Raw genomic sequence first — 57671 nt, 5'->3', positions numbered from 1 at the left:
TGGCGGTGATGCTCTTGCGATTGAGGCGCTGCTGCAAATCGTTGAACGGGGCGATCTCGCCGTCGCGCATGACGAGAAGCTCGCCGTCCGCAACGCAATCCTGATCTTGAAAGGCACTGCGGATTTCAGGAAATGCCGCGGAGATGTCGTCGCCTTGGCGCGAGAACATTTTCACGTCACCGCTGCGCGCGGCGATCTGCACGCGAATACCGTCCCACTTCCATTCGGCAATGAAATCTTCTGGAGCCAGCCGCGGCCAATCTTCCTCTTCGACCGGATGGGCCAGCATGACGGGCCGGAAAACAGGTTTTGCGCCGGGATCGGGACGATCGGCGTTGCCCTCCAGCCATTGGAAGAGGTCGAGGTATGGCGGCGTCAATGCGTGCCAGATTTCTTCGATCTCGCTGACGTCCCGGCTGTAGCTTTCGGCGAGTGCCGTGCGCGCCAGACGGGCGGACACGCCGACACGCGGCGCGCCGCCGATCAGCTTCAATAGGGCCCAGCGGCCGGTGGCGTCGAGTTGATCGAGAAGATGTCCGAGGCGTTCGGTCCGCTCGGCCGTGGTGCCGTTCGCCATCGCGGCGACGACAGCGCCGAGGGATAGCTCGGGCAGCTCGCCGGAATTGTCACCGATTTTTGCCGCCAACAATTCCGGGACGTCGGCGCGTGGTTCGAGAGCGAGCCGCAGCTGACGTGGTTTAGAGGCATCCGCCTCCACTCTTGTTTCTGCCGGAGGTTCGGGAACGATGACACGGTCGTCGGGCCAAAGGAGGGACACGGTTTCGGCGGTGTCACCGACGTAATCGCGCGATAACCGATAGAGTACGGGATCGATGAAGCGCGAGACGAGATCGCTCAGCATCCGACGCAACGGCATACGGATTGGAACTCCATCGGTCAGCGCCGCGAGTGCCCAACCTCGATCGGGATCGGGAGCCGAACGGAAGTAGTGGCCGAGCAGCGCGACCTTTCGATTTCGGCTCTGGGTGTAGACCAGACAATCCATGAGGCGAGCGAAGGCGCGCATCTCTACTCCGCCTCCTCGCCGTAGCCCACGAGCGCGAGGGCGCGCGCCTTTTTGCCGATCGATCCAAGATAATGCACCAAGGCGTCCTCACGCCCGTGCGTCACCCAAACTTCTTCGGCTTCGGTTTCGATGATCGTTTGAATAAGCTCGGGCCAATCGACGTGATCGGAGACGACGAGCGGCAGTTCGATCCCCATTTGCCGGGAACGGCCGCGGACGCGCATCCAGCCGCTGGCGAAGGCTGTGACAGGATCGCCGAATCGACGCGACCAGCGATCACCGAGCGCGGACGGCGGGCACATGACGATGCTACCGCGCATGGATTTCGGATCGGATTCGGAGACGGCGTGCAATTCGCCCAGATCTATGCCGAGCTTGCCATAGAGGTCGGTCAGGGCCATCACGCCGCCGTGAAGGTAGATTGGTTTGTCGTATCCGGTATCGCGGACGACACGGATCATGCGTTGGCATTTGCCGAGATTGTAGGCGCCAACGAGATGGGTGCGGTCGGGTTCGGCGGCGAGTGAGGCGAGCAGCTTCTCTGCCTCATGCGCGGCCTTCTCATGGCGAAACACGGGAAGACCGAACGTCGCTTCAGTGATGAAGACATCGCATGGGACGACTTCGAACGGTGCGCAGGTCGGATCAGCGGCGCGCTTATAGTCCCCCGATACAACTGCTCGCCGTCGGGCCCATTCGATAACGACCTGGGCAGAACCCAGGATGTGACCGGCGGGCACGAGCCGGACGCTCACGCCATTGATCGAGATCGTTTCTCCGAAAGCGAGGGCTTGGAAAGATCCGGCGCAATCCTCGCCATAGCGGACTTTCATGATGGCGATGGTCTCGGCGGTCGCGAGCACCGCGCCATGGCCGGAGCGTGCATGATCGCTGTGGCCGTGCGTAATGACGGCGCGATCGACCTTGCGGCCGGGATCGACGTAGAAATCGCCGGGCTCACAGTAAAGGCCGGACCCTACGGGATACAGCCACGTGTCGACGGGAGGTGCTGGCGAACTCATGAACCACTAAACGCGCGAAACCGCAAAGCAGCCTAGCGCGAAACGGCATTCACGCAATGATATCGGGAAGCAGCTTGTCCTCGATCTGCGTAATGCGATCCTTCAGGACGAGCTTCTTCTTTTTCAGCCGCTTGATGAGAAGTTGGTCAGCCGTTGGATTATCTTCAAGGGCGGCGATTTCCGCATCGAGCTGGCGGTGCTCGGCGCGCAACGTTACCAGTTCTTCCCTGAGCTCGCGTTCGTCGCGCCGCTCCATATCATTATCCTGCCGCTGTCCGGTCGACCGCCATCGCTTTTGAGTGATTGCCGTTGTGATGGCAACTCCTCAGATGCGCGAACTCGGGCGTTCTTTTAATTCTCTGAATTTATTTTACGAATCACTAATCGCCGCAGCTCCGCGCTGCAGCGTAACAAAAATCAAACATGGAAGCTTCGCCAAAAGACGCGTTGGACAACGCGGTAAACGTGTGGCACGATTTCAACGTCGGCAATCTCCTTAGGAGGCAACTGATGACGATCACGTCGCATCTCGTAGAACTTGCAGAGAAGCACCGGGCCCTAGAGCTGAAAATCAATCAAGCCATCGCGAGCCCCGGATCGGACGATATCGAAGTACGTAGGTTGAAACAGGAAAAGCTGAAGCTCAAGGACGAGATAGAGCGTTTACGGCGAGAGACACGCCACTAGCTCACAGCTGATCACATCATCGAATTCTGATCGAAGCCCTGCCACCGGAAACCGTCCGGGCGGGGCTTTTATATTTTCTCCTGGACTTCTCCCACGCTGAAAATCGCTGTTGACCGACGTTCCCGCCTCCCGTATTTAACCGACTGGTTATTTAACCGATAAGATAAATATGACCGATCGTCTGAGCGATACCTTTGCTGCCCTTGCGGACCCGACGCGTCGCGCGATTTTGGCGCGCCTTGCTCTCGGCGAGACGTCCGTCACCGATCTCGCGGAACCGTTCGAGATGAGCCTTCCCGCTGTCTCCAAGCATCTGAAGGTTCTTGAACGTGCGGGTCTCGTCGTCAGAGGCCGGGACGCACAGTGGCGGCCGTGCCGCCTCGATCCAGCGCCGCTGAAGGAAGTCGACAACTGGGTGGAGCACTACAGAAGGTTCTGGGAGCAGAGCTTCGATCGGCTCGATGAGTATCTGCGCGTGTTGCAAGCCAAGGAGAAGAAAAGTGGCCGAAAGCAAACGAAGCGAAGCTGATGCGTCTTCGGAAACGTCATCTTCGGATCGCGAGATGGTCGTCACGCGGCTTCTTCCAGCGCCACGGGAACTGGTATTCGCGGCTTTCACCGATGCCAAACACATCAGCGCGTGGTGGGGACCCAACGGGTTCACGACGACGACTTATGAAAAGGATGTGCGGCCGGGCGGACAATGGCTCTTCACGATGCACGGTCCCGACGGCACCGATTACCCGAACCGCATCCGCTACACAGAGGTGAGGCCACTCGAGTTCCTTGCCTACGATCACGATGAAGGCGAGGGCGGAAACCCGCTGCAGGCGTTCAAAGCTACCGTCACGATCGAGCCAGAAGGCCGCAACACGAGAGTGACGTTGCGGCTTACCCTGGCGACACCTGAACAGCGCAAGATGTTGGCGGAGTTCGGAGCGATCGAAGGCGGTAATCAGACGCTCGCTCGTCTCGAAGACTATCTCTCGCGAGCTGGAAAAACCGGTATGACAAAATCGAACGAACAAGAAAAAATCGAGCCGTTCGTCATTTCACGCGTATTCGATGCGCCTCGCGAGCTGGTCTTCAAGGCGTTCACGGAACCCGAGCGCATGAAGGAGTGGTGGGGACCGAAGGGCTTCAAGGGCATTGCCGGAGAGATGGATCTCCGCCCAGGCGGCCGCTACCACTACGGCCTCCAAGCGCCGGATGGTTCAATCATGTGGGGCTTGTTCGTCTACCGCGAGGTTTCGGCACCGGAACGGATCGTTCTTGTCAATTCGTTCTCGGACGCGGAGGGCGGGCTGACGCGACACCCGATGAATCCGAAATGGCCTCTGCGAATGCTTTCCATCTTCACGTTCGAGGACGTGGGGAGCGGAAAAACGAAGCTCACGGTGTCCTGGACGCCGATCGAGGAGAGCGCTGAAGAGCGCGAGGTCTTCGAACAGGCGCGTCCGAGCATGACGCAGGGCTGGTCCGGAACGTTCGGACAGCTCGAGAGCTATCTGGGTGCTCTGCAGAAGGGCGAGTAGGCACAAAAAAGACACCTCCGCTATCATCCGGAGGTGTCCTTATTTGTCTGGAAGCTTGGCTGGTTCTTAGCCGCCCTGCCGCCGCGAAAACGAAACGGCGTAGGCCTGCGAGCGCATCGGGAAGATCTTGTCGTTCTCGGGCCCTTCGATGCCATCGACCACGTTGGTCGGATCGAACATTCCGGCGTCGCACGTCTTGTCGTCTTCGAAGCCGGTGATCGAGATGGTCCCCAGCGTCACGGACTTGCGCTGGTCTTCCGGCCAAAGCTTCGTGGGATCGTCCGTCGGATCGCCAGCCTCGCCGAGAATGGCCGTCAGCTTGAATTCAATGGGGCCTTTAGCTAAGCGATCCTTCAACTCAGGTCGATAGAAGTCGGCGTCCTTCGTCTTGGCTTCATCGTCAGAAAGGCCGACATCGCCGGCGAGCGGGATGGCCTTGTACTTGAACACCTGCTTCTTGCCTTCGGCATTGGTGGCGGTGAAGGCATGAACGCCCCAGTAATCGACCGTGCCGTAGCTTGCTGGGATGGGTCGCGCATTCAGGAATTGCGCCTGCTGCGTCGAGTTGGGATTTTCCTTGAAGTATTCGCCGATCTTGGCCTTGTCCTTCGTGGCCACCGTCGTCAACAGCTTCAGGAACTGGTCGGGATCGCGCGCAACAAATACCGGCGCGGAGATCAGCACGAGATCGGTGGTATTGTCATGCCCGAGATCGAAATGCAGCGCCATGCCGCGCACATTGTCCTTCTGGGCATTCGATGCGTTTGGATCGCCGCCGCCCATTGAAAAGCGGCCGACCACGCCGACCGGAGTTTTCGAATTGAGATGAGGCGCTTTGCTGAAAGCGGCCGCGTCGCTGCTGGGAACGAAGTTGCCCTTAACACACATGCCGTGTGTGTGTGCGGCCCGAAGACCTTTGTGTGCGCCGAAGACGGAATTGAGAGCGTTCACGAGACTCTCCCCGTCGGCGTCCGCATTGGCTTGCGACAGAGGGGTGACCGTTATCGCAGCGACGAGCGCGGCGGCAGCTACGCGCCGATAGGACATCATGGAAGCTTCTCCGTTGCGGTATTGATGACAGCAATCATGTCCGCGGTTTCATACCGTCTTCGGAGCCCAACGGACAGACATTATCTGCGCAAAAAATCAGCCCGCGTGGCGGTTAGCCACGGGGCGATGATCGATATGATCAAGAATTCTTATTACGGTACCGTGAATGTCCGGGCCGACGAGGCCCTACATCTCAGGCGACGTTTTTGTGCCACTCGGGGAAGGGATCGGGCAATCCTCGCCAGAGCGAAATGTCGACGCGCGTGTTCTCAGCAATCGCAAGCAAACAGGCGTCGAGATCGGCGCGGATCTTGTCCGGGTTCATTTCGCGCGTGCCGATGAAGACGATCTCCTGGCGGCGGTCGCCCCAGATTTTATGCCACCCCTTGTCGATCCTGCCGAGCAGGCTTTCTTCAGTCGGCCAGTTCTTTTTGGGAACCGCCGCCCACCAATAACCAATGGCCTCGTGGCGTACGAGAGCGCCTGCCTGGCTGACCTCGCCGACCCATTGCGGACGAGAGGCGAGCCAGAAAAAGCCTTTGGCGCGGACGACACCAGGCCACCCGCTATTGAAGAACGCGTGGATCTTTTCGGGTACGAATGGACGGCGTGCGCGATATACGAAACTTGAGATGCCGTACTCGTCGGTCTCCGGGACGTGGTGCTTGAAGCCATTGAGCTCCTTGAGCCACGTGGGATGCCGGTGCGCATTCTCGAAATCAAAAAGGTTTGTGTCGAGAATATCGGAGGGTTCGACGCGGCCGTGATTTGTCTCGATGATGCGCGCATCGGCGTTTAGCGATCGTATGATCGCGCGGGCCGCCGCCAAGTCTTGCGGTGACGCGATGTCTACCTTGTTCAGGACTATGACGTCGGCAAATTCGAGTTGCTCCACGAGAAGCTGGACAAGGGGCCTCTCATCGCCTTCGCCTGCGACCTCTCCCCGGTCGCGAAGAAAGTCGCGGGATGAATAGTCTTTGAGAAGATGAGCAGCATCGACGACAGTCACCATCGTATCGAGCCTGGCGACGTCGGATAAGCTTTGTCCGTTCTCATCGCGGAATTCGAACGTCGTCGCCACAGGCAGGGGTTCGGCTATGCCGGTCGACTCGATGAGCAGGTAGTCGAACCGGCGCTCGGCTGCGAGGCGACGCACCTCCTTCAGCAAGTCATCGCGGAGCGTGCAGCAGATGCACCCGTTCGACAATTCGACCAGCGTCTCGTCGGTACGGGAAAGACCGGCGCCGCCCATCGCGACGAGATCGGCATCGATATTGACCTCGCTCATGTCGTTGACAATGACCGCGACCTTCAAGCCAGCACGATTGTTCAGGACGTGATTGAGAAGCGTCGTTTTTCCCGCGCCGAGATAGCCGGAAAGAACGGTGACCGGCAGCCGCCGGTCGGGCGTCGCTGATAATGATCTGAGGTGAGCGGTAATGCCGGAATCCATGACGACCTCCGTGAAGATGAGATCGCCTGTATATTAGTATGTTATAATATCCGTCAAGTGAGGTGTGGGAGAATAGATAAAGCCGCCGGCACCGCCGACGGCTTCTTCATTCTCAATGCCGATGGCGGCGTTACGCGACGACGATGATGTCGACGACTTCGAGCGTGTCAGGATCGACAATAGCGACATGCGACTCATCGATCATGAAGTACTCGTAGCCGCTGTAGTCCGGCACGATCGTCACGATGTCCTGGGGGATCGGGTAGAAGTGAACCGAACGAGGCACCACCACTCCGACGTTCACCGCGACGCCGATGTCGCGCGCTGGGGAGACGCGATGACCGATGAAAGCCGAGCGAACTCGGGTCTTCTGTTCCGGGCTGATGCTGGTGATCGATCCTCGCGGCCGAGACTTACCCTCGGCGCCTTCGCTCGTTCCCGTTGCGCCGCGATCACCGCGTGAGCGATCGTTGGCTTCCGATCGCATCTTATCTTTATCCTGGCGCTCGCCACGGTCTGCGCGGTCGTTATCTTTGTTGCGATTGTGGTCGCGATCGGATGCCTGACTATCGCGATCCTTGCCGCCACGGTTTTCATCAGCTGCCTGGTGGCGATCGGACTTGTCAGACCGCTCATCGGACGCCGAATGCTTCTTCATCGAGCCAGAACGCTCGTCAGAAGCCGAATTTCGCTTCATGGAGCCGGAGCGCTCTTCCGAGGCCGAGCTGCGGTCACCCTTGCCTTCTGAACGGAAGTTATCAGACGGGCCACCATTCCCCTCGGTCGATCCGCCTTTCATTGCCGCTGCCGGAGAACCACCCGAGGGACCTGCGCGGTCCATGCCGCCACCTCCGCCGGAACGTTCCATCGCGGCGCCGCCGCCTGCTCCGCCACCGGGGCCGGCGCCATTCGGATCGGCGATTGCAAATGAAGACCCCGCCACAAGTGCGAGGGCAACAATCGAATATTTCATCATAGCGTGTTCCTCTCCATCCATTCGACATTCAAGCGCGACTGCCCTCGCGAGTGCGTGGTGAACGTGCTGGAAGGAGTGCTGTTCCGGACAAAGCAAAAAAGCGTGCCGTCTCGATGGAGTCGGCGGATCGATGGGGATCGAACCGAGCATCGATCTCACCAAGCGCCGTACTGCGGCGCACAAGAATTCTGTATCAAAAGACCTTTAATTTCAGGCGGATTTGTTTGAACTCTTCTTGTGCGTGCTGGTTTCTCAGCATACGCTTCAAGTAAGCGAATTGAACAACGGTGACTGCGATGACAGATACCGCCACGGTGGAACGGGACACCACCGCACCAACCCGAGATCTCACCAAAGCTGAAGTCGATCGTTTTCTGTTCGGGAAGCACATCACGGGCTGCCCGGTTTGCGGCCGCTTCCGCTCGAACTGCGATGTCGACATCCACATGCTGACCTGCGAGCGCAAGTCTTCTTCAAGCAATGCGCCGGTCAATGTGCTGATGATCGTTTGCCAAAACTGCGGCGCGATCCAGTTTCACGACCGGTCGGTGATCGCGAAATGGCTCGATTGCCAGCACAAGGTGTGGGTGAAATAGTCGACCGTTAGATGAGGATCACGCTGCGCCGCACACGCAATGTGCCGCGTAGCTATTCCATGGACAGGATGAAGTTGCGGACGACGGGATAGATCTCGCGCTCCCAGCGTTTGCCGTTGAACGTTCCGTAGTGACCGACGTTCGCTTGCAGATGGTGTCGCTTCAAGTGCGGACGCAGCGACTGGCAGAGATCATGCGCCGCTGAGGTTTGACCAAGCGCGCAGATGTCGTCGCGGCCGCCTTCGACGGTCAATAGCGCCGTCTTCAGGATCTTGGCGCAATCAACCTTTCGACCATGATAGGTGAAGTCGCCGGTCGCGAGTTCCGCCTTCTGGAAGATCCGATCGATCGTCTCGAGATAGAATTCTTCAGTGAGATCGAGCACGGCGAAGTATTCGTCATAGAAATTTTTGATCTTCTGGGCTTCGGCGAGTTCGCCCTTGGCCAGATGGTCATAGAGTTTCTGATGTTGCGCACGATGGCGGTCGACGTTCATCGCGACGAAGCTGAAGAGCTGCACGAATCCGGGATAGACTCGGCGACCTCCACCGGCGTACCGGGCCGGAACGCGCGCCGTGACGTTGGCTTTGAACCACGAGAGCGGCTTTTCGCTTGCGAGCTTATTGACCGCCGTAGGGCTTTCGCGAACGTCGATCGGCCCGGCCATAAGTGTCATGGAGCGCGGCGTTGCGGGGTTCTTGTCTTCCGACATGACTGCGACGGCGACGAGAGCCTGGACGCAGGGTTGGCAAACCGCGAGCAGATGCGTGTCGGGGCCAATCTCTTCGACGAAGCGAATGATGTAATCGACATACTCATCGACGCCGAAACGGCCGGCGTCCAACGGGACGTCCCGGGCGTTGACCCAGTCGGTGATGTAGACGTCGTGGTCCTGCAAAAGCGTTTCGCACGTTCGGGCCAACAGCGTCGCGAAATGGCCCGACAACGGGGCGACCACCAACACTTTGGGCTGCTTGCTATCGATGTCCTTGCGGAAGTGCAGAAGGTTGCCGAACGGGAGACTGAGAGCGACCTCCTCGGACACGGGAACATCACGGTTGCCGACGCGCACCGTCGAGATCGCGAACTCCGGACGCGAGTGCGTGAGCTCGAAACGCGAGATCATCTCGAAGCCGGCTGCAAGGTGCGCCCGCCAGGCGTCGACAGTCGGGATGATCTGCCGTTCGACCGCTGCCTTGGAGTTCCTGGCGACTTCGCGAAACGGAGCGAGCAGGTCGTCCTGGAACTGATAGGCTTGATACAGCATTCGGGTCCGTCCCCCCCGCGGGCGGTAAACATAAATATCGATGCGACGGAAAAACGTAGTGCATCGCTCGCTGCGCTGCGAGACAATTGTTTAGGCACGGTTACGGCGCAGCGGGGTTGATCGTCGGATGGCAAAAGCGACACTGACGATATCGTCAAAGAACTATTCGTCCTGGTCTTTGCGCGGCTGGCTTCTCTGCCGGATGGCGGGGCTCGATTTCGACGAAGAGCTTGTTGCGCATGACGATCAGGAGGTGCGCCAGGAGCTTTTGCTGCTGTCTCCGTCGGTGCGCGTGCCCCGGCTGTCGGACGGCAGAGTGACCGTGTGGGACACGCTGGCTATTGCCGAATATCTCGCTGAGATCGCCCCAGATGCAGGCTTGCTGCCCAAGGATCAGGCAATGCGTGCACATTGCCGGGCAGTGTCGGGGGAAATGCATTCCGGTTTCTACAACCTGCGTTCGGCGCTGCCGATGAACCTGAAGGCGCGTCATCAGTCCTTCAAGATTTTCTCCGGTGCTCGTCCGGACGTCGAGCGGATCAAGACGATCTGGGCGGAGTGTCTTGAAGCGTATGGCGGGCCTTATCTGTTCGGCGCAAAGCCGACCGTTGCGGATGCGATGTATGCGCCCGTCTGCACGCGCTTTAGAACCTATGCCGTGGCGCTCGAACCGATTCTTACGCCCTATTGCGACACCATATTCCACTGGCCGCTCATGCAGGAGTGGACGCAGGGTGCTCTCGTCGAGCCCGATGAGATCGTTGAACTCGAGGTCGAGTTTTAACCCTCCCTCTTGGGTACGGCGCCGCAATATCGGCGCGTCCATGGCTAATCTGAACGCGTTTTGAACGGCTCGACGGAGTCCGGCAAATAATTCGTTTGAGGGCCTGTATCGAAATGACCGATACTCGCCTTGCGCAGTGTCGCGCTTCCAATTGGACGTCCGTCCGAGGGTTCGATGATCGGGTATGCAGTGACGCCGGCCTCGGCTGCCGTCGGAGGCTCGCGCCGTGCCTAATCCCTTCGCGGCAAACGTCGGGGGCTATCGTCCGGACCTCGACGGTCTACGCGGCATCGCCGTTGCTGCCGTTGTCGCCTACCATCTCGAACTGCCGTTCGCTACGGGCGGCTTCGTCGGGGTCGACGTCTTTTTCGTATTATCGGGCTACCTGATCACGCGCCTCATCGCGGAGGAAATGCGCTCCGGCGCATTCAGTCTCGCGCGTTTTTACGAGCGGCGCATCCGGCGCATCGTGCCGGCGATGGTTTTCGTCTGCGCCTGCACCACGGCGATGGCGATCGCGTTTCTGCTGCCCGACGAACTCAAGCGCTATTCGTCGAGCCTGATCGCAGCGGCGTTCTCCTACAGCAACGTCTGGTTTTTCGACAATTCCGGCTATTTCGATCCGGGTAGCGGCACGCAACCGCTGCTGCATACGTGGAGCCTCGGGATCGAGGAGCAGTTCTACATTGTCTTCCCGCTGTTGCTCTTGGCGGTCTTCCGCTGGCGGCCGCGCGCGCTTGGGACGGTGATCTGGTTGGCATTCGCGGCGTCGCTCGTCGCAAGTGTTGTCCTGCTGCCGGAGCATCCCGCCGCCACGTTCTACCTTTTACACACACGCGCGTGGGAATTGCTTACCGGATCAATCCTGGCATTGGGTTTGTTGCCCCGGCCCGCCTCGCAGGCTCAACGTGAAATCGCGGTCGCGGCGGGCATCGTTGCGATTGCGGTGGCGGTTTTCGGCTTTACGTCCAAGACCCCGTTTCCGGGTGCTTCCGCTCTGCTGCCCTGTATCGGAACGGCGCTCGCGATCTGGGCCAGCGAGGGCGGAGAAGCGGCGGGTAGCCGCTTCCTCAAGTTTCGGCCGCTCATGTTTCTCGGGCTCATCTCTTACAGCCTGTATCTCTGGCATTGGCCGCTGATCGTTTTCTCGAAGCTCGCAACGTCTGAGCACCTTGCTTGGACAGAGCAGGTCTCGCTGGCGGTCGTGATGGTGGGGCTCGCAATCTTCACGTGGCACTTCGTCGAGCAGCCCTTTCGCCGACGAGGCGCCGGCGCCTTTTCTCGACGCGCCATTTTCGCGAGCGGTCCACTGGGCCTCGGCGCGTTGGCGGCCTCGGCTTGGGCGTTGATCGCGCTGGGCGGCATACCCGAGAGATTCCCCGAGACCGTTCTGCAGATCGCGGCGGCGCGCGAGGACGCCAGTCCCTTACGCGAAAAGTGCCACTCCCACGCCGGCAGCAAATCCTTCGACGACACCTGCGTGCTCGGCGATGACGTCGCGCCGAGCGTGATCGTCTATGGCGACAGTCACGGGGCGGAATTCAGCGCGGTCTTGGGCGAGTTCGCAAAGCCCCGGCACGCCAGCGTGCGGCAGATCACGGCGTCCGGCTGTCCGCCCGCATCGGGGTTCACCTATGCTCGACGCTCGGCTTGCAGCGAGTACAACGACAGGATGCTAGAGCGTCTGACGTCGATTGCGCCATCGACGGTCGTGCTCGCGAGCTATTCCCTAACTTGGAGCCGGGAATTTCCGGATCAATTCTGGCCCGGCATCGAACGGACTATAATTGCACTGCGCGGTGCCGGTCATCGCGTGATCGTTCTAGGCCCCGTGCCGGACTTGCCCTCCGCCTCGGGCATTCCAGCTGCCGTTGCGCGTTGGGCAGCGTTGGGCGGCGATCCCAGCGATTATTCGTTCGAGCAGCACGATGACGAGATACACGACGTCGAAGCTCGCCTGAGCACCATTGCGACTGCGCAGGGAGCCATCTTTCTCCCGATCTCACAGGAGATTTGTTCAGGAAGCCGATGCAAGGCTTACCAAGACGGTGCCGTCCTCTATTTCGACAACAACCATCTGTCGATGAGCGGCGCGCAGTTGATCGCCAGCCGGCTGCTCGTGCCGGTCATATGGCCCGAACCTGAGCTTTCCGGGATGCACGCGAGCGCGCCGTGATCAGGCGTCCTTCGCCATTTCGCGCAACTTGAATTTTTGGATCTTGCCGGTGGAGGTCTTGGGCACTTCCGCGAATACGATGTGGCGAGGAACCTTGTAGCGGGCGAGCCCGGCGCGGCACCACTCAATGATTTCATCAGACGTTGCGGAAGCGCCAGGACGCAGTTCGACGAATGCGCAGGGCGTTTCACCCCATTTCTCGTCGGGTTTGGCGACGACGGCGCAGAACGCTACGGCGGGATGTTTGTAAAGAACCTCTTCGACCTCGATCGACGAGATGTTCTCGCCGCCCGAGATGATGATGTCCTTCGAGCGGTCCTTCAGCTGGATGTAGCCATCGGGATGCATCACGCCGAGGTCGCCGGAGTGGAACCAGCCGCCCGCGAACGCTTCATCGGTGGCCTTGGCGTTCTTGAGATAGCCCTTCATGACGATGTTGCCGCGGAACATGACCTCTCCGAGCGTCTCGGCATCGGCGGGCACGTCGCGCATCGTTTCGGGGTCTTTCACGGTCAGGCCTTCGAGGGCGACGTAGCGGATGCCTTGGCGAATGCGTTTGGCACTTCGTTCGGCTGGCTCCAACGCGCTCCAGTCGGCATCCCATTCGTTGATGGTCGCCGGCCCGTAGGTTTCGGTGAGACCGTAAAGATGGGTGAGCTCGAAGCCCGCATCTGTCATCGCCGAGATTACGGCGGCAGGCGGCGGAGCGGCGGCATGGTTGAAGGCGACGACGTGCTCGATCTTCTGCTTCTCGTCGTCAGGTGCGTTGAGCAGCGTTGCCATGACGATCGGCGCGCCCGACAGGTGCGTGACCTTATTCGCGACGATGGACTCGTACATCGCTTTGGCCCTGACCCATCGCAAGCAGACGTGCGTGCCCTGGACCATGGTGATGGTCCAAGGGAAGCACCAACCGTTGCAATGGAACATCGGCAGCGTCCAAAGATAGACTGGAAAACGCGTCATGCCGGTCGAGATGGCGTTCGCGTAGCACATCAGCGCCGCGCCGCGGTGATGGTAGACGACGCCTTTGGGATTGCCTGTCGTGCCGGACGTGTAGTTGAGCGAGATCGCTTCCCATTCGTCCTGTGGCCAGCGCCATTTGAAGTCCGGGTCGCCCTGCGCCAGGAAGGCTTCGTAATCGATCGACGATAGAGCTTCGCCGCTCTGTGGAAACTCCAGATCGTTGTAATCGATGATAACCGGCTTCACCTTTGCCAGCGCGAGCGCAGCTTTCATCACGCTGGAGAACTCGCGATCGGTGATGAGAACTTTCGTATCCGCGTGGTCGAGTTGAAAAGCGATGATTGCCGGATCGAGACGTGTGTTGATGGTGTGAAGGACGGCACCGACCATCGGCACGGCATAGTGGGCTTCGAGCATCGCCGGCGTGTTCGCCAGCATCACGGAGACGGTGTCGCCGGGGCCGATGTATTTCTGAGCCAGGGCGCAGGCGAGCTTTTTCGAGCGGCTATAGAACTCCGCATAGCTGATGCGGGTATTGCCGTGGATGATTGCGGTGTGGTTCGGCGCGGCGAGGGCCGAGCGCGACAGGAACGAGAGTGGGGTCAACGGCTGATAGTTGGCCGGATTCTTATCGAGATGATGCTCAAATGGGTTCGACACTTTTTGCGGGCCCTGCTTCTTCCTGCTTTCCCAAGACGCTAGCGAATGCGCCGGAAACGGACAATGGCGGATTTTTTGCCCTTCACGTCAGATCCGGCAGTCGTCCATTACCGCTTTCGTCGATAATCCGGCTGTCATTTGTGAAAGGTCTATCTTGATGTTTGAAACATCAATGTCTAGTAAGAAAACTTGAGTTTTAGGGGTATGGAGCGGACACCCTGATTACCGCCAGCCAAATGCGAGCCGGTCGCGCTCTACTCGGGATCGATCAACAAACGCTGGCCGAGCGCGCTGGTGTTTCGTTGCCGACCATTCAACGCATGGAAGCGAGCACCGGTAACGTCCGCGGTGTCGTCGACACCCTGACCAAAGTCGTGGCGGCCTTCGAGGCCGCTGGCATCGAGCTCATCGGCGAGAATACACCCAGCAGCGGCCAAGGACGCGGCGTCCGCTTCAAGGAACGCCAGTCGCTCAAGGCAGCGCTATCACCTCCGCGACCGCAGCGCCGGAGGAAAGGCGGGGCCTGAGTACTTCCACGTTTCAGCGACGATAGCGCCGGTGTTGCAGCCGACGAGTTCGCCGCTCTCATTCAAAGAGGCGAAGACATGGAGATTTCGGCCAGTGATTCCCCGGCGCGCCATCGGCCAAGCTGGGCCGAACTGTTCACGCCGAAGCTCGTCACGGTGCTGCGCGAAGGCTATCGGCTGAAGGATTTGCGCGCCGATACCGTTTCGGGCCTCACGGTCGCGATCGTGGCGCTTCCGTTGTCCATGGCGATCGCCATCGGATCGGGGCTGTCTCCAGAGAAAGGCCTGTTTACCGCCATCGTCGGAGGCTTCCTGATTTCGGCGCTGGGCGGAAGCCGTTACCAGATCGGAGGTCCCGCGGGTGCGTTCATCGTTCTCATCGCCACAATCGTCGAGCACCGGGGTTACGACGGCCTGGTGATCGCAACCGTGATGGCCGGTTTCATGATGACGGCGGCCGGCTTTCTCCGGCTCGGCACGTACATCAAATACATTCCGTTTCCGGTGACTGTCGGATTCACGGCCGGCATCGCGATCATCATCTTTGCCAGCCAGATCAAGGATCTCCTCGGGCTCGACATAGCCCATGAGCCGGCCGCGCTGCTCCCCAAGCTCGAGGCGATCATCCCTGCTCTCGGCACCATGAAATTGGCCACGATTGCGATATCCGCCCTGTCGATCGGCATCATCGTCGGCATGCGGAGAGTAAGGCCGACTTGGCCGGGAATGCTGATCGCCGTCGCTGTGGCTTCCCTTCTCGCTTGGGGCCTGGGTCTCGACGTCGCGACCATCGGCTCGCGCTTCGGCGAAGTTCCCCGCACGCTTCCCGCGCCGCATCTGCCAGCGATCAACTTGGCCAAGCTTCAGGCCGCACTGCCCGACGCGATCTCCATCGCGCTTCTCGGTGCGATCGAAAGTCTTCTCTCCGCCGTTGTCGCCGACGGCATGTCCGGTCGCAGGCATCGCTCAAATTGCGAATTGGTCGCGCAGGGCGTCGCCAACGTCGCCGCCGTTACCTTCGGCGGCATGTGCGTCACCGGCACGATCGCGCGCACGGCCACCAATGTCCGAGCCGGCGCGCACGGTCCGGTTTCGGGGATGCTGCATTCGGTGTTCGTATTGCTTTTCATGCTGGTGGCTGCGCCGCTCGCGGCATTCATTCCGCTTGCAAGCCTCGGCGGCGTTCTTGCCGTGGTCTGCTGGAACATGGCGGAGAAGCAGGAATTCGCAGCGCTCTTCAGATCCTCATGGGGCGACGCCGCCGTGCTGCTTGCCACCTTCCTCCTGACGATCTTCGTCGATCTCACGACGGCTATCGCTGTGGGCGTTACGCTCGGCGCATTCCTCTTCATTCACCGCATGGCGGAGGCGGTGGAAATCGAGACGGGGAACGTCTTGATCGAAGACGATGTCGCCGACAAGCCGGAGGCCGCGTCCGAACCGACGGCGCTCGGCAGCGACATCATGGTCTATCGAATTTCGGGCGCTTTCTTTTTCGGAGCAACAGGTTCCGTCAGCGCAGTCCTCGACCGCATCGGAGCGCATCCGAAAACCTTCATTCTCGACTTTGCCGATGTGTCTTTCGTCGACAGCACGGCGGCGCGCACGCTGGACAGGTTTGCACACAAACTCGGGCGCGCGGGAACGAAGATCTATTTCACCTCAGCCAACCGCAGCGTGCGTCAGGCGCTTTTGCGTGCGGGCCTGAAGCTGCCGCTCGTGCACTATGCCGCCGATGTCGAAGACGCTGTGGCGGCCAGCCGGGCGATGATCCCAGCCAGCGCCAGTATGAGCTGAGGATCAGTCGTCGTTCTGTTCTTCGTCCTTGGGACCCGACGACATTTCCTTGAGCTTGGCGAACACACGTGCCTGCTCTTGCTCGGGCGTCTCCTCCTCGGTTGGCTCAGAGGATTTGGGCGCCAGGATCTCGGCGCGGGACGGTGACGTCGTCTCGGCGGCCGGGAGCAGCGTTCCAGCGCGCTCGCCTTCCTCGCCGCCGTCCTTGCGGTCGCGTTCAGTGCGGCGGGCGGCCTTTTTCACTTCGGCGTCGAGATCGATTTGGGAGCACAGACCCAGCGTGACTGGGTCCTGAGGCGTCAGCTGCGCAGAATTCCAATGGGTGCGGTCGCGGATCTGCGCGATCGTCGGCTTCGTCGTGCCGACGAGACGCATGATCTGGCTGTCCTTCAGCTCCGGATGGTTACGAAGGATCCAGAGGACGGCGTTCGGCCGATCGTGGCGGCGCGAGACGGGCGTGTAGCGTGGGCCTTTCCGCGTCTGAGGCAGGGGCGGCAGCTCGACCTTGCTGACTGCGAGCTGCAACTTGTGCGACAGGTTCTTTTCCGCGCGCGCGATTTCCTCTCGCGTCAGCTGCCCGGTCGTCACTGGGTCCATGCCCTTGATGCCCTGAGCAACTTCGCCGTCGGCAATGCCCTTGACCTCGAGCGGATGCAGACCGCAGAACTCCGCGATTTGATCGAAGGAGAGCGCCGTGTTTTCCACCAGCCAGACGGCGGTGGCTTTCGGCATCAGGGGGCGACGATCGCTCATGGGTGTCCTCTTTCGGTCCTTCGCAGGGGGTTCGCGAAGGGCAGTAAAACGTTAAATTGAAGGGATTGGTGTATTTATAACGCTTCCAAGCGCTCGGATGCAAGGCTCAATGCCTTAATAGAATGCAACAAGGCCGCAGCCAGAACGGGCGCGGCGTGGTTGCGGCGGGTGTTTGTAGCGGGTTAGTGTTCGAAAAAATGTCCAGGGCCAATAGCCTGGGGCAATAATGTGCAGGGACGCTGAATGCTCGCAACAGCCGGCCGGACGAAATATTTCGAAGACTTAGAGGTAGGCCAGGAAGCCTCGATGTCGCGGATCGTCAGCGAGGCGGATATCGTCGCCTATGCTGCGCTCTCGGGGGATTACAACCCCGTGCACCTCGACGCCGAATACGCTGCAAAGACGATTTTTCGCGAGCGGATCGCGCACGGCATTCTGTCGGCAGGCTACATATCGGCCATTTTCGGAATGAAGCTGCCGGGGCCCGGGGCGATCTACGTATCGCAGTCGCTGAACTTCAAAGGTCCGGTGAAGATCGACGATCGGGTCGAATCTCTCGTTCGCCTCGTCGAACTCATTCCCGACAAGAAGCGGGCGCGTTTCGAGTGCCTCTGCTCCGTCGGCGGCAAGCCGGTGTTGACGGGTGAGGCGGTTCTGATGGTTCCCGCCCGGCCAAAGTAAAGGGCAGTCTCGCCCGCGTTTCCCTTACCCCTTAGACTGCCGCTATCGGGATGACCGACGAGGCCGCATTCTCATGCACGTCATTCATGGCCATAAGCACGTTCTGCCTGAGTTTCGCGGGGCGGCCGTGGCTATCGGAAATTTCGACGGTGTGCATAGAGGGCACCGCGCGCTGCTGGCGGAAGCCAAGTCGCGGGCTGCGGAAAAGAAGGTGCTGGCGTCGGCGATGACATTCGAGCCTTATCCGCGCGAATTCTTCCAGCCCAACGAGGCGCACTTCCGGCTGACGCCGCTGAAGCGGAAGCTGGCGATCTTCGAGGCGCTGGGTCTCGATCTCGCGTTCGTCGAGCCGTTCAACGCGGAGTTGGCAAATCTATCGGGCGAAGATTTCATTCAACGCGTGATCGTGGCCGGGCTCGGCGCCAGTCACGTCATCATCGGCTACGACTTCTATTTCGGCCATAAGCGAAGCGGCAATCCGGAAATGATGCTGCGCGCGGGCGAAGAGTTTGGATTTGGAGTGACCATCATGCCGCCAGTCGCAGAAGCAGGCGAACCGTTCTCGTCTTCCGCCGTGCGGCTCTATCTGGCGCAGGGTGACGTCAAAGGCGCGGCCCATGTGCTGGGCGAGCCATGGCGCGTTTCCGGCAAGGTCGTCGGCGGCGCCAAGCGGGGCACTGGGATGGGATATCCCACCGCGAACGTGCCGATGCCGAAGGGCACGACCCTGGGCCACGGGATTTACGCGGTGAGAGCCTATTTCGATGGCGTCCCGCACAACGCCGCTGCGTATCTCGGCACGCGCCCCACGTTCGACGACGGCATGCCCGTACTCGAAGTTTTTCTGTTCGACTTCAACGGCGACCTTTACGGCCGAACCATGGAAGTGGAATTCATCGACTTCATTCGCGCCGACAGGAAATTTCATTCCGTCGAAGAGCTTGTTGCCCAGATGGACAAGGACATCGCCGCGGTGAAGGCGGTTTTGGCCGCGTCCTAGATCCTTCAGTGCTGCAGCGGGGATTGCACGGTGTCGATGCTTGCCGTCGAGGTTGGTTTCGGCGACGGCGCGTTTTGCTGGCGGAACTGAATATTGCAGTTCTTCTGAATGGATACCTGCTGAAGCGTGTCGAACTCGCCTTTCAAGTGGCCGAGTTCCGCTGCGGTTTGTCCATCACCTTTGATGAACAATAGAGAGGGCCAGAAGAGCACGAGCCCAACGCCCATGGCTACAGAATCCGACGTCGCTTTGCTGTCCTGTATGCCAGCCAATTGAGACGCTCTGACCGATATTCTCGAGGCTTCTTCCTCGATCTGTCTGCAAGAATAACTTTGATATTGGATCGGTGAAACATACTGCGGAGTTATTTCGCTTGCCGCTGAAGCGCAGCCCTGAATGGCCACGGCGACAATCATTGTTAAAATAATGGATTTCGTAAAACGCTCTCCCCCGAATCTCTGAGAACGATAGGGCCGATTCGGAGGCGCAACGAGCAAACTGGCGAGATATGCACACTTTGACGCCACCCCGCCCCTGTGTTGCTGCGGGACTAGGCGTCCAAGTCGGTTTCCGCCGAGAGGGGCAATACGCTCAACCCGCTGGCGCTCAGAGGAAAAGTTGCCCGCAAGTCGGCCGTTTCGAGCGTGGCTCGGCGTACGCGGCGCCACTGGAACGGCTGCCTTTGCTAACGGGCAGCGTAGTTGCTAGAACCCGCGCTGATTTCTCTGGAATTTGAAAGCTCAACGAATGTCGAAAGACGCCAAGGCCGCCGACAAGACCGGCGCCGTACAGGAAGCTCAAGGCGCTGCAGCGGGCCGCGACTGGAGCAAAACACTGTTCCTGCCGCAGACCGAGTTCCCGATGCGCGCGGGCTTGCCTGAACTCGAACCGAAGCTTTTGAAGCGCTGGGACGAGATCGGCCTTTATGAAAAGCTCCGCTCGCAGTCGAAGGGACGCGTGAAGTTCACGCTGCATGACGGACCGCCCTACGCCAACGGCAACATCCATATCGGGCACGCGCTCAACAAGATCCTGAAGGACCTGGTCGTCAAATCGCACCAGATGTTCGGCAACGATTCGAATTACATCCCCGGCTGGGACTGTCACGGCCTGCCGATCGAGTGGAAGATCGAGGAGCAGTATCGCTCCAAGGGCAAGGAGAAGCCGAACTTCTCCGATCCGGTTGCGATCAACGCTTTCCGCGACGAATGCCGGAAGTTCGCCGAGCACTGGATTGGCATCCAGCGCGATGAATTCAAGCGCCTTGGCGTCATCGGTGACTGGGAACGCCCGTACTTGACGATGGACTATCGCGCGGAAAGCATCATCGCGCGCGAGCTGATGAAGTTCGCGGCGACCGGCCAGCTTTATCGCGGCTCGAAGCCCGTGATGTGGTCCGTCGTGGAGAAGACGGCGCTGGCGGAAGCCGAAGTCGAGTATCAGGACTATCAGTCGGACATGATCTGGGTGAAGTTCCCGGTGAAGCACGCTTCTTCGTTCGGTTGGGTAAGCGCGGACGTTGATCCTTCGGGAAAATTACTGCCCGTCCGCATCGAGGAAGTCGAGAAGCTAGGTGCGCGTGGGCTACTGATGAACCGTGCGTCGGTTGTCATCTGGACGACGACGCCTTGGACGATCCCGGGGAACCGTGCAATCAGCTTCTCGTCAAAGATCTCGTATGGGCTCTATGAAGTCACTCACGCGCCCGAGGGCAATTGGGCCAAAATTGGCGACATCTACATTCTTGCTGACAAACTTGCGGCCGACGTGATGAAAGCGGCGAAAGTGGAGAGTTATTCGCGTCGCTCGGCGGTAGATAGCAGTGAATTATCGGCCATTATCTGCGAACACCCTCTTGCCTCACTTGGTTATGCCTTCGACGTGCCGCTGCTCGACGGCGATCACGTGACGGACGATACCGGTACCGGCTTCGTCCATACCGCGCCGGGCCACGGCGCCGACGACTACAACATCTGGATCGCCAACCAGAAAAAATTGCGCGACCGTGGGATCGAAACCGAAATCCCCTTCACGGTCGACGCCGACGGCGTGTTGACGAAAGCCGCGCCGGGCTTCGAAGGCAAGCGCGTGCTCAAGGAGAACGGCGACAAGGGCGATGCCAACGACGCGGTCATCAAGGCCCTCTCGGAAGCGGGCAACATCATCGCGCGTGGGCGGCTCAAGCATCAGTATCCGCACTCGTGGCGTTCGAAGAAGCCCGTCATCTTCCGCAATACGCCGCAGTGGTTCATCTCGATGGATAAGCCCCTGTCTGCGCTTGGCGACGCTTCTCCGGAGAGCCGGCCGCCGAGCGCGGGGCACAATGCTCCGAGTCTGCGCCAGCTGGCGCTGGACGAGATCAAGCGCGTTGCGTGGGTGCCGGCGGCCGGTGAGAACCGCATCACCGGGATGATCGAAAATCGTCCCGATTGGGTCGTCTCGCGGCAGCGGGCGTGGGGTGTGCCGATCACCGTTTTCCGAAATGTCGAAACCGACGAAGTGATTCCGGGGCCTGGGTTCGAGAAATCCGACGAGTTGATCGCGCGCATCGAGAAAGCGTTTCAGGAGAAGGGTGCCGACGTCTGGTTCGAAGAGGGCGCGAAGGATCGTTTCCTCAAGGGCTTCGTGTCGCCGAAGGACAAGGCGAAATGGGAGCAGGTAAAGGACGTGCTCGACGTGTGGTTCGATTCAGGTTCGACGCATGCCTTCACGCTCGAAGATCCGACGGCGTTCCCGGGCTTTAAAGGTCTGAAGCGGAAGCGGGACGGCGGACAGGACCGCGTCATGTACCTGGAAGGTTCCGATCAGCATCGCGGCTGGTTCCATTCCTCGCTGCTCGAAAGCTGCGGCACGCGCGGCGAAGCGCCTTATGACATCGTACTGACCCACGGCTTCGTCCTCGACGAGAAGGGTCAGAAGATGTCGAAGTCGCTAGGCAACGTGGTGGCGCCACAGGACGTGATGGCCAAATCGGGCGCGGACATTCTCCGTCTCTGGGTGGCGGCGTCGGACTATTCGGACGATCTGCGTATCGGGCCTGAAATCCTGAAGACGTTTTCGGAAACCTATCGCAAGCTGCGGAACACGTTGCGCTGGATGCTCGGTGCGCTGGCGCACTTCAAGGCGGAAGACGCGGTTTCGATCAAAGCGATGAAACCGTTCGAGCTCGAGCGCCTGATGCTGCATCGGCTGGCGGAACTCGACCACGAGATCCGCAAGGCTTACGAGCACTACGATTACCGCAAGATCGTCGGTCTGCTTTCGCAGTTCATGAACACCGAACTGTCGGCGTTCTATTTCGATATCCGCAAGGATACGCTCTACTGCGAAGCGCCATCGAGCGTGAAGCGAAAGGCGGCGTTGACTGTCATCGACAAGCTTTGCGATGCACTGATCCGGTGGCTTGCGCCGATCCTGTCGTTCACGGCTGAGGAAGCGTGGCTCCTCTATCGGCCGGACGAAGCAGAAAGCGTGCATCTCGTCGGCTTTCCGAAGATCCCGCGCGAGTGGCGCGATGATAATCTCGCCGCGAAGTGGGATCGCGTGAAGGAAGTGCGCAGCGTGGTGACCGGTGCGCTCGAGATTGCGCGGGCGGAGAAGAAAATCGGTTCGTCGCTCGAAGCCGCGCCACAGGTCTACGTCACCGACACCGATTTGATGTCGGGGCTCGAAGGCGTCGACATGGCGGAGGTGTGCATTACGTCCGGTATTTCGATTTCTGCTGATGCTGCGCCAAGCGGAGCCTTCGCGCTGCCCAACGAGCCGGGCGTCGGCGTTGTCGTCGCGCTTGCGGATGGCAAAAAATGCGCGCGGTCGTGGCGGATCACGAACGACGTCGGATCGGACCCAGGCTATCCCGACCTGTCGGCGCGGGACGCCGCAGCAATGCGTGAGATCGACGCCGGAGCATCGGCATGACCGACTTCGCGTCTTCGCGTAGCGCCCTTTGGAGCAGAACGGCGCCTCTGGCGGCGATCGTCATCATCGCCACGATCGCGATCGATCAGTTGCACAAGTGGTGGATGCTCTCGGTCTACGACATCGAAGCGAAGGGCCGCGTCGAGATCGCGCCGTTTTTCGATCTGATCTACGTGAAGAACATCGGCATCAGCTATTCGCTCTTCAATCAGGAGAGCATGGGCGGGCAGTACCTTCTCGTGGGCTTCGCCGTGGCGGCCAGCGCAGCGCTGTGGGGGTGGCTCAACTGGAGCCGGGGCAGCCGCATGATGGCGCTGAGCCTCGGGCTCATCATTGGCGGGGCGCTCGGGAATGCCATCGACAGGTTGCGCCTGGGCGGGGTGGCCGACTTCTTCTCGTTCCACGCCTATGGCTTCCACTGGTACGTCTTCAACATCGCGGATGTGGCCATCGTTGCTGGCGTTATCGGCCTGTTGTATGAGTCATTCAGGGGCGAGTCGCATTAGTGCCGTAAATCCGGCTTAACGGGGCTGGGGGGCGTGTCAGGTCAAGACACGGGCAAAAAACCATGTCGTTGAAAACAGCTCATAAATTCGTTCTAGTCGCGGCCACCGCCATGTTTATGGGCGGGTGCAGCGGGTTCGATGGCGTGCAGCTTAACGGCAAGGTTTTCGATGTGATGGGACTGAACGGTAGTTCCACACCCCAAGGCGACCCGAAAATGGCCGTGCGCCAGCCGCTCACGCTGCCGCCGAGCGCGGAATTGCTGCCGCCGCCGGGGGCCGGGGGTAAGGCGGAGCAGCCGGCGCTCGCCGATATTCAGGATCCGGACAAGGTCAAGAAGACCTCTCAGGCCGATCTCGAAGCCCGGCAGGCGGAATACTGCAAGAAGAACTATGAGGAGCCGATTTCGCGCGGCGACACGTCGGCCGAATCGGCATCGGGTCCGCTCGGTTCGTGCCATCCGTCCATCCTGACGGCCGTCCAGAAGTGGACAACGCCGACCGGGCGCAAGGGCGACGGAGACGACCAAGATACGCAGTGAGTTCCGCTGTGAATTCTCGTTAATTCGGCCTTTCCTGCCAGCGTCGTAGCTTCAGTTTTTCGCCGCATTTCCGCGGGCGAGATGAACGCCTTGTCATTTGACTTTGATTGCCCATCTGCCGCTCACTGACGCGGCTTCCGCATGCTGGCGTCCGAGCCTTCTCGAAAAAGTAATCCCCGGGTTTTCGGCTTGGGGTAGGATCCGAAAAGCTAGGGAGCAAACTTGCTGTATTCGGTTCAAAGGATCGCCATAATGCGTCGTTCGACGTGCTCCCGAATTCCCTTCTTAACCGTATTGGCCACCCTGATGCTCGCAGTCACACCACTCGCCCACGCCGCCGACGGCACAACGCGCGCCTCCGAGTTCAAGCTCTCGAACGGCATGGACGTCGTTGTCATTCCCGATCACCGCTCGCCCGTCGTGACCCACATGGTTTGGTATCGGGTCGGCGCCGCCGACGAGGTGCTTGGCAAATCCGGCATCGCGCATTTCCTCGAGCACCTGATGTTCAAGTCGACCGACAAGATTCCCGTCGGCGAGTTTTCAAAGATCGTCGGCCGTCTCGGCGGCCAGGACAACGCCTTCACGGGCAACGACGCGACCGCATACTTTCAGCGCGTCGCCAAGGACCGTCTTGGCAAGATGATGGAGATGGAAGCGGACCGAATGGTCAATCTTCGTCTCGACGAGAAGGAAGTGCTGACCGAACGCAACGTCATTCTCGAAGAGCGCCGCTCGCGCATCGACAACAATCCGTCTTCGCTGCTCGATGAGCAGATGAATGCCGCGCTTTATCTCAATCACCCGTACCACAAGCCGGTGATCGGCTGGTACAGCGAGATGGCGCAGCTCTCGCGCCAGGACGCGCTTGATTTCTACAAGCACTATTACGCGCCGAACAATGCGATCCTCGTCGTCTCAGGCGACGTGACCGACGCCGAAGTGAGGAAGCTCGCGGAAGAGACCTACGGCAAGATCCCGACCAATCCGACGGTCACGGGCGTTCGTCATCGTCCGGCCGAGCCGCCGCAGCGCGTCGCCCGCCGTTTGACTTTGAAGGATCCGCGCGCCGGAAATTATCTCATGCAGCGCTACTATCAGGTTCCGAGCTACGTCACGGCAAAGCCGGGCGAGGCGGAGGCCCTCGATATCCTTATGAAGATCGCAGGTTCGGGATCGACCAGCCGCATCTACAAGAAGCTCGTGGTGGAGCAGAAGATCGCGTCCAGTGCCGGCGGCGATTACTCCGGCTATGGCCTCGATGGCGGAACGATCTCGCTTTACGGCATCGCCGCCGACCGCGTGCCGCTTGAGAAAGTGGAAGCTGCGATCGATGACGTCATGGCCGACATCGTCAAGAACGGCGTGACGGACGCGGAACTGACGCGGGCCAAGAACAGCTATCTCGCCGACTACGTCTACGACAGCGACAACCAGGCGACGCTCGCGCGCCGCTATGGTTGGAATCTCGCCGTGGGCCGAACGGTCGCGGATGTCGAAGCGTGGCCGGAGAACATTTCGAAGGTGACGGCCGACGACGTCAAGAAAGTCGCTGCCAAGTATCTGGACCTCAAGGATTCGGTGACCGGCTACCTCGTTCCCGACGAGTCGGGCGTGGCGCAGGCCGAAGACCTTGCACCCCCGTCAGCAGCCGCCGAGTTGAGGTAATATTGATGACAGGACTATATTCCGCGGCTGCCAAGCTCGTTCGCGCAGCAGCCCGCTCCGGCATCGCTACGGCTGTTCCCGCTGTCGCGATGCTGCTCACCGCTTCCTTCAGCCAACCAGCGGCCGCAATGAACATTCAGCAGATCACGTCACCTGGTGGTATCAAGGCCTGGCTCGTCGAAGAGCACGGCGTACCGCTTATCTCGCTCCGTTACGCCTTCGATGGCGGCAACAGCCAGGACCCGCCGGGCAAGGAAGGACTTGCCAACTTCATCACCGCGATGATGGACGAGGGCGCCGGCGACATCAAATCGGAAGACTACCAGGAGCGCATGGAAGATATCGCCATGCGCATGAGCTACGACGACAGCAAGGATTCGCTTTACGGCTCGTTCGAGACGCTGTCGAAGAACCGCGACAAGGCAGTGGAGCTTCTGAAGCTTTCCGTGCAGAAGCCGCGCTTCGACACGGAAGCTGTCGAGCGCATCAAGCAGCAGCTTCTCGCCAACATTGCTTACGCCGACAAGGATCCAGAGAAGGTTGCGATGCGCGAATGGTATGCGCAGGCGTTCCCGAAGCAACCTTATGGCAATCCGTCGAACGGCACGGCCGAGACGGTCGCGAAGATCACGCGGGACGATCTCGTCGATTATCACAAGCGCAATTTCGCTCGCGATAATCTGAAGGTCGTTGCCGTCGGCGATATCACAGCGGCGGAACTTGGGAAAATTCTCGACGACGTCTTCGGGGCGCTGCCTGCAAAGGCCAATCTGTTCCCGGTCGCGAAGACGGAGCCGGTGCCGGGCGGCGGTCAAAAGATCATCGAGATGGGCGTGCCGCAGTCGGTGGCGATCTTCGGTCTCGGCGCGATGCCGCGCAAGGATCCGGATTTCATGGCGGCGTTTGTCGTCAACCACATTCTGGGCGGCGGCGGATTTTCCGCGAAGCTGATGGAAGAGGTGCGCGAGAAGCGCGGGCTCGCCTATTCGGTCTATACGTACATTCAGCCGTATCAGCAGGCGTCAATTCTTGTTGGCAGCGTCGCGACAAAGAACGCGTCGATGGCTGAAAGCCTCAAGATCATCCGCGGAGAAATGGCGAAGATGGCCGAGAATGGCCCGGCGCCAGACGATCTCCAGGCCGCCAAAGACTATCTAACGGGCTCCTATGCACTGCGCTTCGACACCAACTCGAAAATCGCTTCGCAGCTTCTGGGCCTGATGCAGGAAGGCTTCGGTCCCGAGTACGTCGAGAACCGCAATGCGATGATCAATGCGGTGACGGCGGCCGATGCCAAGCGGGTCGCGGCACGGTTGCTGAAGCCGGATAACCTGGTCGTCACGATCGTTGGAAAGCCGGCGGGCATGAACTCCGCCGCCACGCCTCCGGTTCTGCAGCCGGCGCTCGCGGTGCCGGGTAGAGGCTGAGGAAAGACATTTTCGTATCATCGCGCAGTTTCAAATGGCCGCCCTCCGTAGGCGGCCATTTGCTTTCTCAGGGCCCGCCCGGCTGAACAGGTGAGGCGAAACTAAGCGCACTTGGCCGCAGGAGTGAAATCGGCTAGGCCGGAACGCAGTTTAGACAGGGAGCGTTGAAGCGGCCATGCAAGACGGGCAGCGACACGACGAGATCATGTTTCAGCAGAACATCGACGGGTGCTTTGAAGACAAGATCGGCGAGCACGGTCTTTCGCATTCGGCATATTCATCCTGGCTCGCGAAGATGGAGCCGCACGTCGCGGCGCTGAAGAATGATTATCGCAGCAAAAGCCTTGCGCTCCTCGGTATCGCCGAAGAGCAGCAGGATATCGCCGATGCCGAAGCAGCGCTCGCGAAGCTGAGCGAAGGCGCAAAGACACTCGTCTTCTTCGGAACAGGGGGTTCGAGCCTCGGCGGCGAAACGCTCGCTCAGTATGCGGGCTGGAATATCGCCGGCGTCGCCTCGCCTGGTCAGCGCAATCGTCCGCGGACGCGCTTTTACGCCAACCTCGATGGCGGCACGCTGCAAAGCGTGCTCGAGTCGCTCGACCTGCCGACGTCGCGTTTCATCATCACTTCCAAGTCGGGCGGTACGGCGGAGACGCTGGCGCAGGCCATCGCCACGATGACGGCAGTGAAAGCTGCGGGCCTCGAAGCGCAGATCCCGAAGATGTTTCTCGGCATCACCGAACCGGCAAAACCCGGAAAGTCGAACGGGCTGCGCACGCTGTTTTCGAAGTTCAATATCCCGATGCTGGAACATCACACCGGCATAGGCGGACGCTTCTCGTGCCTGACGAACGTCGGGCTCATTCCAGCTATGGCGCGTGGTCTCGACGTTCGGGCCATTCGTGCCGGGGCCAAGAGCGTGATCGACGCGTTGCTGGCGGCGCAGTCGGCTAAGGATTTCGGTCCGGCCGTTGGAGCAACCACAGCGGTCGCGCTATCCAAGGAAAAGAACGTCGGTACGCTGGTGATGATGCCGTATGCCGACAAGCTCGGGCGTCTTTCGACTTGGTTCGTGCAGCTTTGGGCGGAGAGCCTGGGCAAGAATGGCGAGGGCACCACACCCATCGGGGCGCTCGGTCCGCTCGATCAGCATAGCCAGCTGCAGCTCTTCATGGAGGGACCGCACGACCACTATCTGAATATCATCCGGGTTGCGAGCAAAGGCACCGGCCCCAAAATCGATCCGGAACTGGCGCGAATCGCCGGTGCGGATATGCTCGGCGGCCATACCATCGGCGATATCGTTTCGGCCCAGTCGCATGCTCTTCCCGAGGCTTTGTCCCGGGCTGGGCGGCCCGTGCGCACAATCGACATTGCAAAACTCGACGAAAAAGTCGTCGGGGCGCTGCTGATGCACTTTATGATCGAAACGATTCTCGCAGGCCGCCTGCTTGGCGTCGATCCTTTCGATCAGCCGGGCGTCGAGCTTGCGAAGGTTCTGACGAGAGAGCGCCTCGCGGAAGGCGCTTGAGCGCTTTTCGACCGAGGGGGCCGACAGGGTGGCGATCCGGCAACTATCGCCAGAGACGATCAACCGAATTGCTGCGGGCGAGGTGATCGAGCGTCCGGCGAGCGTCGTGAAAGAGCTCGTCGAAAACGCCATCGATGCCGGAGCCACGCACATCGAGATCGTCATTGCAGCCGGGGGACTGTCGCTCATCCGCGTGACGGACGATGGCTGCGGGATGGCTCCAGGCGATCTCGCGCTCGCCGTCGAGCGGCACGCGACGTCCAAGCTCGACGAAGAAGATCTATTCGATATTCGCTCGCTCGGCTTTCGCGGCGAGGCCTTGCCATCGATCGGGTCCATCGCGCAGCTCGAAATCCGTTCGCGGACGCGGGATGCATCGCACGGCGCAGGCATCGTCGTCACGCGTGGGGCCAAAGCGCCGGTCGCTCCGGCGGCGGTGAACTGCGGAACGATCGTCGAGGTGCGCGATCTCTTCTCGGCGACGCCGGCGCGTCTCAAGTTTTTGAAGTCGGAGCGGGCCGAGGCCATGGCGGTGACGGACGTCGTTCGCCGTCTCGCGATGGCGCATCCCGATATCGGCTTTACGTTGCAGACGGGTGATAAGCGTCCTGCCGTGTTCGCACAGGGCGATCGCTCGTCCGCCGCGTGGCTCGAGCGCATCGGGGCCATCATGGGCCGCGAGTTCATGACCGACGCATTGGAAGTGTCGGGAGCGGCGAGCGGCGCCTCGGCGGCAATGCGTGTCTTCGGGTTCGCAGGATTACCGACGCTGCACAGGCCGGACAGCACCCAACAGTTTTTGTTCGTCAACGGCCGGCCGGTAAAGGACAAGCTGCTGATCGGCGCGGTGCGGGCCGCCTATGGCGATCTCATTCCGCGCGGGCGCTCGCCTTTGTTGGCGCTGTTTCTGGACGTGTCGCCATCTGATGTGGATGTTAACGTGCATCCGGCGAAGGCTGAAGTTCGCTTCCGCGACGCTGGGCGCGTGCGAGTCATGATGGTGCGGGCGCTGGCCGACGCGTTAGCGACGGCAGGGCATCGTGCGTCGGCGCAAGGCGGGGTGCTGACGGTCGAAAGCTTCGAGGCGGGCATTCTGCCGAGCACTCGCGTAGAGCCGGGGTATCCAGATCAAGGCGGAACTTACGCGTGGATGGTGCCCCCACGCGTGCCGTCGTTTGCGGAAACAGCTCCATCCCCGTTCGCGGTGCTCGACGCCCCGAGTGCCGACGCTCCCGTGGTGGCGGCGGCAGGCGCTGAGCAGACGATCGACAGGCCACTTGGCGCGGTACGGGCGCAGGTGCATGAGAATTATATCGTGGCGCAGACGCGCGACGGTCTCGTCATCGTCGATCAGCACGCGGCGCACGAGCGGCTCGTCTATGAAAAGCTGAAAACGGCGCTGGCGAGTGGCGGGGTCGCGACGCAGGGGCTGCTGATCCCGGCGATCGTCGAACTCGAGGCCGACGATGCGGCTCTCCTGGCGGAGCATGCCGACGAGCTTGCCCAATTCGGGCTTGTGCTCGAAAGTTTCGGTGAGGGCGCGGTTGCGGTGCGCGAGACCCCGGCGCTTCTCGGAGAAACGGACGTCGAAGGGCTGGTCAAGGATCTCGCCGCGGAGCTTCGTGCTGACGGACTGGCGCGGGCGCTGAAAGATCGCCTGGACAGCGTGGCGTCGCGCATGGCGTGTCACGGAAGTGTGCGCTCGGGCCGGCGCCTGACGGTCGAAGAGATGAACGCGCTGCTCCGGCAAATGGAGGCAACGCCCTACTCCGGCCAGTGCAATCACGGCCGGCCGACCTATGTCGCGCTGAAGCTCAGCGACATTGAACGCCTATTCGGGCGGCGATGACTTTGGGCTCCTCGTGAGAGGAAAAGGCCGGGTGCGGGCGGCGGCGAATACAAGTGCATCACGCTTCGTCATGGCCGCGAAGGCGGCCATCCACGACGAACATCGACATCATGGATGCGGATGCTTGCGTGGATCCCGGCTTTCGCCGGGATGACGCTTGTTTTGTTGAAGGTCGTTATCGGGACGAGCCCGAAAATGACAACTCGATCAGTGGTCGTCGTCGCTCGCCGGTTCGGCGTTGAGCTGACCGTAGTTTTCGACGCCGATCTTGGCGAGAAGATCGAGCTGGGTTTCGAGGAAGTCGATGTGGCCTTCCTCGTCCTTCAGGAGGTCTTCGAACAGCAGCATGGTGACGTAGTCGCCGACGTCGCGGCAGATCTCGCGCGATTTCTTGTAGTGATCGCGGGCGATGTTCTCGCCCTTGAGATCGCATTCCAGCACTTCCTTGATGTTCTCGCCGATCATCAGGGGGGCGACGTGCTGCAAGTTCGGATGGCCGTCCAGGAAGATGATGCGGTCGATGAGACGGTCGGCGTGTTCCATCTCCTCGATCGATTCCTTGCGCTCTTTCTTCGCGAGCTTCTTGAATCCCCAGTTGTCCAGAAGACGGTAATGCAACCAGTATTGGTTGATGGCGCCCAGTTCGAGTTTCAGTGCCTCATTGAGACGGGTGATGACGTCTTTGTTGCCCTTCATGGCGCCGCTCCGTGCCGAATGTTGTCCTGGAATGCTTCCGTCCTGGAATCCAGAAACATTCTAAAGTGACAACTAGCGGATCACTTCGGCTTTAACCAGAGGCTGGCGAGATTTCTCGGCCGCAAAGGAGACGCAAGTCTCCACAGCAGCTTAGGCGACCGAGCGGCGGCGCTGGAGACGGCGTTCGGCGATCTCGGCATCGATGCGGCGCTGGCGGCGTTCGCGGCGCTCTTCGATGCGGATGAGGCGGGCGCGGGCTTCGGCGAGCGCAAACGGGCAGATGCGCGTCGAGCGCTCCAGCCGGTCCATGGCGGAATAGATGGCAGACACCGCGATCGGAGCGCAGCGGCAGCAGTTCATCTTTTTGTTGAGATGCCGGAAGACCACGCCGGGCGTCGGCAAAATGCCGGGGCCGGTACTCATGATCTCTGAAACCGCGACGTCAATATCGCGATCGGTTATTACGGCGCACGAGCAAACAATCAATTGCGGCTCCAATCATACGGGGTTCAAGGCCCCGGCATCGGATACCCAGTCGGGTAATCGAGACTAGTAGTTTCGCGAAAAAGTATACTTTCGTCAAGCCTACTTTTTCACTGTCTGGACATAGTACGCCCGGCACCGAAAATCAAAAGCTTCAGCACGAGATTGCAGTCGATTTCGGCGCTCGTGACGGTGCGGCGGCACGTCGCTTTTTCCGGATTTCGCGGATATCCTGATTAAGGTCCGAGGGGAAAAGCGAGCGTCGGCCAGAGGTTAGGGGCGCAGCTGGCGAGGGGCGTCCTAATCCGTAGATCCGCCAGGAGGGGCCAAGTTGGGAATTGAGGAGCGAGAAAAATCCACAGTGGCCACGTCCGGGATCGTCACCATCGGGGCGCTGTTTTTCATTTTCGGCTTCGTCACGTGGCTCAATGGCCCGCTGATCACGTTCGTAAAGCTCGCGTTCACGCTCGATGATGTGAACGCGTTTCTCGTCCCCATGGCGTTCTACCTGTCGTATTTCTTCTTGGCCTTGCCTGCGTCCGCCATCCTGAAGCGCACCGGCATGAAGCAGGGCATCGCGATTGGTCTCTACGTCATGGCCATCGGCTCGGTGCTGTTCGGGCAGTTCACGACGATGCGCATCTATTCCGGGACGCTTGCTGGCCTCTTCATCACCGGCGCGGGATTGTCGCTCCTGCAGACGGCATCCAATCCGTACGTGTGCATTCTCGGTCCGCATGAAAGCGCGGCGCGGCGCATCGCGGTCATGGGGATCTGCCACAAGCTCGCGGGTGTCATCGCGCCTTTCGTCTTTGCGGCGCTCGTATTGAGGGGCGTCGAAAGCTTCGAAGGGGACGTGGCAAAGGCGGCTAACTCCGAAGCGCGCGAAGCCTTGCTCGACAGCTTCGCTGCCCGCGTGCACGGACCCTATCTCGTGATGGCGTTTCTACTCGCAGTCCTCGGCTTGTGGATCGCGCGTTCGAAGCTGCCGGACGTTCGCGCCGCGCGTCCAAACGAAGCGCGCGAGTTGCCAAGCGTGTTCGCTTTTCCGCATCTTTGGCTGGGCGTCGTGTGCCTCTTTCTCTATGTCGGCGTCGAGGTGATGGCTGGCGATGCGATCGGACTCTACGGAGCGGGTTTCGGACTGCCGGTGTCGGCGACACGCTTTTTTACCTCGTACACTCTCTTCGCGATGCTTGCTGGATACGTGGTTGGGCTCATCGTCATTCCGCGGTTCGTTTCGCAGCAGCGCTATCTGGCCTTTTCCGGCGTACTGGGCGTCGCGCTCGCGATCGGTGCTTACGTGACGACAGGATACGTGTCGGTGTTGTTCATCGCGAGCCTAGGTTTTGCCAATGCGATGATGTGGCCGGCGATATTTCCGCTGGCGATCCGCGGCCTTGGGCAACATACCGAGACCGGATCGGCGCTGCTCATCATGGCGATTTCCGGCGGCGCATTGATGCCCTACGCTTTCGGCGTGCTGAAGGAGCATGTCGACTTCCAACTCGCCTATCTGGTGTTGGCCGTGCCGAGTTATCTCTTCATCGTGTTCTATGGCGTGGCGGGGTACGCGGCAGGCGAACGCGACGATCGCCTAGCGGCTCTGCCCTAGATCTATCCGCGGTAGAGGAGAAAGCGGATTTCGGTGTCGCCGTAGGTCCGCGTATCCAGCAGTTCAAACGCAGCCGGGATCGCGACAGGCACGCCGGCGCGCTCCTCGAGCATACAAACGGCCCTTGGGGTCAGCCATTTGCCCTCCGCAAGTCCGGCGAGGGCCTTCTCGCCCAGTCCTTTGGCGTAAGGGGGATCGAGAAAGGCGAGGCTGTATGGCTCCATGTTGCCCGCCGGTCCGAGATCTGTTGCGTCCCGACGGAAGATGCGCGTCTCGCCGGTGAGGCCCAGGGCTTCCACGTTTTTGCGGATCAGCGCGCGGGCGTCGGGTGCTTCTTCGACGAACAGGCAATAAGCTGCGCCGCGCGATACGGCTTCGATGCCGAGTGCGCCGGTTCCTGCAAAGAGATCGATGACACGGGCACCGTCCAGCGCAAAATCGGCGATGCCATGCGTCAGGATGTTGAATACGCTTTCCCGCACGCGATCCGACGTTGGACGCGTATCCATGCCGTCGGGCGCTTCGAGAGCCCGGCCGCGAAATCGTCCGGCGACCACCCTCATTTCTCGTCAGCCTCGCTCGCGGCCTTACCGCGGGCATGACGCTCCTTGCGCTGGGCTTGGCTTTCGGACATGCCGAGGGCTTCGGACGTCCGCGGCCCCAATTGAGCGACGAGCACCTTGCGGCGAACGGCTTCTACCGCACCCGGCTGCAGATCGAGCAGCTGGAACGGCCCGAATGAGACACGGATCAAGCGATTTACGGTGAGCCCCAGGTGCGCGAGCACATTGCGGACTTCGCGATTCTTGCCTTCGCGGATCGCGATCGTCAGCCAGGTATTGGCGCCCTGGACGCTATCGACCTGAGCTTCGACCGGACCGTAGTTCACGCCATCGATCGTTACGCCGGCCTTTAGCTTTACGAGGTCATCGGGCGTGACGCGGCCTTTGGCGCGAACGCGATAGCGGCGAACCCAGCCGTTCGCGGGGAGCTCCAGATGGCGAGCGAGGCCGCCGTCATTGGTCAGGAGCAGCAGGCCCTCGGTATTGAAGTCGAGACGGCCGACAGAGATCACGCGCGGCATTTCGGGGGGCAATTTGTCGAAAACGGTTGGCCGCCCTTCAGGATCGGAATGCGTCGTGACGACACCCTTTGGCTTGTGATAACGCCAAAGCTGTGGAGGTTCGGCCGAGGGCAGCGGCTTGCCGTCGACGATCACCTTGTCGCCGGGCTTTACCTCGATCGCCGGCGTCTTCAGAAGCTTGCCGTTGACGCTGACGCGGCCGTCGGCGATCCATCGCTCGGCTTCGCGGCGAGAGCATAGCCCGGAGCGGGCCATCGCCTTGGCGATGCGCATCGGTCCATCGCGATTGGCAGGGGCTGATGCAACCGCTTCCGGCGGCTTCGGGCGGCGCGTTTGACGTGGCTTCGATCGTTGTGGGTTTTGCATCTGAGGATTTGGCGTTGATGAGTGAAGCGAGCTTATGACATCGAAGGACGCCATAAGCCATATGGCACGCGCGCTTGCCGAAGCGGAAGCGGCTGCGGCGCGCGGCGAGGTGCCAATCGGCGCGGTCATCGTTTCGCCGGAAGGGCAGGTGCTGGCGAGTGCGGGCAATTGCACGCGTGAATTCAGCGATCCGACGGCGCACGCGGAGATCCTCGTCATCCGGGCCGTGTGCGCGGAATTGGCGGAGGAGCGGCTCCTCGGGTGCAGCATCTACGTGACGCTTGAGCCGTGCCCGATGTGCGCGACGGCAATTTCTTTCGCGCGATTGAAGCGGCTTTACTATGCCGCGAGCGATCCGAAGGGTGGCGGGGTGGAGCAGGGTGCGCGCATCTTCAACCAGCCGACCTGCCATCATGTGCCGGAGATCTATCCGGGTATCGGAGAGGCGGAAGCAAGCGCGCTGCTGAAAGACTTTTTCGCCGCGCGGCGGGATTGATGCGTCAGCCGCCTCAGCGTGCGGCTCGTTTAATCGCGATCTCGTGTTTTGCGCGGACGGGGAAGAAGGCGGCGTTTTTTCGGCTTATGTCCCGGCAGCGTGGGGGTTTCGGGCTGGGGGCCCTCGAGAACATGCAGCGTTTCGACGGACAGGACGCGCGACAGCTGCTGCTTCAGCTTCGCCTTCGCGGGTTCGGCGGCGGCGAGAATTTCATCGTACTTCAGGAAATCGAGAACCTGATACTGGCTCGTCCCCGCGCTGATGAGAATGTCGGGCTGGCGCGCCTTCAGCTTTTCCCGCACAATCGTGCGTTCAAACAGGAATGCGCTCGAAAACAGGGCTGAGAACGCTGTCGGCGCCACGCGCTTTGGATCGGGAACGGGCGCGCCGGACACGTCAATGGCAACGACGATGTCGGCGTCCGGCAACAGCAGATCGAACGGCAGCGGGTTCGTCAGTCCGCCGTCGATCAGCGCTCGTCCTTCGAAAATGACTGGCTGGAAGATCACCGGCAGCGCCATGCTCGCCGCCACTGCGGGGCGCAGCAATCCGGCGGTGAAGACTTTCTGTTCCTGGTCGTAGAAATCGGAAGCGACGATCTTCAGCGGAATTTCGCACTCTTCGAACGTGGACTTGATCGTCGCCGGAAGTATGAGGTCGAGCACGGCCAGCGGATCGAGAACGGCGTTGCGCGCTCCGAAGAGGTTGAGCAGTTGGGAAAACGGCTGAGCCCGGCGCATGAACAGGTCGCGAATAAGACCAAGCCGTTGCGAGAGGATGTAGCGCGTGTGCTCGCGCAGTTCGCGCCCAGAGATGCCCGACGCGTATGCGGCTCCATAGACCGCGCCGATGGAGGTTCCGGCGATGATGCTGGGTTTCAGACCAAGCTCGTCGAATGCTTCGAGCATCGCGATGTGGGCGAGGCCACGCGCCCCGCCGCCGCCAAGCGCCAGTCCGATCGTCGGCTTGCGCGCGGGGAGTTTGCCGTCTGAGGCTGAATTTTCAGCTATCTTCCCCGCCATCGCCGCCGCTGATCCGTTCAACTTTTTTCGCGTTCCAGGGCGCGCCAACCGATATCTTTTCGGTAGAAGCCACCCGGCCAATCGATCTTCGCAATCGCGGCGTACGCCGCGTCGCGCGCTTCCTTTACCGCTTTGCCGCGGCCCGTGACGTTCAGCACCCGCCCGCCATCGGCGATGATGTGGTCCCCGTCGCGGCGCGTGCCAGCGTGGAAGATTTCGACGTTCGGGATCGTTTTTGCAACTTCGAGGCCCCTGATCTCGGTGCCTTTCAGCGGCGTTCCGGGATAGCCGTTCGCGGCCATGACGACGGTGAGAGCGGCGTCATCGCTCCAGCGGACATCGAACGTCTTCAGCACGCCGTCGGTGGTGGCGATCAGTGCGGCGAGCAGATCGGACTTCAGGCGCATCATCAGAACCTGTGTCTCCGGATCTCCGAAGCGGACGTTGTATTCAATGAGCTTGGGGCCAGTCGCCGTGATCATCAGGCCTGCGAACAACACGCCCTCGAACGGCGTCCCTCTCGCCGCCATTTCTTCGATCGTTGGGCGAATGATTTCTCTCATGACGCGCTCGGTCATGTCTGCGGTCATGATCGGTGCAGGCGAGTAAGCGCCCATGCCGCCTGTGTTCGGTCCCGTGTCGCCGTCGCCAACGCGTTTGTGGTCCTGGGCGGAGGCAAGGGGGAGGGCGGTCGTGCCATCGCACAACGCGAAGAAACTGGCTTCCTCGCCGACCAGGAATTCTTCGATGACGACTTCTGCGCCAGCTGAGCCGAACGCGCCGGAGAGGCAGGCTTCCACGGCCGCTTCGGCGTCTTGGCGCGTTTCGGCGATAACGACGCCCTTGCCCGCCGCCAAGCCGTCCGCCTTGATGACGATCGGGATGCTTTGCGAGGCGAGATAGGCCTTCGCCGCGTCGAGATCCATGAAACGGCCATATGCGGCTGTCGGTATGCCGGCCTTGCGGCAAAGGTCTTTGGTGAAGCCCTTCGAACCTTCGAGTTGCGCGGCGCTTTTGGTTGGTCCGAAACTACGAATTCCGGCTTGGGTCAGGGCGTCGCTGAGGCCGGCCACAAGCGGCGCCTCGGGTCCGATGACGACGAGGTCGATGCGTTCGTCGTGGCAGAACTGGATGATGCTCTCCTGATTGGCGGGATCGAGAGGGACGCATTGTGCAACCTCGGCGATTCCGGCATTGCCGGGGGCGCAGAAAAGCTTCGTCAGCAAGGGGCTCGCGCTCAAGGCCCAGGCAAGTGCGTGCTCACGGCCGCCTGAGCCGAGTAGTAGGACGTTCATAAGGTCGCCTGTTGCAATCCGGTTTTCAGTGTAGCATCCGGGTGTAACATCGACGGCGAAACAAGCAAGACCGCGGACGAGAACAGTAAGCTCTTGAATTCCATTCCAAACACCCGAGACAACCGCGCTGGAGCAAATGCTCCGGAATTTTCCGTGTCCGAGCTTTCCGGCGCGATCAAGCGCGCGCTGGAGGACGGCTTCGGCTACGTTCGCCTGCGGGGCGAGATTTCCGGTTATCGGGGGCCGCATGCGTCTGGCCACTGCTATTTCGCCCTGAAGGACGAAAAAGCTAAGATCGAGGCGGTCATCTGGAAAGGCGCGTTCGGCCGTCTGCGGTTCAAGCCCGAAGAGGGCATGGAAGTGATCGCGCAAGGGAAGGTCACGACTTTCCCGGGCTCCTCGAAATATCAGATCATGATCGAAGCGCTGGAGCCCGCCGGGGCCGGCGCGCTGATGGCGCTGCTCGAAGAGCGCAAGCGGAAGTTCGCAGCCGAAGGGTTATTCGCGGAAGAGCGAAAAAAGCCGCGTCCCTATCTTCCAAAGGTCGTCGGTATCGTGACGTCGCCGACGGGGGCCGTCATTCGCGACATGCTGCACGGTTTCAACGAGCGCTTCCCGACGCGCGTCCTGCTGTGGCCGGTGCGTGTGCAAGGCGAAGGCAGCGCGGCGGAGGTCGCGGCGGCGATCAAGGGCTTCAATGCGCTTGAAGCGAACGGCGTCATTCCGCGTCCCGATGTTCTCATCGTTGCGCGCGGCGGCGGAAGTCTCGAAGACCTCTGGAGCTTCAATGAAGAGATTGTGGTTCGGGCCGCAGCCGAAAGTTCGATCCCGTTAATCTCGGCAGTCGGACACGAGACCGATTGGACTTTGATCGATCTTGTTGCCGATGCGCGCGCGCCGACGCCGACGAAGGCGGCGGAATGGGCGGTGCCGAAATATTCAGAGCTCGTCGAATGCGTCGAGAAGTTCATGATGCGAAAGAGGACCGCCGTGCGGCGCGCCCTTGAAAGCGCGAAAACCCATCTCAAGGCTTCATCGCGCGGCCTGCCGAAGCTGCAGGACATCGTTGCGATGCCGCGGCAGCGGTTTGATGCGGTCGACCGGCGGCTCTCTCGCGCGCTGCTTGCCAACACGCGCGCGCATGCAACTCAGCTGGCGCGCATCACTGGCCGACTTTCGCCTGCGACGATCCTTCAAAGGCACTCCCGATGCGCCGAGCGGCTGGAAGTCTTGGAGCGCCGCGCCGGACGCGCCCTCATGAACCGGGTGGCGGTCAGCCGTCGCATTCTCGATGGCCGCGCCGACCTTCTCAAGTCGTTGGGCTATCAAAGCGTTTTGTCGCGCGGGTTTGCCCTCGTGCGCGATGACAACGGCCAGATGGTGCGTCAGGCCGCATCGGTCCAGGCGGGCGCTGTCATTAACATTGAATTTGCCGACGGCCGGGTTGGAGCAATAGCGGAGGGCGGGCCAGGACCTGACACGCAATCCGAAGGTTCGAAATCGAGCGAACGTGGCAGCAAGACGCCGCGACAAAAGACGAGTGGGCGCAACAAACAGGGCTCACTATTTTAATAGGCCTGGGTTAGATTGTACGTTCGTCTCGCGCTGAATGGTCAGAGTTCAGATCATCCGGGCGACAAATGGAGAGCACGGCTCGAAAAACATATGAATCGGATCGAAAAATTTTTTGGGCTGCGCAATGAAGCCAAAGTTCGCTACCTCGATGGCGAATTCGAAGTGATGTCGCCGGGCGATTTCGTGCGATGCGCCGTAACGGGCCAGCCGATCGCGTTGCCTGATCTGCGATACTGGAGTGTCGATGCGCAGGAAGCGTATGCATCGGCGGAGATTTCGCTAAAGCGTTATCTCGAACTCGCGGCCAAGGAAAAGAACGCCGCTCAGACCGGCTGAGTTGTCTTGGCTTAGGCGAGTGGTCGTTCGATAGATCGGGCGATTGCTGATCGCAAGACCTCAAGGCCATCGGGCGCGACCACCGTCGATATGGCGAGTGTTTCAGAACGTGTTTGCAGTTCGCGGCAAGATCCCGAGAGGCCGCCGAGGCGAGCAAGATCCTTTTCCGTTGTGACCAGTGTCGCGTTCAGGCGGTTCGCCTTATCCAGCAGTGCGCGCGCTTCCTCTTCGCTGAAGGCATGATGATCGGCGAACGCTTGTTCAGCGAGAACATCGGCGCCAAGAGCTTTCAGCATCGAGAAGAACCGCTCCGGATTGGCGATGCCTGCATAGGCAAGTATAGGACGATTGCGGAATCGGATTGCCGAAGGATCGGCGCGTGTTTGCGCAGTGACGATCGGTGCGGCGGTGTAGGCGGTAATCGCGTTCAGGACCGGCGGCGTGGTATTCTGATCGTTGCTAATTAGAACGATTAGCTGGACGAGCTTTGCTTGCAGCACGAGAGGTGCGCGCAAAGGGCCGGCAGGAATGACCTGTCCGTTGCCGAAGCCACGTTTCGCATCGACGACAGCAATCGATAAATCTTTCCGGAGCGCTGGATTTTGCAGTCCGTCGTCCATGATGATGACGGCCGATTTCGGCGCGATGCTTTCTATGGCTTTCGCGCCTTCGGAGCGGTCGCGGGAGATGACGGTCGGGTGCGCGCGCGCCAGAAGCAGGGGTTCGTCACCGACCTCGGCCGCGGAATGACGGGCGGGATCGACACGGACGGGGCCTTCGAGGCGTCCGCCGTAGCCGCGGGACAGAAACCAGGGCTCGCGGCCTTCGGCAGCGAGAAGTTTTCCAATGAACAACGACAGCGGCGTCTTGCCGGACCCGCCCGCGGTGAAGTTTCCAACGCAGATGACGGGCAAAGACGCGCGGTAAGGCTGCGCGTTCAAAATCCGGCGGCTCGCAATCGCTGCGTAGATTTTTGCGACCGGCGACAGGAGCGCGGCTTTCCAGGCGCCTTCCTTGCCATACCACCAGCTTGGTTCGGCGGCGGGCACGGGTTCAGGCCTGCTGTTTTTCGAGCAGCGGTTGAATTGCGCCGAGCGTCTTCGTCAGGGCGCCGCCCAGTGACTCGAGCGCGACGCCAGCGCCTTCGCGCATGCGTTTTGCGGCCTGCTGATCTTCAAGCAGCATCGTCACCTGCCGCGCGATGTCGTCGGAGGAGTGGACCTCCACGGCGCCGCCTTCGCGAAAAAGCGCGGAATAGGCATCTCGGAAGTTGTGAACGAACGGGCCGGTAAGGACGCATGAACCAAGCCTGACGGCCTCAATAGGATTTTGGCCGCCATGCTCGACGAGCGAGCCGCCGACGAGTGCAACGGGCGAAATCGAGTAGAACGTGCCGAGTTCGCCGATGGTGTCGGCGACGTAGATTTCAGTGTCCCTGTCCGGCCCCGATGAGCGTGTGCGAAGCTGTGTGCGCAATCCGAGACCGCCGAGCGTCGCGGCGAGACCGCTGCCTCGCTCCGGGTGGCGGGGTACGATGATCGTCAGCAGGCCATCGACTTCCTGACGGATGAGGGAATGAGCGGCGGCGATGACCGTGTCTTCCCCAGGATGGGTGCTCGCCGCCAGGAAAAGCGGGCGCTCACCAACGGCCTTCTTCAATGCCGCAAGCGTATCTGCATCCACTGGCGGCGGCGGGGAATCGATCTTGAGATTTCCGGCAGTGATGACGTTGGGTGCGCCGAGCCATTTGATCGCTCGCGCGATCTGCGCGTTTTGCGCCAATACAGCCGCAAAGCGCGAGAAAAGCGGCCTGCCGATACCGGCATATTTTCGCCAGCGACGGATGCTGCGAGGCGACATTCGCGCGTTCACGAGGACAAGCGGGATGCGCCGCTCGGACGTGCCGAGAATCAAATTGGGCCAGATATCGGATTCGGTGAAGATCGCGAGCGACGGCCGCCAATGGTCAAGGAAGCGCTTTACGTATTGCGGGATGTCGAGCGGCACGTACTGATGGAAAGCGCGGGGCGGCAAGCGCCGGGATGCAATTTCCGCCGAGGTCTTCGTGCCTGTGGTCAGCAGGATGTGAACATTCTCGTTCGCACCGAGGATGTTTTCAATCAGGGGCAGGATGGCATTCGTTTCGCCAACGCTAGCCGCGTGGATCCAGACCACCTGCCCGTCGGGACGCGGGCGTCCGGCAAAGCCCAGCCGCTCGCCGCGCCGGTTGGGATCTTCCTTGCCCTGTTGCCCACGCATGTTGAGCAGCAGAGGAACGGCGGGCCGCAGCAATGCCGTGCCGATGCTATAGGTTTTGAGAGCCAGTCCAGGGGCCGGTGGCGCGTCGGCGAGGACATCGAGTGGCGTCGTGCGTGTAATGTTGGCCCTCGCGAGAAGTTATGCGCAGTCGGCCGTGGGGACACGAATGACGTTTATCATCATTCGCCTCTGTCGTGCCGGATGCTTCCTGTGCTCGGCTTATTGATAGGGGGTGCCGTGTGCGCTGCCAACGGAAATAAGGCCCGGTTCATACGCTTGTCACCGGCAGAGCTGAGCAACGCTGTTGCAGTAATAAGCATAGGGGCGCGAAACCCATGTTCAGCTCGACGTGGCGCTGTGGCTTAACCGTCCTGTTGATTATGACGCCTCAGGCTTGGCATGCCATATTTTGTCGGTAAACGGATTGCGAGGTGCGCCACGGTGCGCCTCCCGGTCAATTTCCTTGCGGCGCAGGAGCGTTGTGAATTATTAGCGGGCTCAAAAGCAACGCGCTGTGGCTTCGTGTAGATAGGCACGAAACTGAACGCGCGCACAGAGGGGCTGCCCGCTAATCGGGAGCATCGAGACAACTCCTGATGGCAAGCCTACTCAAGCAGGCAAAACGTGGTTTCCGGCGGCGAAGCGATGCGCTTTTGCATAGTGCCGTGCATTCCTCGCCGCCATGGGTGCGGTCGCGGTTTGCGCCGGCGCTTTGCTATGCAGAGATGTTGCTGATCGATTACGGGTTCATTCGATCGGTCTACAACAACCGACACCGCATCCTGCCTGACGTTTGGCGGTCGGCTCAGCCTGCTCCACATCACATAGCGCGTGCCGCTGGGCGCGGCGTGAAAACAGTCATCAATCTTCGCGGCGAAGAGCAAACCTACGGTACGCGGTGGCTCGAGGAGCGCGCTTGCGAGCGGAATGGCCTTGCGCTCGTGAATTTGCGATTGAGATCGCGCGCTGCGCCGACGCGCGCGGAATTCCAATCGATCAAAAACGTCCTGGAAACCGTTCAGTTTCCGATTTTGATCCATTGCAAATCCGGTGCTGATCGCGCCGGGCTTATGGCGGTCATGGTCGCGCATCTGCATGGCGGGCAGCCGATACGGCAGGCGATGAAGCAGCTGTCTCTGCGCTATGGCCATGTTCGCAGCGCCGATACCGGCGTGATCGATGCCGTTTTCGAGCACTACCTGGAAGCGGAGGCCAAAACAGGGATCGGCTTCTGGGACTGGGTGCAGACCGTATACGACGCACGAGAAGTCAGCAGCACGTTCAAGGCGCGTGGCTGGGCCAATCGCCTCGTCAATGGAATTCTCCGTCGCGAGTAAAGGGCCAGTCGCTCGTTAGCTTGCGAGCTTGGCCTGCGCGCCCGTGGTCGACCGGCTGAGGCGGGCGTACGAACCATTGTTGGCGATCAATTCGGAGTGCCGGCCGCGCTCGATGATATGGCCGCCTTCCATCACGCAGATCATATCGGCATTCTGAATGGTGGAAAGCCGATGCGCGATCACGAGAGTGGTTCGGGTCCGCGTGAACTTTGCCAGCGCCTCCTGCACCAGCTGCTCGCTTTCATTGTCGAGCGCGCTCGTCGCCTCATCGAGAAGCAGGATCGGGGCGTCCTTCAAGATCGCGCGCGCAAGAGCGATGCGCTGTCGCTGGCCACCGGACAGGCGGCTGCCACGGTCGCCAATCACGGTTTTATATCCGTTTGGAAGCGCGAGAATGAAGTCATGGGCGGCGGCTGCTTTGGCGGCTTCGACGATTTCTGCATCGGTGGCATCGAGCCGTCCCAGCCTGATGTTGGCCGCGATGGTGTCGTCGAAGAGGGTTATGTCCTGGCTGACGATGGCGATGTGATCGCGGAGCGATTTCAGCGTCACCTGTCTGACGTCCTGGCCGTCGATCAGGATCTGGCCTTCCGTCGCGTCAAAAAGGCGGGGCACGAGGTTGATGATCGTCGATTTGCCCGCGCCGGAGCGCCCGACGAACGCCACCGTCGATCCGCCAGGAACCTCGAGCGTGAATTCGTGAACGGCGCGCTCTTCTGATGTCTTGTCATAGGCGAACGAGACGGCCCGGAAACTGATGTGGCCGTTCGAGACCGCAAGTTTGCCGGCGCCGGGCGCGTCGGCGATCGTCGGGATCTCATCGAGCAGGCCGTAGTAGCTTTCGGCGGCGGCGAGGCCTTCCTGCAATCGGCCAGCGAGGTTGCCGAGCGCGCGGATCGGCTGGGACGCCATCAGCAACGCAGTGATGAAGCCCATGAAGTCGCCGACGGTCGAGATGCCGTGGGAAATTCGCATGTAGGCAAAGCCGACGACGCCGGCGATCGCCACGCCTGCGAGAACTTCGAGAATCGGATCCATGCGCGCCCGCGTTTTCACCGACTTCATGCGCAGCGAGTAAATCTGCTCGAACATGGCATCGAGGCGATCGGCGGCGTAGTTTTCGAGCTGGAATGATTTGATGAGGCGCGCGCCGGACAGCTTCTCGGTGAGAAGCGAGGTCATGTCGCCAAGCCCGCTCTGAGTTTGCTTGGCGACGCGGCGAAGACGCTGGCTGATCGATGCAACCGGTAGCGCGGCGAGCGGATACACGCCAAGCACGATCAGCGTCATCTGCCAGTCGAGATAAATCATCGCGATGAGAAGCGCGATGACCGAGAAGGTGTCGCGGAAGATCGAATTCAGAGAAGCGGTCATCGCGGCTTGAATGAAGCCGATGTCGTTCGTCAGCCGCGACATCAGACGGCCCGGTGTCTCGCGCGAGAGGCGGGCAAAATCGGCGCTAATCAGATGGCGGAAGCCCACCTTCTGCATGTCGGATGTCATGCGGAGGATGAAGTTGCTGGTCGCGATCGCCTGGAAATAGAGCAGGAACGCGCGGGCAACCGTAATGGCGATAATTGCCGTCAGAACGAACGGCAGCGCTCCCGGCTTGCCGCCCATCAGCAGGTCGAATGATTTCTTGATGATGCCGGGGTAGCCGCCCGTTACGGCCGCAAGGCACGTGGTCAGCAGCAGGGTCCAGGCGAGCTGCCAGCGTCGCGGCCAAACCCAGTCACGGACGAAACGCGCAAGAAGCGCGCGCGACGCAGCGTCGAGCCGTAGCTTCGGCCGGGGCCGTTTTTCGGATTTATTCAGAAGGTCCTTCACGTGGCCGATGTCGCCGGTTGCGAGAAGTCGAGCATACGGTGCAGCGGCACGACGAAGTAGCGCATCATGGCGTTGTCGACCGAGCGCTGAGCAGCGTTTTTCCAGGCAGCGTAAGCCGATGAATAGTCCGGGAAAATTCCCACGACATCGAGGCTGTCAGGTTGGCGGAACTCGTGACTGTCGAGGGTCTTCAGTTCACCGCCGAAAACGAGGTGTAGCGACTGCGGCGCAGAGGTGGACGAAGATGCGGTCTTGGTCATGGACGACGGTCTACTCCGGAGTTTTATTGCGTAGCTTGCAAAGAGACCGCGCCATTTATGGGCCGTCAACGGCGCAAAACCGCCCTTCCGTTGGGGCAAGGACGAGTTTCGGCGGTAAGCCTTTGTTTACGCTATTTCTTAAGTCGATCGGAAGAACAATCTGATAGTCTTCCACGTAATTGCCCGTTCAAGCGGCTCGAAGACGTCAACAGTGAGTGCTCAGCGCGGCCCGAGGTTGTCCCTCCTCGGGCTGCGTTGTTGTTTTGGGCCTCAATTGAGGCCCGCGAACCAGGAAAGCGCCATATCCGCTACGAGGCCTAGGAAGAGCGCCAGCCCCACGTCGCGATTCGACTTGAACCGCCAAAGGCAATTGGTGGAATTGTCGATGTCCAGTGTCGCCACCTGCCAGGACATTTGAAGAAATACCAGGACGACGGCGAGGAAGTATACGAGATGGGCCCCGGCTAGCGCGCCCGCGATGAGCCACATGACGCCCGCGAGCGCATACATGCCACCAACAAACGACACCGTATCCTCGCCGAATTTGAGCGCCGTAGAGCCTAGACCCAGAAGGACGTCATCTTCCTTGTCCTGGTGGGCGTAGATCGTGTCGTAGCCAACCGTCCAGAATACGCAGCCGGCGTAAAGAGCCAGGGGCGAAAGCCCGATGGAGCCCTTAATTGCCGCCCACCCGACGAGCGCGCCCCAATTGAACGCCAGGCCGAGCACGATCTGAGGATAGGAAGTGACGCGCTTGGCGAAGGGATAGACAGCTACGATGAGCAGCGACGCAATCGCTAGCCAGATGGTGAAGCTATTGAAGTTGATAAGCACGAGGAGCCCGATCAAAGCGGTCACGACCACGAAGCCGAGCGCGGCGCCGGGTGTAACTTGGCCTGCAGGAAGTGGTCGTCCGACCGTTCGCTGGACGCGGGCGTCGAAGTCGCGATCGACGTAGTCGTTATAGGCGCAGCCGGATGCGCGCATTGCCATAGCGCCGATGGCGAAGAGGATAAGGTAAAAAAAGTTGGGGTAATGCTCGGCCGAGTTGACCTGTGCGAGACACATCGACCACCAGCAGGGGAAGAGCAGGAGCCACGTGCCGATGGGGCGGTCGAAGCGGCCAAGCCGCAGATAGGGTTGCAAGGCAAGCGGAGCCCAGCGGTCGACCCAGTTCGACGGGGCGGCATCGGCGATGCTCTGAGCAGGCTTGGGCAATATGTCGGCACCCATCATGATGACCTATTTCATTGTTCGCAGAGACCTATCCGGCCATGCTTTCTGAAGCAATAAGATCAGCCGGTCAGGAAATTAGGGCAGAGGGTTTGACTGTCTACCGGGCTTCGCTAAAGACGCCGGATGGCCATACGCGACTTGACCTCAGAACGTTTGTTTGTTGACGGGGACCTTGGGGAGGGTCGGCGCGTCGATCTGGCACCTCCCCAGGCGCACTATCTGACGGCCGTCCTTCGCCTCCGGCTCGGGTCCAAACTCCTGGTTTTCAACGGCCGGGACGGCGAGTGGGTTGCGACACTTGCCGAGACCCACAAACGTGGCGGCTCGCTCGACATCGGCGATCGGGTCCGTGCGCAGGAGCCCGGGCCGGACGTTGACTATCTCTTTGCACCGCTCAAACGCACCCGGCTCGACTATGTCGTTCAGAAAGCGACGGAGATGGGGGTGGCGCGCCTCCGCCCCGTGATCACCGAACGGACGATTGCGGAGAGGGTTAACAGCGAGCGGATGCGCGCCAATGTCATCGAGGCGGCCGAGCAATGCGGCATTCTCCGGGTGCCCGATGTCGAGGCCCCGCACAAGCTCGACGATGTGCTCGACGGATGGAACGCTCAGAGGCGAATTATCTATTGCGACGAGGAGGAGCAGAAAGCCGATCCGATCGCTACCCTGCAGAATATGGAGCCTGGTCCATTGGCGGTGCTGCTCGGGCCGGAAGGGGGTTTTTCAACTAGGGAACGGGATCGTCTGATCCGGCAACCGTTCGTGGTGCCGATTTCGCTCGGCCCGCGAATCATGCGCGCCGATACCGCCGCGGTCGCCATCCTCGCCCTCGTCAACGCGACGCTTGGCGACTGGCGGCGGCCCTGACCGCAGTTGCCGCCCTATTGCCGTAACCGCTGCTCCTCGTCATAAGGCTCAGGCCGCGGGCGCTGCCTCGCGTCGAATTGGGAAGGCTGGCCGCTCGGCATGTCGACACGGGAACAAGGTGCTGCAAGCGCATCAATCGAGTCGCGCGACGACCTCGTGCGGTGGATCGCTGCCGGCGAAAAGCCGAAAGCCGATTGGCGCATTGGCACCGAGCACGAAAAATTCGTGTTCCGCACCGTCACGCTGGATCCGGTACCCTATGGCGGTCCGGATGGAATACGCGCGCTCATGGAGAAGCTTATCGCGCGCTACGGCTGGGTCGCCATCAACGAAGGCGAAAACGTCATCGCCCTGAAACGTCCGGAGGGCGAGAAGGGCGGCACGATCAGCCTCGAACCCGGCGGACAATTCGAGCTTTCCGGCGAACCGCTGGAAACATTACATCAGACGGCCGCCGAGACCGACGAGCACCTGCGCGAAGTTCTCAGCGTCGGCGAAGGTCTAGCCATTGGATTTCTTGGCGTCGGGTTCTCGCCTAAGTGGCGTCTCGATCAGATCCCGCACATGCCGAAGAAGCGTTACCAAGTCATGACGCGGTATATGCCGACCGTCGGCAGCCGCGGGCTCGACATGATGTACCGCACGGCGACCATCCAGGTAAATGTGGACTTCGCGTCCGAAGCCGACATGGTGAAGAAGCTCCGCGTGTCGCTGGCGCTGCAACCTATCGCAACCGCGCTGTTTGCCTCGTCACCCTTCACGGAAGGCCGACCGAACGGCTTTCAATCGATGCGCAGCGAGGTCTGGCTCGATACCGACAAGCGGCGCACGGGCATGCTTCCGTTCGCGTTCGAGGACGGCATGGGCTATGAGCGCTACGTCGATTACGCGCTCGATGTGCCCATGTATTTCGTCTATCGGGATGGCAATTACATCGATGTTGCCGGAGCATCGTTTCGCGAGTTCATGTCGGGACGCCTCAAGGGCTTCGAGGGGCAATTGCCGACCATCGATGACTGGTCGGATCACCTCACCACGCTTTTTCCTGAAGTCCGCCTCAAACGCTTTCTAGAAATGCGCGGAGCCGATGGCGGTCGCTGGGGGACGATCACGGCTCTTCCCGCGTTCTGGGTCGGCATCCTTTATGACGAAGAAGCCCTCGACCAAGCTTGGCAGCTCGTACGCGATTGGACGGCGTCGGAGCGTGACGAACTTCGGGCTGCCGTTCCGAAAACGGCGCTGGCGACGCCGTTCCGAAACACGAGCGTGCGAAATATTGCCCGCCAAGTCCTGCGCATCTCCCGTCTCGGACTTAAAAATCGCGAGCGCATCAACGCGAAGAACCAGGACGAAACGATTTATTTGGCCCCGCTTGAGAAGATCGCGGGCAATGGCCACACGGTATCGGACGAGCTGCTGCGGCGCTATTCGGGGGAGTGGCACGGCAACATTGATCATATCTTTGAACAGTTTGCGTTCTGATCTGCTGCTGGATTCCGCCTGCGGGTCACCCTCGGTTCAGCCCACGTTCAGGCTTTTGGCACTAGCTTCCCGCGTTTGCTCAGGCTCAGCCGCCCAGCACCACAATCCGGTATGAGGAGGCGGTACGTGTCTCTGACTGCATTTGCGTCGACGAGAATTTGGGGAATGGCGTTCGCTGCCTTCCTCGCCGTCCTCGCTATGTCGGCGGGGGCAGCACAGGCCGATCCGTGCGCCGACTCGTGCCGATCGCAGCACAACGGCTGCCGCATGGCCGCCAAGCTTTTGTATTCGGCGCGGTGCGATGCGCAACTGCAGTCCTGCATCAGCCAGTGTTTCGCTGCCGGGCGGTTCTCGCGGGAACGCGAAGGGCGCGATCACCGTGGTGAGTTCGGCGATCGGCGGGACATGCGCCCGCCCGTCGACATGCGCGGTCCTCCCGAAGGTCGGGTTCCGCCGGAAATGCACGGGCCCCCGCGGGACTTCCGCGGTCCTGGCCAGCGTTGGCTCGGTGGTCCTGGAGGGTTTGAGCGTCGCGGACCGTAACGACCGATGATCGCTCCGGTCTCGTAAGCGCATATTGCCGGTTGCGAAGACACGTGCCAGGATGATTAACGCTGTTGAGCAGCGGGTTGGTGGAGCGTTTCCGACGCGCATTCAGCGCAGCTCAACCACCACCCAAGGTTTCGAATTTGGAGAGCGAATACGATGCCGCATATCGAGCTGCCTGAGCCCGATGCCGGCGTCATCAGGCGTCTGCCGATCCTGATCGAGGGCCTAAAGGCGCGGGTCGGCCAAGATCTGCTCATCGTCGATGAGGAGGGGCGCCGGGCGTACGAATCGGATGCTTTCACCGCGTATCGGCGGGTGCCCATGCTGGTCGTGCTGCCGCGCACGACGGAAGAAGTTTCCAAGATCCTCAAGTATTGCCACGAGAACGATATCAAGGTCGTCCCGCGTGGGGCCGGCACTTCGCTATGCGGCGGTTCGCTGCCGACAGAAGACGCGATCGTGCTTTGCATCTCGAAAATGAATCGCGTGATCGAACTCGACTACGCCAATCGCATTGCCCGCGTGGAGGCGGGAATCACAAACCTGCAGATTTCGGCGCAGGTGGCGAAGGCCGGCTTCTTCTATGCCCCCGATCCTTCATCACAGCTCGCCTGCTCGCTCGCTGGCAATATCGCGATGAACTCCGGTGGCGCGCACTGCCTGAAGTACGGCGTGACCACCCACAACGTGCTTGGCGTCAAAATGGTCCTCATCGACGGGACTGTCGTCGAGATCGGCGGATCATTGCTCGAGCGAAACGGGTATGATCTGCTGAGCTACGTAATTGGATCGGAAGGCCAGCTTGGCGTCATCACCGAGGCGACGGTGAAGCTCGTGCCATCGCCGGAAGGAGCCCGGCCGATGATGATCGGCTTTCGTTCGCCGGAAGCTGCCGGAAGCTGCGTGTCGGCGATCATCGCGGCCGGCATCATTCCCGTGGCGATCGAATACATGGACCGGGCGGCGATCGAAGTGTGCGAGGCGTTCGCCGGCGCGGGCTATCCGCTCGACGTCGAGGCCCTGCTCATCGTCGAGGTCGAGGGGTCGGAGAGCGAGATCGGTGTTCTCCTCGGACGGGTCGCCGAGATCGCGGCGCAGTTCGATCCCAAGACCATCAAGATCAGCGCGGACCCCGATCAGAGCGCGCGCATTTGGGCGGGGCGGAAGGCAGCATTCGGCGCGATCGGACGCGTCGCCGACTATCTGTGCATGGACGGCACTATTCCCCTGGCTCAGCTGCCGCACTGTCTCACGCGCATCAACCAAATCTGTGCAGAGTATGGGCTCAAGGTCGCCAATATATTCCACGCCGGGGACGGCAATCTGCATCCGCTAATCCTTTATGATGCGAACAATCCTGAAGAGGCGGAACGGGCCGAAGCCGCCGGTGAGGCTATTCTGAAGCTGTGCGTCGAGCTGGGCGGCTGTCTTACGGGTGAGCATGGCGTCGGCATCGAAAAGCGCGAACTGATGACGACGCAGTTCACGCCGACGGATCTTGCTGTGCAGATGCGGATCAAGACGGTGTTCGACCCGACGTGGCGCCTCAATCAGGCGAAAGTCTTTCCGCTCGCCTTCACGGACGCGATGCGGGCAGGAAACGCTGCCAGCACGCCAGAAGCCGCCTAGGAGAATACGCGACGTGAGCGAACTTTGGCGTCCCGCAGCCGAGTGGGAGTTGCAGTCCATGATCGCCAAGCTCGCGCGCGACAAACGCGCGATCGAGGTCGTCGGGCATGGCGCTCTTCGTAATGCCGGACGTTCCGCGAAAGCTGACGTCGTACTGACGACCTCGGGCCTCAAGGGGATCACGCTTTACGAGCCGACGGAACTTGTGATGTCAGCCCGCTCCGGGACGCCGCTCTATGAGATCGAGGCGGTGCTGGCGGCGCGCGGCCAAATGCTTGCGTTCGAGCCGGTAGATCTCGGGCCAACCACGGGCGCTCCCGGCGGCGCGTTGTCGATCGGTGGCGTATTCGCGACGAATTTCTCTGGATCGCGGCGGATCATCGCCGGCAGCGCTCGTGATAATCTTCTCGGCGTTCGTGCGATCAACGGCCGGGCCGAACTTTTCAAATCCGGCGGCCGCGTGATGAAGAATGTCACAGGCATTGACGTCGCGCGTGGCTTGACCGGCAGCTGGGGTACGCTTGCGGTTATTACGGAAGTGACGTTCAAGGTCGCGCCGATGCCGCAGACGATGCAGACACTGGCGTTCGGCGGACTTCCCGATGATCTCGCCGTCGAAGCTTTGAACATTGCGATGTCGACGCCACTGGAAGTTTCTGGGGCGGTGCATTTGCCGCGCAACTGTGCCGCTCGGCTTCGCACGCCTAAGCTCAAGGGCATCGACCAGCCGCTGACACTTCTGCGTCTCGAAACGTTCGCGGGCGCGATCGAGCAGCGCAAGGAAAAGCTGAAGGCTGCGCTCAAAGTCTACGGAACACCGGTGGAACTGGATTCCGAAGAGAGTTTCAGTCTGTGGAGCGAGTTCCGATCCCTTTCGGTCATGCCGTTCTCGACGGATACGGCGCTGTGGCGTATTTCGACGCTGCCCACGAAAGCAGCCGACATCGTCTTTGCGATCCAAAAGTTCATGCCGGCGGTCGCGTTCTATGATTGGGGCGGCGGCATGGTCTGGCTCGAAGTTCCAGCTGCTGCCGATGCCGGCGCCGCCGACGTGCGCCGAGCGGTGGCTGTCCGCGGCGGTCATGCAACTTTGATCCGGGCAGAACCCGAAGTTCGCGGCAACGTCGACGTCTTCGAGCCGTTGAAGCCTGAGATCGAACGATTGACTCGTGGTATCAAGTCGGCGTTCGATCCAAGCGGCCTTTTCAATCGCGGGCGCATGTACGCCAACCTCTAGACACCGAAGCCCGGCAACCTGGCGCAATGCAAACCAACTTCACGAGTGAGCAGCTTAACGATCCGGATGTGAAGGAAGCCGAGCGCATTCTTCGCCGCTGCGTTCATTGCGGTTTTTGTACCGCCACCTGTCCGACATACGTCGTGCTCGGGGACGAACGCGACAGCCCGCGCGGCCGCATCTATGCGATCAAAGACATGCTGGAGAAGGGGCTCGACGCGAAGCCCGAAGTGTCGAAGCACATCGATCGTTGCCTCTCGTGTTTTTCGTGCATGACGACGTGTCCTTCCGGCGTCGACTACATGCATCTGGTCGAAGTGGCGCGAAAGCATATCGAGAAAACTGGGCATCGAAGCCTGAAGGACAGGCTCATTCGCCGTGCGCTAACTGAGATCGTCCCTTATCCGCGCCGGTTTCGGTGGATGCTGAGGGTCGCTCCACTCGGAAGGCGAATGGCGCCCACACTGCGGGCGCTGAAATTTCCCGAGCTTGCAGCGATGGCCGAATTGGCGCCCCTCAATGGCGTGCATTCCGGGCGCTTCAAAGGCCCGGGTACGGCCTCGCCGACCGGCGTGCGCACGGGTCGCGTCATCATGCTGGCGGGTTGCGCGCAGCAGGTGCTGCGGCCGGAAATCAACGACGCGACGATCCGGCTTTTCGCCCGTGGCGGCGTGGATGTGGTGGTTTCGGCCGGTGCCGGATGCTGTGGGGCGCTCAGTCAGCACATAGGGTATGAGGACAAGGCGATCGCGGCGGCGAAGGTAAATGTCGACGCCTGGAGCAAGGAGATCGCCAAGGGCGGAATTGACGCGATCATCATCAATACGTCGGGATGCGGAACGACGGTCAAAGATTATGGTCATCTTCTCAAGCATGAGCCCGACTATGCCGAGCGCGCCAAGACCATTTCCTCGCTAGCCAAGGATGTCACCGAGTTCCTGGATCAGTACGACATCGGCGCCCCGAAACGGTGGTCCAGCCTCAAGGTTGCCTACCATGCCGCCTGCTCGCTTCAGCATGGGCAAAGGGTTACCGCGCCGCCCAAGGCGCTGCTGAAGAAGGCCGGCTTTACCGTACTCGACGTACCAGAGGCGCATCTGTGTTGCGGATCGGCAGGCATCTACAATATCGTGCAGCCCGAGATCGCCAGCGCTCTTCGCGACCGCAAGGCCGCGAACATCAAGTCATTGAAGCCGGATGTGGTGGCGGCCGGAAACATCGGCTGCATCACGCAGTTGGCAACAGCGCTCGAGATTCCCGTCGTTCATACGATCGAGCTTCTCGATTGGGCGCATGGCGGGCCGGTGCCGCCGGGCATCGAGCATCTCGAGAAGTATTCGACTGACGTTCCGCAGCCGAAGCACAGCGTTGAGGATTATATCGGGGCATGAGTACGAGTATCGCATCCGAAGGCACCAAATCGCGCGCCCTTCTCAGCGACAAGATCAAAGCGCACATTCGCGGCAAAGCAAAGCCTGTGGGCTCGCTCGGCCGCCTTGAAGAGCTTGCCGTCCAAATTGGATTGATAGCGGGCACCACGACGCCGGATCTCGGCGAAGCGCGGATCATGGTCTTCGCCGGTGACCACGGCATTACGGCAGAGGGTGTGACAGCCTATCCTTCCGTCGTTTCCGGAGAGATCGCAAAGTTGGTTCTTGCCGGCAGCGCTGGCGTCAACGTCCTGGCGCGCGCCTCGGGTGTCCGTGTCGAGCTTGTCGACGCTGGATTGCTGGCGCCGCTTCCTCACCATGAGGCGATGATCGACTATCGGGTCGGGCCAGGCACCAGAAATGCGCGCCGCGAACCGGCCATGTCCGTCGAGCAATGTAAGGCCGCGATCGATGCGGGCCGAGCACTCGACGCGCGGCTCGGTGAGTCGAACATCGGCATCGTCGGTTACGGCGAGATCGGCATCGGCAACACCAGCGCGGCATCTGTCATCGCGCACTCACTCACGGGGATCGACCTCAGAACGCTCGTCGGTCCTGGCGCTGGCGCACCTGCGCTCGGTTTGGAACACAAGTACGAAGTGCTGAGGGAAACACTTGCTCGCGCTGCGATCGGACCTTCGACCGAAGCCGGGCGTACCTTTGAAGTTCTGCGCCAATTCGGCGGCTTCGAAATCGTGATGATGGCCGGTGCGATGACGGCTGCTGCCGCAGCAGGACGCGTCATTGTTGTCGACGGGTTCATTTCCACGGCTGGCGCCATCGCAGCAGAGGCGCTGCATCCTGGAACGCTCGACAATTGCGTGTTTGCGCATTGCTCGGCCGAGCCGGGTCACGCCGCGCTTCTGCATCATCTGCGCGTGCAGCCGCTGCTCGAGCTGCAGATGCGGCTGGGCGAAGGAACCGGTGCGGCTCTCGCTATCCCGATTGTGCGGGCCGCCGAATTGATGCTGCGCGAGATGGCGGATCTGCCGGGTGAACATCCGGCATGATCGCGTATGAGATGAGGCTCTTCCTCATCGCGCTGCAATTCCTGACGCGCATTCGTATCAAGCGGATTGAGCCCTTCCCCGAAGACTGGCTGCCGCGATGTGCGAAATATATGCCGCTGGTCGGTGCACTCATTGGCGGGGCTACTGGCGTGGTTATAGCGGTTGCTGCAGCCGTGTTTCCAGCGCCGGTGCCGATCGTGATCGGCCTCATTGCCTCCGTACTATTAACCGGCGCCCTGCACGAAGACGGCTTAGCGGATACGGCGGACGCGTTGGGCGGCGGCGCAGACCGCGAACGCTGCCTGCAAATCATGAAAGACAGTCGTATCGGGACTTACGGCGTGCTCGCGATCGTCGCGGTTCTTGCGTTGAAGGCAACCTCTCTCGACGCGATCGGTCCGGTAGCGAACATTGGTGTTTTGATTGCGGCCTATACCGGCGGACGGCTCGCCGCCGTTCTAGCGATGACGGCTCTCCCCTACGCTGGCGGCGACAACGTCAAGGTCAGTCGCTCGCCCGTACGCATGAGGGGGATGGAACTCGTCCTGGCGGTTGCATCGTTTTTTGCGATGGGTTTGGTCGTGATGAACGCTGGAATTTTCGCCGCTTCGACGGTTGCCGCATTCGTGCCTGCGGCAGGCATGGCGCTGTTCGCGCATCGAAAAATCGGCGGTTATACCGGCGATATCCTAGGTGCTGTAGAGCAAATTTACGAGGCAACCTTCATTGCGATGGCAGCGGCGATGATCGCCGGGCCAGGTTGAATTTCGCAGGCGCGAACGGTTCGGAGCGCGGGGCGTACGGGTACCGCTATCGGTTTTCTTGAACGATAGCTGCGACGGTGCGATGGTTCTGTCATCGGGATAGGGTTTATTCGCAACGCCCGGTTTGTTTTGCGTAGGCGACGGCGAAATGGCGAGCAGCGTTCCTTTGAATGCGGGACACGCCAAGCAGCGGGCAGGATTGCTCCGCGGCTCGCCTTTCATTGTCGAAGTCTTCGATGGCGCCGACGATGTGCTGGCCGCTCTCGAAGTCATAGAGAGAGATCTCGTTTTCACCGCGTTTCAATCGCTCGATTGGCTGACTGTCCTTTACGAAGAACTCGCGACCGGATCTGGCGCGATACCCTGCCTCGTGGTCGTGACTGATCGGGGAAGTGGTAAGGTCGTAATTGCGTTGCCACTGGCGATCGGGCGCGAGGGCTTGCTACGGGTGGCGAGCTTTCCAGATTTCGGTGTATCGGATTACGGCGCACCGTTGCTCGGTTTCATGCCGTCCGCCAGCCCCAGCATGATCCGCCGCGCTTGGCGTTCAATCCGAAACGCGTTGCGCGATGTCGATCTCATTCGTCTGAAGCGAATGCCGGAAAAAATCGGCGATCGCGACAACCCGCTCATCGCGTTTTTCGGATGCACACCGGCGCAAGAGGCGGGACATCAGCTCGTCGTCGATCAGGGCTTTGACAGATATCTGGACAGTATCGGCAAGAAGTATCGCAAGGACTACGAGCGTTGCCATCGCCTTTGGCAGAGCGGGGGCCGCGCGCGCCTTTATCGCGCCACGACCGCCGATGAGATCGCGCGAGTTTTTTCTATCATGGAAGAGCAGGAGGCGCACTGGCGCTCCGCTCACGAAGGCAGGTATCAGAATGCGGTGCCGGGCATCAGCCCGTTCTATGAGCGCATCGCCATCGATGGGTCTGACGCCGGCATCGCCGCGCTCTTTGCGCTGGAGGCCAACGGCGAGACGATTGCGACAATCCTGGGTTTGGTTCACGCCGAGACCTTCACGATGCTCCGCATCTCCACGGCAGGCGAGCGCTGGGGCAATCTTTCGCCCGGCCGGCTGATTGTGCTCGAGACGGTAAGGTCGCTGTCGGGGGAAGGCATCCGGCGCTTCGACATGGGATGCCGGTCCAATCCCCTGCCGCACGGCTTTGGATCGACGCCGGTGCCGCTCTACGACTTGGTTATTGCCCAGGACGTTGCAGCCCTGCCGGCGGCCGTCCTTCATCAATTCGGCCGCCGCGTCACCAATAGCCGCCTGAAGTCGGCTTTGCCGCGTCTTCGGGCAATGCTGCCGCCCCGTTTTTGAGCGATTTGGCCGACTTTCCTCGTACGGGTCGATCCGATATAACCCGGGCTCGCGCGCCGGACGCCCGAAAAGGTGTCTCGGCAACTTTTTTATCTGCCATCAGGTTTTCCGTACCTCGTCATGTCCAAAGCGAATACCCCCACGCGCCCCGAAGCGCGCCTCGCGAAAGGCTTTCGCGATATCGAGGCGACGGAGCTGAAGGGCCTCCACGACATGACGGCGCGGATCCGAGAGGTCTACGAGCGCTATGGGTTCGAGGCGCTCGAAACACCTGCGATCGAATATACCGACGCACTCGGCAAGTTCCTGCCCGATCAGGATCGGCCGAATGCCGGGGTCTTCTCCTTCCAGGACGAAGACGAGCAATGGATGAGCCTGCGTTATGACCTGACCGCGCCGCTCGCCCGCTATGTCGCGCAGAATTTCCAGTCGCTGCCGAAGCCGTTTCGGCGCTACGCGTTTGGCAATGTCTATCGCAACGAAAAGCCGGGACCGGGCCGCTTCAGACAGTTCATGCAGTTCGACGCCGATACGGTCGGAGCCGAGAGCGTCGCCGCGGATGCGGAGATGTGCATGCTCGCGGCGGACACGCTCGAAGCGCTGGGCGTCAAGCGCGGCGATTACGTGATCAAGGTGAGCAGCCGTAAGCTGCTGGACGGCTTGCTCAGTACAATTGGTCTAGCCGGCGATGAAAGCGCAGGACGCCGCCTCACGGTTTTGCGGGCAGTAGACAAGCTCGATCGTCTGGGCATCGAAGGCGTTTCCCAGCTGCTCGGTAAGGGGCGCAAGGACGATAGCGGCGACTTCACCAAGGGTGCGGATCTAACAGCCGCACAGGTGGCGGAGGTCATCGGATTTCTCGAAAAGCCGATCGCCGACAGTGCTGCGAATTCTGCGTTCCGCGAAGGCGCGGAAGATCTCTTGAAACTGCAGGAGATTTGCGCGTCGGCAGGGTACGAGAGCAATCGCATTCGGCTCGATCAGACGGTGGTCCGCGGTCTCGAATATTACACCGGGCCGGTGTTCGAAGCCGAGCTGACATTCGAAGTCAAAGGCGATGACGGCAAGCCGGTGCGCTTTGGCTCGGT

The 57671-nt window shown here is 60.9% G+C and carries 53 protein-coding genes (1 of these 53 running past the window's edge); 32 read left to right on the top strand and 21 right to left on the bottom strand.

Going from position 1 to position 57671, the window contains the following annotated elements; all coding sequences use genetic code 11:
* The 3 genes in view from EKK30_RS04295 to EKK30_RS04285 are tightly spaced (at most 49 nt apart) and all read right to left on the bottom strand, a layout consistent with a single transcriptional unit that may run on beyond the window.
* Window positions 1–1027 carry the 5' portion of a cisplatin damage response ATP-dependent DNA ligase gene (locus tag EKK30_RS04295; RefSeq protein WP_290980793.1) on the bottom strand. Its footprint begins 743 nt before the window's first position, so 1027 of the gene's 1770 nt are visible here — the first part of the coding sequence; the start codon lies at window positions 1025–1027; the stop codon falls past the left edge of the window.
* Between the two features lie 2 nt (window positions 1028–1029).
* Window positions 1030–2049, bottom strand: coding sequence for a ligase-associated DNA damage response exonuclease (locus tag EKK30_RS04290; protein ID WP_290980790.1), 1020 nt, complete (start codon window positions 2047–2049; stop codon window positions 1030–1032).
* A 49-nt stretch (window positions 2050–2098) separates the two neighbouring features.
* Window positions 2099–2305 carry a DUF465 domain-containing protein gene (locus EKK30_RS04285; protein ID WP_290980787.1) on the bottom strand — a complete coding sequence of 69 codons (207 nt, stop codon included), beginning with the start codon at window positions 2303–2305 and terminating at the stop codon, window positions 2099–2101.
* Between the two features lie 251 nt (window positions 2306–2556).
* On the opposite strand from EKK30_RS04285, the gene EKK30_RS04280 reads away from it, so the two are divergent.
* From EKK30_RS04280 to EKK30_RS04270, 3 genes are all read left to right on the top strand, one after another.
* Window positions 2557–2736, top strand: coding sequence for a DUF465 domain-containing protein (locus EKK30_RS04280; protein ID WP_290980868.1), 180 nt, complete (start codon window positions 2557–2559; stop codon window positions 2734–2736).
* 169 nt (window positions 2737–2905) lie between these two features.
* Complete coding sequence (locus EKK30_RS04275) at window positions 2906–3265, top strand: metalloregulator ArsR/SmtB family transcription factor (protein ID WP_290980784.1); 360 nt, start codon at window positions 2906–2908, stop codon at window positions 3263–3265.
* Window positions 3237–4271: an SRPBCC family protein gene (locus EKK30_RS04270; protein WP_290980781.1), complete on the top strand. Its 1035-nt coding sequence runs from the start codon at window positions 3237–3239 to the stop codon at window positions 4269–4271. The genes EKK30_RS04275 and EKK30_RS04270 overlap by 29 nt, the downstream gene beginning before the upstream one ends.
* A 66-nt stretch (window positions 4272–4337) precedes the next feature.
* On the opposite strand, the gene EKK30_RS04265 is transcribed toward EKK30_RS04270, so the two are convergent.
* The 3 genes from EKK30_RS04265 to EKK30_RS04255 form a co-directional block, all read right to left on the bottom strand.
* Window positions 4338–5321: a catalase family peroxidase gene (locus tag EKK30_RS04265; RefSeq protein WP_290980778.1), complete on the bottom strand. Its 984-nt coding sequence runs from the start codon at window positions 5319–5321 to the stop codon at window positions 4338–4340.
* A 193-nt stretch (window positions 5322–5514) separates the two neighbouring features.
* A complete protein-coding gene (gene zigA / locus EKK30_RS04260) occupies window positions 5515–6774 on the bottom strand; it encodes a zinc metallochaperone GTPase ZigA (protein WP_290980775.1) in 1260 nt (419 codons plus the stop codon).
* 130 nt (window positions 6775–6904) lie between these two features.
* Window positions 6905–7750: a DUF1236 domain-containing protein gene (locus EKK30_RS04255; RefSeq protein WP_290980772.1), complete on the bottom strand. Its 846-nt coding sequence runs from the start codon at window positions 7748–7750 to the stop codon at window positions 6905–6907.
* A 296-nt stretch (window positions 7751–8046) separates the two neighbouring features.
* On the opposite strand from EKK30_RS04255, the gene EKK30_RS04250 reads away from it, so the two are divergent.
* Window positions 8047–8346, top strand: coding sequence for a hypothetical protein (locus EKK30_RS04250; RefSeq protein WP_290980769.1), 300 nt, complete (start codon window positions 8047–8049; stop codon window positions 8344–8346).
* 52 nt (window positions 8347–8398) lie between these two features.
* Here EKK30_RS04250 and phaZ read toward each other — a convergent pair whose 3' ends face one another.
* Window positions 8399–9613 (bottom strand): polyhydroxyalkanoate depolymerase, encoded by a 1215-nt coding sequence (gene phaZ / locus EKK30_RS04245; protein ID WP_290980766.1) that lies wholly within the window; start codon window positions 9611–9613, stop codon window positions 8399–8401.
* Window positions 9614–9740: 127 nt separating this feature from the next.
* On the opposite strand from phaZ, the gene EKK30_RS04240 reads away from it, so the two are divergent.
* Both EKK30_RS04240 and EKK30_RS04235 read left to right on the top strand, forming a co-directional pair.
* The gene (locus EKK30_RS04240) at window positions 9741–10397 is read left to right on the top strand and encodes a glutathione S-transferase family protein (RefSeq protein ID WP_290980763.1); all 657 of its coding nucleotides are present in this window, start codon (window positions 9741–9743) and stop codon (window positions 10395–10397) included.
* Window positions 10398–10623: 226 nt separating this feature from the next.
* Window positions 10624–12573 (top strand): acyltransferase family protein, encoded by a 1950-nt coding sequence (locus EKK30_RS04235; RefSeq protein ID WP_290980760.1) that lies wholly within the window; start codon window positions 10624–10626, stop codon window positions 12571–12573.
* Here the strand turns inward: EKK30_RS04235 and EKK30_RS04230 are convergent, their stop codons facing one another.
* Window positions 12574–14199: an acyl-CoA synthetase gene (locus EKK30_RS04230; RefSeq protein WP_290980757.1), complete on the bottom strand. Its 1626-nt coding sequence runs from the start codon at window positions 14197–14199 to the stop codon at window positions 12574–12576.
* Between the two features lie 218 nt (window positions 14200–14417).
* Between EKK30_RS04230 and EKK30_RS04225 the strand changes: the two genes are divergently transcribed.
* Together EKK30_RS04225 and EKK30_RS04220 are read left to right on the top strand one after the other, a co-directional pair.
* Window positions 14418–14726 carry a helix-turn-helix domain-containing protein gene (locus EKK30_RS04225; protein WP_290980865.1) on the top strand — a complete coding sequence of 103 codons (309 nt, stop codon included), beginning with the start codon at window positions 14418–14420 and terminating at the stop codon, window positions 14724–14726.
* Window positions 14727–14804: 78 nt separating this feature from the next.
* Window positions 14805–16523: a SulP family inorganic anion transporter gene (locus tag EKK30_RS04220; RefSeq protein WP_290980754.1), complete on the top strand. Its 1719-nt coding sequence runs from the start codon at window positions 14805–14807 to the stop codon at window positions 16521–16523.
* 3 nt (window positions 16524–16526) lie between these two features.
* On the opposite strand, the gene EKK30_RS04215 is transcribed toward EKK30_RS04220, so the two are convergent.
* On the bottom strand, window positions 16527–17276 hold the full coding sequence (locus EKK30_RS04215) for a cell cycle transcriptional regulator TrcR (RefSeq protein ID WP_290980751.1): 750 nt from the start codon (window positions 17274–17276) through the stop codon (window positions 16527–16529).
* A gap of 243 nt (window positions 17277–17519) precedes the next feature.
* Here EKK30_RS04215 and EKK30_RS04210 point away from each other — a divergent pair, with 243 nt between their 5' ends.
* Together EKK30_RS04210 and EKK30_RS04205 are read left to right on the top strand one after the other, a co-directional pair.
* Complete coding sequence (locus EKK30_RS04210; RefSeq protein ID WP_290980748.1) at window positions 17520–17957, top strand: MaoC family dehydratase; 438 nt, start codon at window positions 17520–17522, stop codon at window positions 17955–17957.
* Window positions 17958–18030: 73 nt separating this feature from the next.
* On the top strand, window positions 18031–18957 hold the full coding sequence (locus tag EKK30_RS04205; RefSeq protein ID WP_290980746.1) for a bifunctional riboflavin kinase/FAD synthetase: 927 nt from the start codon (window positions 18031–18033) through the stop codon (window positions 18955–18957).
* A 5-nt stretch (window positions 18958–18962) separates the two neighbouring features.
* On the opposite strand, the gene EKK30_RS04200 is transcribed toward EKK30_RS04205, so the two are convergent.
* Entirely contained in the window at window positions 18963–19361 is a 399-nt protein-coding gene (locus EKK30_RS04200) for a hypothetical protein (RefSeq protein WP_290980743.1), read from the bottom strand.
* Between the two features lie 343 nt (window positions 19362–19704).
* Here EKK30_RS04200 and ileS point away from each other — a divergent pair, with 343 nt between their 5' ends.
* From ileS to mutL, 7 genes are all read left to right on the top strand, one after another.
* Window positions 19705–22875, top strand: a complete 3171-nt coding sequence (gene ileS, locus EKK30_RS04195) for an isoleucine--tRNA ligase (RefSeq protein ID WP_290980740.1) — start codon at window positions 19705–19707, stop codon at window positions 22873–22875.
* Window positions 22872–23381, top strand: coding sequence for a signal peptidase II (lspA, locus tag EKK30_RS04190; protein WP_290980737.1), 510 nt, complete (start codon window positions 22872–22874; stop codon window positions 23379–23381). The genes ileS and lspA overlap by 4 nt, the downstream gene beginning before the upstream one ends.
* Window positions 23382–23443: 62 nt before the next feature.
* Window positions 23444–23920, top strand: a complete 477-nt coding sequence (locus tag EKK30_RS04185; protein ID WP_290980734.1) for a hypothetical protein — start codon at window positions 23444–23446, stop codon at window positions 23918–23920.
* Window positions 23921–24172: 252 nt separating this feature from the next.
* Complete coding sequence (locus tag EKK30_RS04180) at window positions 24173–25588, top strand: pitrilysin family protein (RefSeq protein WP_290980731.1); 1416 nt, start codon at window positions 24173–24175, stop codon at window positions 25586–25588.
* Window positions 25589–25593: 5 nt separating this feature from the next.
* The gene (locus EKK30_RS04175; RefSeq protein ID WP_290980728.1) at window positions 25594–27015 is read left to right on the top strand and encodes a pitrilysin family protein; all 1422 of its coding nucleotides are present in this window, start codon (window positions 25594–25596) and stop codon (window positions 27013–27015) included.
* 175 nt (window positions 27016–27190) lie between these two features.
* Window positions 27191–28546, top strand: coding sequence for a glucose-6-phosphate isomerase (locus tag EKK30_RS04170; RefSeq protein ID WP_290980725.1), 1356 nt, complete (start codon window positions 27191–27193; stop codon window positions 28544–28546).
* A 28-nt stretch (window positions 28547–28574) separates the two neighbouring features.
* Entirely contained in the window at window positions 28575–30395 is a 1821-nt protein-coding gene (gene mutL / locus EKK30_RS04165; protein WP_290980722.1) for a DNA mismatch repair endonuclease MutL, read from the top strand.
* 207 nt (window positions 30396–30602) lie between these two features.
* Here the strand turns inward: mutL and bfr are convergent, their stop codons facing one another.
* Both bfr and EKK30_RS04155 read right to left on the bottom strand, forming a co-directional pair.
* Window positions 30603–31091, bottom strand: a complete 489-nt coding sequence (bfr, locus tag EKK30_RS04160) for a bacterioferritin (RefSeq protein ID WP_290980719.1) — start codon at window positions 31089–31091, stop codon at window positions 30603–30605.
* Between the two features lie 150 nt (window positions 31092–31241).
* Window positions 31242–31514, bottom strand: coding sequence for a hypothetical protein (locus tag EKK30_RS04155; RefSeq protein ID WP_290980716.1), 273 nt, complete (start codon window positions 31512–31514; stop codon window positions 31242–31244).
* Between the two features lie 421 nt (window positions 31515–31935).
* Here EKK30_RS04155 and EKK30_RS04150 point away from each other — a divergent pair, with 421 nt between their 5' ends.
* Complete coding sequence (locus tag EKK30_RS04150) at window positions 31936–33189, top strand: sugar MFS transporter (protein ID WP_290980713.1); 1254 nt, start codon at window positions 31936–31938, stop codon at window positions 33187–33189.
* Window positions 33190–33191: 2 nt separating this feature from the next.
* Here EKK30_RS04150 and rsmD read toward each other — a convergent pair whose 3' ends face one another.
* Together rsmD and EKK30_RS04140 are read right to left on the bottom strand one after the other, a co-directional pair.
* The gene (gene rsmD / locus EKK30_RS04145; protein ID WP_290980709.1) at window positions 33192–33752 is read right to left on the bottom strand and encodes a 16S rRNA (guanine(966)-N(2))-methyltransferase RsmD; all 561 of its coding nucleotides are present in this window, start codon (window positions 33750–33752) and stop codon (window positions 33192–33194) included.
* A complete protein-coding gene (locus EKK30_RS04140; protein ID WP_290980706.1) occupies window positions 33749–34546 on the bottom strand; it encodes a pseudouridine synthase in 798 nt (265 codons plus the stop codon). The genes rsmD and EKK30_RS04140 overlap by 4 nt, the downstream gene beginning before the upstream one ends.
* A gap of 127 nt (window positions 34547–34673) precedes the next feature.
* Here EKK30_RS04140 and EKK30_RS04135 point away from each other — a divergent pair, with 127 nt between their 5' ends.
* Window positions 34674–35135 carry a nucleoside deaminase gene (locus tag EKK30_RS04135; RefSeq protein ID WP_290980703.1) on the top strand — a complete coding sequence of 154 codons (462 nt, stop codon included), beginning with the start codon at window positions 34674–34676 and terminating at the stop codon, window positions 35133–35135.
* 29 nt (window positions 35136–35164) lie between these two features.
* Here the strand turns inward: EKK30_RS04135 and EKK30_RS04130 are convergent, their stop codons facing one another.
* Both EKK30_RS04130 and purD read right to left on the bottom strand, forming a co-directional pair.
* Window positions 35165–36157, bottom strand: coding sequence for a patatin-like phospholipase family protein (locus EKK30_RS04130; RefSeq protein WP_290980701.1), 993 nt, complete (start codon window positions 36155–36157; stop codon window positions 35165–35167).
* 17 nt (window positions 36158–36174) lie between these two features.
* Entirely contained in the window at window positions 36175–37452 is a 1278-nt protein-coding gene (gene purD / locus EKK30_RS04125) for a phosphoribosylamine--glycine ligase (RefSeq protein WP_290980698.1), read from the bottom strand.
* A 93-nt stretch (window positions 37453–37545) separates the two neighbouring features.
* Between purD and xseA the strand changes: the two genes are divergently transcribed.
* The gene (gene xseA / locus EKK30_RS04120; RefSeq protein WP_290980695.1) at window positions 37546–39024 is read left to right on the top strand and encodes an exodeoxyribonuclease VII large subunit; all 1479 of its coding nucleotides are present in this window, start codon (window positions 37546–37548) and stop codon (window positions 39022–39024) included.
* A gap of 93 nt (window positions 39025–39117) precedes the next feature.
* Window positions 39118–39363 (top strand): DUF2093 domain-containing protein, encoded by a 246-nt coding sequence (locus tag EKK30_RS04115; protein ID WP_290980692.1) that lies wholly within the window; start codon window positions 39118–39120, stop codon window positions 39361–39363.
* A gap of 11 nt (window positions 39364–39374) precedes the next feature.
* On the opposite strand, the gene lpxK is transcribed toward EKK30_RS04115, so the two are convergent.
* Both lpxK and EKK30_RS04105 read right to left on the bottom strand, forming a co-directional pair.
* Window positions 39375–40412: a tetraacyldisaccharide 4'-kinase gene (gene lpxK / locus EKK30_RS04110; protein ID WP_290980689.1), complete on the bottom strand. Its 1038-nt coding sequence runs from the start codon at window positions 40410–40412 to the stop codon at window positions 39375–39377.
* A gap of 4 nt (window positions 40413–40416) precedes the next feature.
* Window positions 40417–41655 (bottom strand): 3-deoxy-D-manno-octulosonic acid transferase, encoded by a 1239-nt coding sequence (locus EKK30_RS04105; RefSeq protein ID WP_290980686.1) that lies wholly within the window; start codon window positions 41653–41655, stop codon window positions 40417–40419.
* A gap of 563 nt (window positions 41656–42218) precedes the next feature.
* Between EKK30_RS04105 and EKK30_RS04100 the strand changes: the two genes are divergently transcribed.
* A complete protein-coding gene (locus EKK30_RS04100; RefSeq protein WP_290980684.1) occupies window positions 42219–42959 on the top strand; it encodes a sulfur transferase domain-containing protein in 741 nt (246 codons plus the stop codon).
* A gap of 15 nt (window positions 42960–42974) precedes the next feature.
* Here the strand turns inward: EKK30_RS04100 and EKK30_RS04095 are convergent, their stop codons facing one another.
* The 3 genes from EKK30_RS04095 to ubiA all read right to left on the bottom strand — a co-directional run bounded on the left by EKK30_RS04095 (window position 42975) and on the right by ubiA (window position 46279).
* A complete protein-coding gene (locus EKK30_RS04095) occupies window positions 42975–44786 on the bottom strand; it encodes an ABC transporter ATP-binding protein (protein ID WP_290980681.1) in 1812 nt (603 codons plus the stop codon).
* Window positions 44783–45046: a DUF4170 domain-containing protein gene (locus EKK30_RS04090; RefSeq protein WP_290980678.1), complete on the bottom strand. Its 264-nt coding sequence runs from the start codon at window positions 45044–45046 to the stop codon at window positions 44783–44785. Before EKK30_RS04090 ends, EKK30_RS04095 begins: the two co-directional genes overlap by 4 nt.
* 270 nt (window positions 45047–45316) lie before the next feature.
* Window positions 45317–46279, bottom strand: a complete 963-nt coding sequence (gene ubiA, locus EKK30_RS04085) for a 4-hydroxybenzoate octaprenyltransferase (RefSeq protein ID WP_290980862.1) — start codon at window positions 46277–46279, stop codon at window positions 45317–45319.
* 126 nt (window positions 46280–46405) lie between these two features.
* On the opposite strand from ubiA, the gene EKK30_RS04080 reads away from it, so the two are divergent.
* From EKK30_RS04080 to EKK30_RS04035, 10 genes are all read left to right on the top strand, one after another.
* Window positions 46406–47152 carry a 16S rRNA (uracil(1498)-N(3))-methyltransferase gene (locus EKK30_RS04080; RefSeq protein ID WP_290980676.1) on the top strand — a complete coding sequence of 249 codons (747 nt, stop codon included), beginning with the start codon at window positions 46406–46408 and terminating at the stop codon, window positions 47150–47152.
* 99 nt (window positions 47153–47251) lie between these two features.
* The gene (locus tag EKK30_RS04075; RefSeq protein ID WP_290980673.1) at window positions 47252–48634 is read left to right on the top strand and encodes a glutamate--cysteine ligase; all 1383 of its coding nucleotides are present in this window, start codon (window positions 47252–47254) and stop codon (window positions 48632–48634) included.
* A 126-nt stretch (window positions 48635–48760) separates the two neighbouring features.
* Window positions 48761–49177, top strand: coding sequence for a hypothetical protein (locus EKK30_RS04070; RefSeq protein WP_290980670.1), 417 nt, complete (start codon window positions 48761–48763; stop codon window positions 49175–49177).
* 162 nt (window positions 49178–49339) lie between these two features.
* Window positions 49340–50812: an FAD-linked oxidase C-terminal domain-containing protein gene (locus tag EKK30_RS04065; RefSeq protein ID WP_290980667.1), complete on the top strand. Its 1473-nt coding sequence runs from the start codon at window positions 49340–49342 to the stop codon at window positions 50810–50812.
* A 13-nt stretch (window positions 50813–50825) separates the two neighbouring features.
* Entirely contained in the window at window positions 50826–52049 is a 1224-nt protein-coding gene (locus EKK30_RS04060) for an FAD-binding protein (protein ID WP_290980665.1), read from the top strand.
* Between the two features lie 26 nt (window positions 52050–52075).
* Complete coding sequence (gene glcF / locus EKK30_RS04055; RefSeq protein WP_290980662.1) at window positions 52076–53440, top strand: glycolate oxidase subunit GlcF; 1365 nt, start codon at window positions 52076–52078, stop codon at window positions 53438–53440.
* A complete protein-coding gene (gene cobT, locus EKK30_RS04050) occupies window positions 53437–54489 on the top strand; it encodes a nicotinate-nucleotide--dimethylbenzimidazole phosphoribosyltransferase (RefSeq protein WP_290980659.1) in 1053 nt (350 codons plus the stop codon). The genes glcF and cobT overlap by 4 nt, the downstream gene beginning before the upstream one ends.
* Window positions 54486–55253: an adenosylcobinamide-GDP ribazoletransferase gene (gene cobS, locus EKK30_RS04045; protein ID WP_290980657.1), complete on the top strand. Its 768-nt coding sequence runs from the start codon at window positions 54486–54488 to the stop codon at window positions 55251–55253. Before cobT ends, cobS begins: the two co-directional genes overlap by 4 nt.
* 148 nt (window positions 55254–55401) lie before the next feature.
* Window positions 55402–56583, top strand: a complete 1182-nt coding sequence (locus EKK30_RS04040) for a GNAT family N-acetyltransferase (protein WP_290980652.1) — start codon at window positions 55402–55404, stop codon at window positions 56581–56583.
* A 120-nt stretch (window positions 56584–56703) separates the two neighbouring features.
* Window positions 56704–57671 (top strand): HisS family protein (locus EKK30_RS04035; RefSeq protein WP_290980859.1); only part of this gene is annotated, 968 nt, incomplete at its 3' end.

It is taken from the genome of Hyphomicrobium sp., from assembly GCF_003987855.1.
Lineage (GTDB): Bacteria > Pseudomonadota > Alphaproteobacteria > Rhizobiales > Hyphomicrobiaceae > Hyphomicrobium_B.
This window is presented reverse-complemented; position numbering and strand designations above follow the sequence as displayed.

Excerpts from the sequence above, each read along its gene's own strand:
- EKK30_RS04080 (WP_290980676.1), top strand. The coding sequence starts at position 46,406 with ATGGCCATACGCGACTTGACCTCAGAACGTTTGTTTGTTGACGGGGAC.
- EKK30_RS04155 (WP_290980716.1), bottom strand. The coding sequence starts at position 31,514 with ATGAGTACCGGCCCCGGCATTTTGCCGACGCCCGGCGTGGTCTTCCGG.
- EKK30_RS04040 (WP_290980652.1), top strand. The coding sequence starts at position 55,402 with ATGGCGAGCAGCGTTCCTTTGAATGCGGGACACGCCAAGCAGCGGGCA.
- EKK30_RS04215 (WP_290980751.1), bottom strand. The coding sequence starts at position 17,276 with ATGAGCGATCGTCGCCCCCTGATGCCGAAAGCCACCGCCGTCTGGCTG.
- cobT (WP_290980659.1), top strand. The coding sequence starts at position 53,437 with ATGAGTACGAGTATCGCATCCGAAGGCACCAAATCGCGCGCCCTTCTC.
- ileS (WP_290980740.1), top strand. The coding sequence starts at position 19,705 with ATGTCGAAAGACGCCAAGGCCGCCGACAAGACCGGCGCCGTACAGGAA.
- EKK30_RS04185 (WP_290980734.1), top strand. The coding sequence starts at position 23,444 with ATGTCGTTGAAAACAGCTCATAAATTCGTTCTAGTCGCGGCCACCGCC.
- EKK30_RS04130 (WP_290980701.1), bottom strand. The coding sequence starts at position 36,157 with ATGGCGGGGAAGATAGCTGAAAATTCAGCCTCAGACGGCAAACTCCCC.
- EKK30_RS04250 (WP_290980769.1), top strand. The coding sequence starts at position 8,047 with ATGACAGATACCGCCACGGTGGAACGGGACACCACCGCACCAACCCGA.
- EKK30_RS04265 (WP_290980778.1), bottom strand. The coding sequence starts at position 5,321 with ATGATGTCCTATCGGCGCGTAGCTGCCGCCGCGCTCGTCGCTGCGATA.
- EKK30_RS04275 (WP_290980784.1), top strand. The coding sequence starts at position 2,906 with ATGACCGATCGTCTGAGCGATACCTTTGCTGCCCTTGCGGACCCGACG.
- cobS (WP_290980657.1), top strand. The coding sequence starts at position 54,486 with ATGATCGCGTATGAGATGAGGCTCTTCCTCATCGCGCTGCAATTCCTG.
- EKK30_RS04140 (WP_290980706.1), bottom strand. The coding sequence starts at position 34,546 with ATGCGCATCGCCAAGGCGATGGCCCGCTCCGGGCTATGCTCTCGCCGC.
- EKK30_RS04135 (WP_290980703.1), top strand. The coding sequence starts at position 34,674 with ATGACATCGAAGGACGCCATAAGCCATATGGCACGCGCGCTTGCCGAA.
- EKK30_RS04065 (WP_290980667.1), top strand. The coding sequence starts at position 49,340 with ATGCCGCATATCGAGCTGCCTGAGCCCGATGCCGGCGTCATCAGGCGT.
- zigA (WP_290980775.1), bottom strand. The coding sequence starts at position 6,774 with ATGGATTCCGGCATTACCGCTCACCTCAGATCATTATCAGCGACGCCC.
- glcF (WP_290980662.1), top strand. The coding sequence starts at position 52,076 with ATGCAAACCAACTTCACGAGTGAGCAGCTTAACGATCCGGATGTGAAG.
- EKK30_RS04090 (WP_290980678.1), bottom strand. The coding sequence starts at position 45,046 with ATGACCAAGACCGCATCTTCGTCCACCTCTGCGCCGCAGTCGCTACAC.
- EKK30_RS04210 (WP_290980748.1), top strand. The coding sequence starts at position 17,520 with ATGCTCGCAACAGCCGGCCGGACGAAATATTTCGAAGACTTAGAGGTA.
- EKK30_RS04205 (WP_290980746.1), top strand. The coding sequence starts at position 18,031 with ATGCACGTCATTCATGGCCATAAGCACGTTCTGCCTGAGTTTCGCGGG.
- purD (WP_290980698.1), bottom strand. The coding sequence starts at position 37,452 with ATGAACGTCCTACTACTCGGCTCAGGCGGCCGTGAGCACGCACTTGCC.
- bfr (WP_290980719.1), bottom strand. The coding sequence starts at position 31,091 with ATGAAGGGCAACAAAGACGTCATCACCCGTCTCAATGAGGCACTGAAA.
- ubiA (WP_290980862.1), bottom strand. The coding sequence starts at position 46,279 with ATGGGTGCCGACATATTGCCCAAGCCTGCTCAGAGCATCGCCGATGCC.
- EKK30_RS04115 (WP_290980692.1), top strand. The coding sequence starts at position 39,118 with ATGAATCGGATCGAAAAATTTTTTGGGCTGCGCAATGAAGCCAAAGTT.
- rsmD (WP_290980709.1), bottom strand. The coding sequence starts at position 33,752 with ATGAGGGTGGTCGCCGGACGATTTCGCGGCCGGGCTCTCGAAGCGCCC.
- EKK30_RS04100 (WP_290980684.1), top strand. The coding sequence starts at position 42,219 with ATGGCAAGCCTACTCAAGCAGGCAAAACGTGGTTTCCGGCGGCGAAGC.
- EKK30_RS04240 (WP_290980763.1), top strand. The coding sequence starts at position 9,741 with ATGGCAAAAGCGACACTGACGATATCGTCAAAGAACTATTCGTCCTGG.
- EKK30_RS04220 (WP_290980754.1), top strand. The coding sequence starts at position 14,805 with ATGGAGATTTCGGCCAGTGATTCCCCGGCGCGCCATCGGCCAAGCTGG.
- EKK30_RS04290 (WP_290980790.1), bottom strand. The coding sequence starts at position 2,049 with ATGAGTTCGCCAGCACCTCCCGTCGACACGTGGCTGTATCCCGTAGGG.
- phaZ (WP_290980766.1), bottom strand. The coding sequence starts at position 9,613 with ATGCTGTATCAAGCCTATCAGTTCCAGGACGACCTGCTCGCTCCGTTT.
- EKK30_RS04170 (WP_290980725.1), top strand. The coding sequence starts at position 27,191 with ATGCAAGACGGGCAGCGACACGACGAGATCATGTTTCAGCAGAACATC.
- EKK30_RS04285 (WP_290980787.1), bottom strand. The coding sequence starts at position 2,305 with ATGGAGCGGCGCGACGAACGCGAGCTCAGGGAAGAACTGGTAACGTTG.
- lspA (WP_290980737.1), top strand. The coding sequence starts at position 22,872 with ATGACCGACTTCGCGTCTTCGCGTAGCGCCCTTTGGAGCAGAACGGCG.
- EKK30_RS04255 (WP_290980772.1), bottom strand. The coding sequence starts at position 7,750 with ATGATGAAATATTCGATTGTTGCCCTCGCACTTGTGGCGGGGTCTTCA.
- EKK30_RS04180 (WP_290980731.1), top strand. The coding sequence starts at position 24,173 with ATGCGTCGTTCGACGTGCTCCCGAATTCCCTTCTTAACCGTATTGGCC.
- EKK30_RS04075 (WP_290980673.1), top strand. The coding sequence starts at position 47,252 with ATGTCGACACGGGAACAAGGTGCTGCAAGCGCATCAATCGAGTCGCGC.
- EKK30_RS04175 (WP_290980728.1), top strand. The coding sequence starts at position 25,594 with ATGACAGGACTATATTCCGCGGCTGCCAAGCTCGTTCGCGCAGCAGCC.